This window comes from Antrihabitans auranticaus (assembly GCF_016481275.1).
GTDB lineage: Bacteria > Actinomycetota > Actinomycetes > Mycobacteriales > Mycobacteriaceae > Antrihabitans.
Genome location: NZ_JAEMNW010000012.1, coordinates 57328 through 108535, shown reverse-complemented (window position 1 = coordinate 108535; position 51208 = coordinate 57328). Strand labels below are relative to the sequence as shown.

45 protein-coding genes (1 of these 45 cut by a window edge) are annotated in these 51208 nt (G+C 64.6%); 25 read left to right on the top strand and 20 right to left on the bottom strand.

All coding sequences use genetic code 11. From position 1 onward, the window contains the following. The first annotated feature begins 371 nt into the window (after positions 1 to 371). Positions 372 to 1532 (top strand): globin domain-containing protein, encoded by a 1161-nt coding sequence (locus tag JGU72_RS28970; protein ID WP_199687759.1) that lies wholly within the window; start codon positions 372 to 374, stop codon positions 1530 to 1532. 21 nt (positions 1533 to 1553) lie between these two features. Further along, entirely contained in the window at positions 1554 to 2288 is a 735-nt protein-coding gene (locus tag JGU72_RS28965; RefSeq protein WP_307828650.1) for an FAD-binding oxidoreductase, read from the top strand. 2 nt (positions 2289 to 2290) lie between these two features. On the opposite strand, the gene JGU72_RS28960 is transcribed toward JGU72_RS28965, so the two are convergent. Then, positions 2291 to 3454: a globin domain-containing protein gene (locus JGU72_RS28960; RefSeq protein WP_199687758.1), complete on the bottom strand. Its 1164-nt coding sequence runs from the start codon at positions 3452 to 3454 to the stop codon at positions 2291 to 2293. Between the two features lie 299 nt (positions 3455 to 3753). On the opposite strand from JGU72_RS28960, the gene JGU72_RS28955 reads away from it, so the two are divergent. The 9 genes from JGU72_RS28955 to JGU72_RS28915 all read left to right on the top strand — a co-directional run bounded on the left by JGU72_RS28955 (position 3754) and on the right by JGU72_RS28915 (position 8955). Further along, positions 3754 to 4833, top strand: a complete 1080-nt coding sequence (locus JGU72_RS28955; RefSeq protein WP_233533193.1) for a nitric oxide synthase oxygenase — start codon at positions 3754 to 3756, stop codon at positions 4831 to 4833. Positions 4834 to 4872: 39 nt separating this feature from the next. After that, positions 4873 to 5307, top strand: coding sequence for an Asp23/Gls24 family envelope stress response protein (locus JGU72_RS28950; RefSeq protein ID WP_199687756.1), 435 nt, complete (start codon positions 4873 to 4875; stop codon positions 5305 to 5307). After that, positions 5304 to 5630, top strand: a complete 327-nt coding sequence (locus JGU72_RS28945) for a hypothetical protein (RefSeq protein ID WP_199687755.1) — start codon at positions 5304 to 5306, stop codon at positions 5628 to 5630. The genes JGU72_RS28950 and JGU72_RS28945 overlap by 4 nt, the downstream gene beginning before the upstream one ends. A gap of 10 nt (positions 5631 to 5640) precedes the next feature. Then, a complete protein-coding gene (locus tag JGU72_RS28940; protein ID WP_199687754.1) occupies positions 5641 to 5820 on the top strand; it encodes a DUF2273 domain-containing protein in 180 nt (59 codons plus the stop codon). Then, positions 5813 to 6250 carry an Asp23/Gls24 family envelope stress response protein gene (locus tag JGU72_RS28935; protein WP_199687753.1) on the top strand — a complete coding sequence of 146 codons (438 nt, stop codon included), beginning with the start codon at positions 5813 to 5815 and terminating at the stop codon, positions 6248 to 6250. The genes JGU72_RS28940 and JGU72_RS28935 overlap by 8 nt, the downstream gene beginning before the upstream one ends. Next, positions 6247 to 6789, top strand: coding sequence for a DUF6286 domain-containing protein (locus tag JGU72_RS28930; protein ID WP_199687752.1), 543 nt, complete (start codon positions 6247 to 6249; stop codon positions 6787 to 6789). Before JGU72_RS28935 ends, JGU72_RS28930 begins: the two co-directional genes overlap by 4 nt. Then, positions 6786 to 7346, top strand: coding sequence for an Asp23/Gls24 family envelope stress response protein (locus tag JGU72_RS28925; RefSeq protein WP_199687751.1), 561 nt, complete (start codon positions 6786 to 6788; stop codon positions 7344 to 7346). Before JGU72_RS28930 ends, JGU72_RS28925 begins: the two co-directional genes overlap by 4 nt. Before the next feature lie 75 nt (positions 7347 to 7421). Continuing rightward, a complete protein-coding gene (locus tag JGU72_RS28920; protein WP_199687750.1) occupies positions 7422 to 8150 on the top strand; it encodes a hypothetical protein in 729 nt (242 codons plus the stop codon). A gap of 124 nt (positions 8151 to 8274) precedes the next feature. Continuing rightward, on the top strand, positions 8275 to 8955 hold the full coding sequence (locus tag JGU72_RS28915; RefSeq protein ID WP_199687749.1) for a hypothetical protein: 681 nt from the start codon (positions 8275 to 8277) through the stop codon (positions 8953 to 8955). Positions 8956 to 8976: 21 nt separating this feature from the next. On the opposite strand, the gene JGU72_RS28910 is transcribed toward JGU72_RS28915, so the two are convergent. The 4 genes from JGU72_RS28910 to JGU72_RS28895 all read right to left on the bottom strand — a co-directional run bounded on the left by JGU72_RS28910 (position 8977) and on the right by JGU72_RS28895 (position 14191). Beyond that, complete coding sequence (locus tag JGU72_RS28910; protein WP_199687748.1) at positions 8977 to 11085, bottom strand: acyltransferase family protein; 2109 nt, start codon at positions 11083 to 11085, stop codon at positions 8977 to 8979. Between the two features lies 1 nt (position 11086). Beyond that, the gene (locus JGU72_RS28905; RefSeq protein ID WP_199687747.1) at positions 11087 to 11599 is read right to left on the bottom strand and encodes a WKL family lipoprotein; all 513 of its coding nucleotides are present in this window, start codon (positions 11597 to 11599) and stop codon (positions 11087 to 11089) included. An 88-nt stretch (positions 11600 to 11687) separates the two neighbouring features. Further along, the gene (locus tag JGU72_RS28900) at positions 11688 to 13517 is read right to left on the bottom strand and encodes a DUF4012 domain-containing protein (protein WP_199687746.1); all 1830 of its coding nucleotides are present in this window, start codon (positions 13515 to 13517) and stop codon (positions 11688 to 11690) included. Between the two features lie 71 nt (positions 13518 to 13588). Continuing rightward, positions 13589 to 14191 carry a methyltransferase domain-containing protein gene (locus JGU72_RS28895; protein ID WP_199687745.1) on the bottom strand — a complete coding sequence of 201 codons (603 nt, stop codon included), beginning with the start codon at positions 14189 to 14191 and terminating at the stop codon, positions 13589 to 13591. Positions 14192 to 14395: 204 nt separating this feature from the next. Here JGU72_RS28895 and JGU72_RS28890 point away from each other — a divergent pair, with 204 nt between their 5' ends. After that, positions 14396 to 15502: a glycosyltransferase gene (locus JGU72_RS28890; protein WP_199687744.1), complete on the top strand. Its 1107-nt coding sequence runs from the start codon at positions 14396 to 14398 to the stop codon at positions 15500 to 15502. On the opposite strand, the gene JGU72_RS28885 is transcribed toward JGU72_RS28890, so the two are convergent. Next, complete coding sequence (locus JGU72_RS28885; RefSeq protein WP_199687743.1) at positions 15499 to 16404, bottom strand: glycosyltransferase; 906 nt, start codon at positions 16402 to 16404, stop codon at positions 15499 to 15501. The two genes, JGU72_RS28890 and JGU72_RS28885, sit on opposite strands and share 4 nt — an antisense overlap. A gap of 114 nt (positions 16405 to 16518) precedes the next feature. On the opposite strand from JGU72_RS28885, the gene JGU72_RS28880 reads away from it, so the two are divergent. From JGU72_RS28880 to JGU72_RS28865, 4 genes are all read left to right on the top strand, one after another. Beyond that, on the top strand, positions 16519 to 17622 hold the full coding sequence (locus JGU72_RS28880; protein ID WP_199687742.1) for a TylF/MycF family methyltransferase: 1104 nt from the start codon (positions 16519 to 16521) through the stop codon (positions 17620 to 17622). A 206-nt stretch (positions 17623 to 17828) separates the two neighbouring features. After that, a complete protein-coding gene (locus tag JGU72_RS28875) occupies positions 17829 to 18692 on the top strand; it encodes a class I SAM-dependent methyltransferase (RefSeq protein WP_199687741.1) in 864 nt (287 codons plus the stop codon). A 55-nt stretch (positions 18693 to 18747) separates the two neighbouring features. Beyond that, entirely contained in the window at positions 18748 to 20622 is a 1875-nt protein-coding gene (locus JGU72_RS28870; protein ID WP_199687740.1) for a glycosyltransferase, read from the top strand. 37 nt (positions 20623 to 20659) lie between these two features. After that, positions 20660 to 21481 (top strand): hypothetical protein, encoded by an 822-nt coding sequence (locus JGU72_RS28865; RefSeq protein WP_199687739.1) that lies wholly within the window; start codon positions 20660 to 20662, stop codon positions 21479 to 21481. Positions 21482 to 21484: 3 nt separating this feature from the next. Here JGU72_RS28865 and JGU72_RS28860 read toward each other — a convergent pair whose 3' ends face one another. Continuing rightward, on the bottom strand, positions 21485 to 22516 hold the full coding sequence (locus JGU72_RS28860) for a glycosyltransferase family 2 protein (RefSeq protein ID WP_199687738.1): 1032 nt from the start codon (positions 22514 to 22516) through the stop codon (positions 21485 to 21487). Positions 22517 to 22644: 128 nt separating this feature from the next. Here JGU72_RS28860 and JGU72_RS28855 point away from each other — a divergent pair, with 128 nt between their 5' ends. The 3 genes from JGU72_RS28855 (at position 22645) to JGU72_RS28845 (ending at position 25779) form a co-directional block, all read left to right on the top strand. Then, positions 22645 to 23616 carry a methyltransferase domain-containing protein gene (locus JGU72_RS28855; RefSeq protein ID WP_199687737.1) on the top strand — a complete coding sequence of 324 codons (972 nt, stop codon included), beginning with the start codon at positions 22645 to 22647 and terminating at the stop codon, positions 23614 to 23616. Positions 23617 to 23737: 121 nt separating this feature from the next. Further along, positions 23738 to 24571, top strand: coding sequence for an ABC transporter permease (locus JGU72_RS28850; RefSeq protein WP_199687736.1), 834 nt, complete (start codon positions 23738 to 23740; stop codon positions 24569 to 24571). Then, positions 24568 to 25779 carry an ABC transporter ATP-binding protein gene (locus JGU72_RS28845; RefSeq protein WP_199687735.1) on the top strand — a complete coding sequence of 404 codons (1212 nt, stop codon included), beginning with the start codon at positions 24568 to 24570 and terminating at the stop codon, positions 25777 to 25779. Before JGU72_RS28850 ends, JGU72_RS28845 begins: the two co-directional genes overlap by 4 nt. Before the next feature lie 3 nt (positions 25780 to 25782). Here the strand turns inward: JGU72_RS28845 and JGU72_RS28840 are convergent, their stop codons facing one another. Next, positions 25783 to 27270 carry a sugar transferase gene (locus JGU72_RS28840; protein WP_374101170.1) on the bottom strand — a complete coding sequence of 496 codons (1488 nt, stop codon included), beginning with the start codon at positions 27268 to 27270 and terminating at the stop codon, positions 25783 to 25785. 244 nt (positions 27271 to 27514) lie between these two features. Between JGU72_RS28840 and JGU72_RS28835 the strand changes: the two genes are divergently transcribed. Beyond that, entirely contained in the window at positions 27515 to 28525 is a 1011-nt protein-coding gene (locus JGU72_RS28835; protein ID WP_374101169.1) for an alpha/beta hydrolase, read from the top strand. Positions 28526 to 28529: 4 nt separating this feature from the next. Here JGU72_RS28835 and JGU72_RS28830 read toward each other — a convergent pair whose 3' ends face one another. From JGU72_RS28830 to JGU72_RS28785, 10 genes are all read right to left on the bottom strand, one after another. Then, positions 28530 to 29171, bottom strand: coding sequence for a hypothetical protein (locus tag JGU72_RS28830; protein WP_199687734.1), 642 nt, complete (start codon positions 29169 to 29171; stop codon positions 28530 to 28532). Between the two features lie 119 nt (positions 29172 to 29290). Continuing rightward, a complete protein-coding gene (locus JGU72_RS28825; protein WP_199687733.1) occupies positions 29291 to 29695 on the bottom strand; it encodes a heat shock protein transcriptional repressor HspR in 405 nt (134 codons plus the stop codon). A 115-nt stretch (positions 29696 to 29810) separates the two neighbouring features. Then, positions 29811 to 30998 carry a molecular chaperone DnaJ gene (gene dnaJ, locus JGU72_RS28820; RefSeq protein WP_199687732.1) on the bottom strand — a complete coding sequence of 396 codons (1188 nt, stop codon included), beginning with the start codon at positions 30996 to 30998 and terminating at the stop codon, positions 29811 to 29813. A 24-nt stretch (positions 30999 to 31022) separates the two neighbouring features. Further along, positions 31023 to 31697 carry a nucleotide exchange factor GrpE gene (grpE, locus tag JGU72_RS28815; protein WP_199687731.1) on the bottom strand — a complete coding sequence of 225 codons (675 nt, stop codon included), beginning with the start codon at positions 31695 to 31697 and terminating at the stop codon, positions 31023 to 31025. Next, positions 31694 to 33553: a molecular chaperone DnaK gene (dnaK, locus tag JGU72_RS28810; protein WP_199687730.1), complete on the bottom strand. Its 1860-nt coding sequence runs from the start codon at positions 33551 to 33553 to the stop codon at positions 31694 to 31696. The genes grpE and dnaK overlap by 4 nt, the downstream gene beginning before the upstream one ends. A gap of 232 nt (positions 33554 to 33785) precedes the next feature. Then, positions 33786 to 34388, bottom strand: coding sequence for a hypothetical protein (locus JGU72_RS28805; RefSeq protein ID WP_199687729.1), 603 nt, complete (start codon positions 34386 to 34388; stop codon positions 33786 to 33788). Between the two features lie 65 nt (positions 34389 to 34453). Beyond that, on the bottom strand, positions 34454 to 35650 hold the full coding sequence (locus tag JGU72_RS28800) for a DUF4185 domain-containing protein (protein ID WP_374101168.1): 1197 nt from the start codon (positions 35648 to 35650) through the stop codon (positions 34454 to 34456). 265 nt (positions 35651 to 35915) lie between these two features. Further along, a complete protein-coding gene (locus JGU72_RS28795; protein ID WP_199687728.1) occupies positions 35916 to 37388 on the bottom strand; it encodes a dynamin family protein in 1473 nt (490 codons plus the stop codon). After that, positions 37385 to 39253 carry a dynamin family protein gene (locus tag JGU72_RS28790; protein WP_199687727.1) on the bottom strand — a complete coding sequence of 623 codons (1869 nt, stop codon included), beginning with the start codon at positions 39251 to 39253 and terminating at the stop codon, positions 37385 to 37387. The genes JGU72_RS28795 and JGU72_RS28790 overlap by 4 nt, the downstream gene beginning before the upstream one ends. A gap of 78 nt (positions 39254 to 39331) precedes the next feature. Beyond that, a complete protein-coding gene (locus tag JGU72_RS28785) occupies positions 39332 to 41197 on the bottom strand; it encodes an IniB N-terminal domain-containing protein (protein WP_199687726.1) in 1866 nt (621 codons plus the stop codon). A 262-nt stretch (positions 41198 to 41459) separates the two neighbouring features. Here JGU72_RS28785 and JGU72_RS28780 point away from each other — a divergent pair, with 262 nt between their 5' ends. From JGU72_RS28780 to JGU72_RS31510, 5 genes are all read left to right on the top strand, one after another. Beyond that, complete coding sequence (locus JGU72_RS28780) at positions 41460 to 43238, top strand: Hsp70 family protein (RefSeq protein WP_199687725.1); 1779 nt, start codon at positions 41460 to 41462, stop codon at positions 43236 to 43238. Between the two features lie 3 nt (positions 43239 to 43241). Continuing rightward, complete coding sequence (locus tag JGU72_RS28775) at positions 43242 to 45734, top strand: LuxR C-terminal-related transcriptional regulator (RefSeq protein WP_307828649.1); 2493 nt, start codon at positions 43242 to 43244, stop codon at positions 45732 to 45734. A 143-nt stretch (positions 45735 to 45877) separates the two neighbouring features. Next, positions 45878 to 47083: an Hsp70 family protein gene (locus JGU72_RS28770; protein WP_199687724.1), complete on the top strand. Its 1206-nt coding sequence runs from the start codon at positions 45878 to 45880 to the stop codon at positions 47081 to 47083. A gap of 76 nt (positions 47084 to 47159) precedes the next feature. Further along, complete coding sequence (locus tag JGU72_RS28765) at positions 47160 to 48500, top strand: S1 family peptidase (protein ID WP_199687723.1); 1341 nt, start codon at positions 47160 to 47162, stop codon at positions 48498 to 48500. Between the two features lie 614 nt (positions 48501 to 49114). Next, entirely contained in the window at positions 49115 to 49912 is a 798-nt protein-coding gene (locus tag JGU72_RS31510) for a S1 family peptidase (RefSeq protein ID WP_463315454.1), read from the top strand. A gap of 72 nt (positions 49913 to 49984) precedes the next feature. Here the strand turns inward: JGU72_RS31510 and JGU72_RS28755 are convergent, their stop codons facing one another. Continuing rightward, positions 49985 to 50662, bottom strand: a complete 678-nt coding sequence (locus JGU72_RS28755) for an ammonium transporter (protein ID WP_199687722.1) — start codon at positions 50660 to 50662, stop codon at positions 49985 to 49987. A gap of 509 nt (positions 50663 to 51171) precedes the next feature. Further along, positions 51172 to 51208, bottom strand: partial view of an ammonium transporter gene (locus JGU72_RS28750; protein ID WP_199687721.1) — the 3' end only. Its footprint extends 650 nt past the window's final position; only the last 37 of its 687 coding nucleotides appear in the window; its start codon lies off the right edge, out of view — the gene reads right to left on this strand; it ends in the stop codon at positions 51172 to 51174.

Below are 51208 nucleotides of genomic sequence, written 5' to 3'. Positions count from 1 at the left end.
CGCGCAACTCAACAACCGCCCCCGCAAAACTCTCGGCTGGAAAAAGCCGGCCGAAGTCCTCGACGAGCTACTGTCCAATCCACCAAATCCACCCGCTGTTGCAACCACCGCTTGAATCCGCCCTGAATTCGGGCCCAATCTTGGGTGCGACTCCCTAGCCGGGGTGCGACTGGAGGGTCAGCGCCTCCCTAGCCGGGGTGCGGCTGGAGGGTCAGCGCCGCCGAGGCGAGCAACTCTGAAGGAAAACCCCCGGATTCCGGGGGAAATCCTTCCGTCGGCAAGTGGGCGGTGGGCAGATATTGGCCCCGATCCTGGATCGGGGCTAGGGTGCGACGGTAACCAATCCCTCGCTTCCGGAGGAGCCCGACTTCGTGAATCCGCGTGCGATCGCGCTCGTGCGCAGCAACTTCCGCACCGTGACCGAGTCGCCCCGTGGAACGGACCGATTGACGAATGCGTTCTACGGCTATCTTTTCGGCGACAATCCGATCCTGCGCCAACTGTTTCCGGCGGGTATGGACGCGCAACGCGAGAAGTTCGTCTCTGCGCTCAGCTACATCATCGACATTCTCGACGACCGGGAACGTGTATCCGGCTTTCTCGAGCAGTTGGGGCGTGACCACCGCAAGTACGGCGTCGAGAGTTCGCACTACAGCGCAGCCGGCAAAGCGTTGCATTCGGCGTTGAAGAGCTACACGGGCGCGCTGTTCTGGACGAGCTCGATCGATGCGGCGTGGGCCTCGGTTATCGACTCGGTCGTGACGTCGATGGCCGCGGGTGCGGATGCCGACGATCTGCCCGCACAGTGGTCGGCAACGGTGGTCGAGCATCGCAGGGTGCTCGACGATCTGGCGGTCATCAGGTTGCGTTGCGACGTTCCGGTGCCTTATGAGGCAGGTCAGTATCTGCCGATCCGGATCCCGCAGCGGCCGCGGATGTGGCGCTACTTCTCGCCCGCGATTCCGTGGAACTCCAGTGGGGAGTTGGAGTTTCATGTTCGACGGATTTCCGGCGGCTGGGTGAGTCCGTCGATGGTGAACGAAACACAGGTCGGCGACCGGTGGTCGCTCGGCGCACCGCTTGGCGGACTGCGTGTGGACATGCACGGCGGCGACGACGTCCTGATGATCGGTACGGGAACCGGTCTTGCGCCACTGCGCGCGCAGATCATGGAAATGGCCATGCGCGGCACCAACCCGCGTGTTCATCTTTTCGTCGGTGGCCGGTACCCGTGCGATCTGTACGACATGTTCACGCTGTGGCAGTTGGGGATGACGAACCCGTGGCTGACGATCGTGCCGGTGAGCGAACTGGACACGAACCCGTGGTGGAGTCCGGAACCGCCGGCCGAGATGCCCGAGGGAATGCATCAACGCTTGTGCGGTCCGATCGGGTCCATCGTTTCCAGTTTCGGTTCGTGGGCGGACCGGCAGGTGCAGATCGCGGGGTCACCGACGATGATTCGCTCGATCAGGCAGGCGCTGATTCTCGGCGGCACCCCGGCGAGCCGGATCGCGCACGACCCCGTCTGACCCTTGTGCATACTTGGGCGCGTGTGGCATGCAACGGTCGTCGAGCATCATCGCCTGCGTCGGGATGTAGCAGTAGTCCGGCTGATCGGCGACGTCATTCCGTTCGTATCCGGGCAGTCGGTCGCGGTGTCGACCCCGCAGCACCCGCTCGTGGTGCGCCGACTCTCCCCTGCGCTGCCACCGTCTCTCGACGGCAAGCTCGAATTTCACGTGAAGGCCGTCCCCGCGGGGTGGATGAGCGGATCGATCGTCGCGGAAACCAAGCCGGGCGACGTCTGGGAGTTCACCGAACCGGCCGGACAGATGCGGATCGACGACTCCGGCCGCGATGTCGTGATGATTGCGGGCGGCACCGGTCTGGCCCCTTTTCGCTCACTGATTCTCGACGCCGCACGCAAGGCGGAGCCACCCCGGACCTATCTCTTCTTCGGCGCCCGCACCCCTCGTGACCTGTACGCATCCGACATGCTGTTTCTACTCGACGCCGAATTGCCTTGGCTTACAGTCGTTCCCGTCGTCGAGCACCTCGTCGACCCGGACTGGACCGATGAGTGGTACGAACGTACCAAGGTCGACGTGGGCTACGGACTCGACGACCTGCTTGCCGGAAGACTCGGCGACGTGGTGAGCGCGCATGGCAAATTCACAGCACACCAGATATTCGTATGCGGCTCGCCGGGGATGACACGCGCAACGATCGAGCAGCTGACCGCCGGCGGGACGCCGATGGAGAACATCCGCTACGACCCGATCTGAGGTCAGTAGAGCGGATCGTGCCGAATATTCTTCGTCGGCGTGCCGCCTGCCATCAAGCGGAACTTGGTCGTCTGGATCATCGCGGGCGAACCGCAGATTTGGATGTCCCGTTCGGACCACGAACCCATGCTCGCGACGACCTTCCCGATCTGCCCGGTGAGCCGTTCATGGAATCCCGCCGGCGCATAGCCCGATCCGCCGCCGTACCACCACGGGTTCTCCTCGTGCTCGCTGACAGGCGTCACCGTCAGCCACGGATTGGTCAGCGACAGCTGCCACATCGTTTCGAGGTCGTAGAGATCGCACGGGTGATGCCCGCCGACGAACACATGGACGCGCGGATTCAAACGCCGTTGCGCCATCGCCATCACCTGAGCGCGCAGCGGTGCGATACCCGTGCCGCAACCGATCATGAGCATGTCGCGGCCCTCGCTACCGGCCACGCCGAGCGAGCCGAGCGGCGACCCGAGCAGCCACTGATCCCCGACCCGTGTGTGGCCGACGAGCGACGGGCTGACCCAGCCGCCGGACACGCCGCGGACGTGGAACTCGATCTCGCCGTTCGCGTTAGCCGGATTCGCAGGCGACAGGTACCGCCACATGCGCGGCCTGGACGGCACCTGCACGCTGACGTACTGACCGGCCTCGTACTCCATCGGCTGGCTGAGTTGGAGCCGGATCACGGCCAGGTTGCGCAGAATTTCCTTGTGCCCGATGACGGTGCCGCCCCACACCGGCGGGTTGGATTCGGCGTTTGCGGCGCCGATCATCGTCGACGCGATGACGCCGAGGACCTGATTCCAGGCCCGGTCGACCTCCTCGGTCCAGATCTCGTTTCCGGTGAACGTGCGCAGGGCTTTCACCAGCGAGTTGCCGACTGCGACGTAGTGCGCGTCGACCGTGCCGTATTTGCGGTGATCGCGCCCGAGCTGAGCGAGGAAGGGCAGCAGGTTTTCGGTGTCTTCCAGGCGATCGACGCAGTACGCCAAAGCCTTCACCAAGCGGTCGCGCTGGTGGTCCATTGCGGCAGGGAAGAAGTCGCGCACACCGGGGTACTCGGCGAAGAGGATCGCGTAGAACGAACGGGTCAGCCGCTCCGGACCGTCGTCCTCTGCAGCGACAGCCTTGAAGGTCGTCCGCACAAGCGAGATCGTCCTCGAATCCATTACGCCAAAACCCCGTTCCGCACTTCAGATACGCGGCAGTGTGGCTCGTGTGCCGCGTTGCACCCCGGCCTGTGCCGATCGGTTCGGGCGATAGTGTATGCGACTTCCTCTAGCTTCGAAACGCTCCATGTGCGTATGCTCGTGCGACTCTTTGCCCGGACCGACACTGGGCAAACAGCGGGCAATCGCGAGTCGGAATGGAGCAGCAAACCGTGTTCACGAACCGGGCGGAATGGGCGCAGTCGGCCGCCGTCGATGAACCGGGATTCGATTGCGTAGCCGCAGAAAGCAACCGCAGATTGCGCGAATGCGTCGACTTCTACCGGCAGCCCGAACTCGCCCACCTGCCCGACAGCCGCCGTCAGCAAGTTCTCGAAACCTTCACTGCCACAGGCCGTTACGAGCAGACCGCCGAAGAGATTCTGGTCGGCGCAAAGCTTGCCTGGCGAAACCATGCCCGTTGCGTCGGTCGCAAGCACTGGCGGACGCTGAAACTCATCGACGCGCGGGACGCGGTCACACCCGAGGCGTTGGCCGAAGCATGCTGGGAACATCTGCGGCTCGCGACGAACGGCGGTGCCCTGCAATCGGTGATCACCGTCGGCCCCCGGCCACTGCGCGACGGCCGTGAGTACCGGATCGTCAGCCCGCAGTTGATCAGGTACGCGGGCTACCGCAACGCGGACGGCTCGATCACGGGCGATCCCGCGCATGTGGAGATCACCGAACTGGTCACGCGGATGGGCTGGCGCGGCGCGGGGACGCGGTTCGACGTCCTGCCGATCCTCATCTCGACGCCCGAGGAACCGCTGCGGTGGTTCGACGTCCCCGCCGACCTCGTGCTCGAAGTTCCGATCGTGCATCCCGAGTACGAGTGGTTCGCCGAATTCGAGCTGAAATGGCATGCGGTTCCCGCCGTTTCGAACATGGACCTGGACGTCGGCGGTCTGGTCTATCCGCTCGCGCCATTCAGCGGTTGGTACGTGAGCACGGAGGTCGGGGCGCGAAACTTCAGCGACGAGAACCGCTACAACATGCTGCCCGCGATCGCGGCGCGACTGAAACTCGATACGAGTACCGACCGGACCCTGTGGCGCGACCGCGCACTCGTCGAACTGACCCGGGCCGTCATCCACAGCTACCGGGTTGCGGGCGTGTACATGGTCGATCATCACACGGTGGCAAAGCAGTTCATCGATCACATCGATCGCGAATCGAAAGCCGGTCGCGAGTGCCCGACCGACTGGTCGTGGGTCAATCCGCCCATGTCGTCGGGCCTGACGCCGACTTTTCACCGTTACTACGACGCTCCTGACATGGACATTCGTCCCAACTTCGTCACGCGCGTCAAGTCAGGCAGCGGCTGTCCTGTGATGTGATGGAGAGGAAGATCTCCAAAACCTAGGAGCAGGGTGCCGATGACCGATCGTGAAGGGCTGCCCGTGACCACGCCCAATCCCCTGGGCCGCACAGTGATTGCGGACATGGTCGTGGCGAAAATCGTCGGAATCGCGACGCGGGAGATCAGCGGAGTGCGCGACGTCGGCGGTAGCGCCGGACGGGTGGTCGGCAGGCTGCGAGAGTCCATTCCCAGTGCCAGAGCCAACCTTTCGCAGGGCGTATCCGTCGAGGTCGGCGAGCGGCAGACCGCCGTCGACATCGGCATCGTCGCCTACTACGGAACCGCGCTGCACGAACTCGCGGCAGCGATCCGGCGCAACGTGGTCGCCGCCGTCGAGCGCATGACCGGCCTCGAGGTGACCGAAGTGAACATCACCGTTCACGACGTGTATTTCGAGGGCGAGGAAGACGGTGAGATCCTGACCGACGCAACCAAGCCACGAGTGCAATGACCGAGACGCTCGCACACCGGATTGCCGCCGCGGCACTGGATGTCGACGGCGTCACGGGGCTGCACGGTGGGTTGTACGGCGAGGTCGCGACCTATCTGCCGGGTGAACGGATTTCGGGTGTCCTCGTCGGTGCGGCAGGCGGCGAAGTGCACGTGGTCACGGACCTGCGACGCAACATCTGGACGGTTGCCGAAGAGGTCCGCGCGGTAGCGGAAAAGATTGCGGGCGTGCCGATTGTCGTCACGGTCGAAGATGTCGTCGTCGAAGATGCTGTCTCCAAAGCAGCAGCAGCAATCGACGAGACAGTCACCGAACAGGAGTGAGCGACCCCGCATGAACAGCGCGACACTCGGCCTTTTCGCCGGAATTCTGCTCGCCCTCGCCGGCATCGTCGGCGGGTTCGGCGGGTTCTTGTTTGCTCTCGTCCTCGGTTGTGTCGGCCTTGCCGTCGGCGCGCATCGAGACGGCACCATCGACCTCGGCGCCCTGCTGCGAGGCAGGGGACGTGGCTGATCCCCGCTTCCCGGAGGTGGTCGTCCCGGAGTTGGTAGCCGAGCCCGTGCTCGACGATCCCGGCAACCGTGGCTCGCTCACGATCCGCAACAGGGCGGCGAGCCGAATTGTCGAACTCGCCGCGCTCGAAGTTCCGGGTGTGATCCGCCGCGACGCCCGACTGGGCCGCGGATTGCCACGTGCGGTCGTCGACATGACACCGTTCCACCCGAACATCCGGGTCGACGTCGCGGTCGCCTGGCCCAGCCCGATCGCCACCGTCTGCCAGCACGTGCGGATGCGGGTAGTGGCAGATCTCGACCGGTTCACCGGTCGGCAGCCATCGCGAGTGGACGTCTCTGTCGCTGAGGTCGTCGTCGACGTCGACGCGGAGAGCACCGCGGAAATCGGCGACACCAAGCCCAACCGGACCGAGGCAGACGCTCGATGACCGGACCCGTCGACAGACCGATCCCAGTCGCGCGGCCCGCCGCGGCGCGCGTCGCCGTCGGCATCGGGATTCTGCTCATCGCGGCAGGCGTCGTCGGCGTACGCGACTTCCTCATCGAGCACGATGCAATGCCCGGGCCGCGCTTCCTCCGCAACTCCTCCGAGTGGCTGAGCCGGCTGACCTGGCAGGGCTGGATGCTTCCCGCCGCGGCGGGAGCGATTGTCATCGGCGTGGCACTCCTGGTCGCGGCCGGCAAAAGGCGGCGGCCGACCCATCTCCCGACGAGCGGTTCGCCCGTGCTGTGGTTGCGGACCACCGATATCGCACGAATGTCCACATGGGCTGCACTGCACGTAGACGGTGTCCGCAAGGCGCAAACCACGGTCGGCGGACGGCGCGCCCATGTCCGGGTCGTCACCGACGGCCGCGACTCCAGGGCCGTCAACAGTCGCGTCGTCGACGCCGTCGAACACGCTCTGCGTGAATTGGCGCAGCCGCCACGGGTCACCGTCAGAGTCGACAGCGCTAATTCCCGATGAAAGACCAGACAATTCGCGTCGACCGCATAGTCGTATTCATCGTCGCGATTCTGCTCATTGCTGCGGGCGTATTGGCAATCCTGTGGCGGTTCGAAGTGCAATTCGCGCGCGAAATCATGGCGCACGCCGACCGGCGCTGGTATGCACTCGCGCCGCAACAGAACTGGTGGGGTTTGGCGATCGGTGCGGTGGCGATCGCATGTTTGCTGCTCGGTGCCTGGTTGGTCGTGGCGAACCTGCGGCCCAACCGGGTCGGCGCGGTCGAACTCGACGGCACCGATACGTTCGGCACGATAACTGCGCACGTCGGACAGGTCGGAGCCGCTGCGGCGGCGATGTTGCAACGACATCAGGCCGTGTTCGCCGCCTCCGCCACGACAGTGCTCGACCGCAGGCAGCGGACCCTGCGGCTGACCGTCGTCGCCGAGCCGGAAGTGACGTTGGAGCACTTGCGCAGGCTTGTGGCGGACAGTTTGGCCGACCTCGAAATCGGCCTGAATGGGGCGAATATCACAGTCCAATTGTTCGTCAGGTATTTGCCGACCCGGCAGACGTAACAATTCGCGTAACAATTGCCGGATATTGTCTGCGGACAGCAAATGTCCCTCTCACGAATCCGGGAACCACTGACAATGAATCTTCGTACAATGGTCGGGACAACAGCGCTGGTCATCGGCGCTATGGGAGTAGCAGCGGGAACCGCGCACGGCGCACCGACGTACGGGCCCGTGAGCTACGAGTCGACGATCGTCAACGGCTCGGTTGTCACCACGCTCACGGGCGGATCGTTCGAACTCACCGCTGATCACCAGGGTGTAGCCCTCGAGGACGGTTCGGGTGCGACGCTCGTCGTCCTCCCGCTGTCGGTGACGTCGCTCGAAGGCACGACCCACCCGGTCGCCCAGCAGATTCTCGACGAGAACACCAAGCTGGTGCTCACGCCAGTCACCGCTCCCGAGCTGGCCTCGCTTCGGCACGACACGGCTACGAACGAAGAGAACACGGCGTCGGTGCAGGCCTTTCTCGCGCAGTTGACGTCGCCGCAAGCTGGAATCGGCGGCCTGGCCGGTGCGATTCTCGGCGGTCTGCTGCTCGGCGTCGGCGGTGCGGTCGGCGGTTGCGCGCTCGGGATCGTCTTCGCCGGAATCGGCTGCCCGATCCTGGGCGTTGCCGGTGCTGTCGCCGGAACGATTGCGGGCGTGGTTGCGGGTGCCGCGGTCGGTGGCGGCGCGGCTACCGCTCCGACCATCAACGACCTGTTCACGACGTTTACCGCTGCCCCGTGGACGACCAAGTTCTACAACAACCCGAACAACGGCCTGCGCGTCAACAACCCGATTCCGGTCGTGCCGGCGCCGTAGTGAGCGCACAGTTTTCGTTGCACGCAATGTACCTTTGTAGCTGACACGAGCGATGTAACAGTCGTCCGATACTTGTCTACGGACAGGAAAAACGTTTCCCTCACGAAGCTGGATACCACTGACAATGAACTTTCGCACATTCGTTCCCACGACAGCGTTGGTCATCGCCTGCATGGGCGTTGCCGCTGGGACCGCACAGGGTGCACCGGCTCCCGAGCCCGTTCAGTTCACTACGACGGTGCTTGACGGTTCCGTGATCACGGTCCTGCAGGGTGGACACTTCGAGCTCACGTCGGACTACCGCGCCGTGACGATCGAGGACATCCTCGGCAACAACCTCGGCACTGTCCCGCTGACGGTCGCGCTGCCCGATCGGACCGTTCCGGTCGCACAGCAGATCCTCGACAACAGCACCAAGCTCGTCCTCACACCGATCGCGGATCCGGCCTTGCGCCACGACGTTGCGACGATCGAAGAGAACGACGATGCACAGCGCGCCTTCGATGCGCTGCTGTACACCCCTGAGGTCGGTATCGGTGCAGCAATCGGTGGCGTCGTCGGGCTGGTCGCGGGATGCATCATCGGGCTGCCGCTCGCGGGTATCGGTTGCATTCCGCTCGGCGCGGGCGGCGCGGCTGCCGGCGCGGTCACCGGTGCAGCGATCGCAGGTGGCGAGCCGCTGACCCTCGCGCTCAACGATCTCTACGAGACTCTGATCGGCGCACCCTGGACCTCGAAGTTCTACAACAACCCGAACAACGGTCTGCGGAACAACACACCGATTCCGGTCATACCGACGCCGTAATCACATCAGCACCCCGAAGGGCTACTCGGACTCGAGTAGCCCTTCTTTTTCGAGTCGTTCACGGACTGCGGGCGTGATGAGGTCCGCGTACTCGGGCGTCATATGGACCTGATCGCGTTTGACCGGTGTCGTGCCGACGAAGGATGGGCACTGGCCTGCTTCGGAACAGAACCACGGTCGCGAGTCGACGAAGTCCGCGCCGATCGCACTGGCGAGGCGACGCTCCGCGAGTGCCATTTCCACCCAGTGCGGGTCGATCGTTCCGATGCACGTGGCCGGTGACGCGAGTTTGCTGTAGCACTTCATGACATCGATCGACAGCGGCGGCGGCGTCACGAAGACGATCTTGCCGACGCTGTCGGCAAATTGGTCGAGCAGAGTCTGCATCCCCGCAGCCCAGTCCGGACCGGTCAGCAGTCGATTCGCGTCGACATTCCACGCCTGCCGGTAGGAGTTGGTGATGACGAGAATATCGGGCCGAACCTTCTTGATCTCGGCGATGACGTCGCGTTTGTGCTCTGGGCACGCGGCACCCATCCCGGCATTCGGTCCGGCGATCGTCTGCGTGACAAAAATGCAGCCGAACGCAGCCCGGCTGCGGACCTGCCATTGCCCGGCGCTGTCCTCGGCGATTCTGCGGAGCACCTCGACGTAGGTGACCGCGACCGAATCCCCGACGATCATCACTTTCTGCGGAGCGGAATCCGCACCCCAGGTGCACTCCGCCGCAGGTGGGGACGGCATTTCGCTGCAGTACGAAATGTCGGGCGGCGCCTGCGGACCCGCGATCGCCTCGTCCATCGTCGGGTCCAGCTCCGGCCATGCCGTCGCGGTCAGTGCGGCGCTGATGCGGTCGGCGAGAGACTGCGATTCCGGTCCGTCCGTCGTGAATTCGAGGTCGACGATCGGCGCGGCAGCGTTGGCGAGCTGTGGCGGACCCGACTTCCGTTCGACCGCGACCAAGGACACCGCACACACGATCAGCACGGCCGACGCAACCGCGGCAACGCGGACGACCTTCGAAAAATGGAGCTTCGGCAGCGCCCGTTTACCGGGTTCGAGCCACGACGAATAGCGGATCGGATTTTCGACGAGGTGATAGGACGCCACCGACAGTCCGAAGATCAGCAGCAGGGCGGCGATATCGAATACCGCGCCCGGGTCGATCAAGTAGGCGAGCAGCGTCAGCACCGGAAAATGCCAGAGATAGAGCGAATACGACATGTCGCCCAGATACACGCTCACCCGATTTGTCAGCGGGAAGAAGAACTGCGGCGTGCGATTCATTCCGCCGATCAGAACCAGCGCGGCACCAGTGACCGGAACGGCGAGCGTCCACGGCCGGAAGTCCGCACTGTCCGTCGCACAGACGGCGACGCCGACGGCAATGAGAACCAGGCCGGACCACGCCGTGACGCCCGCGAACCGGTCCGGGATGCGACCGAGCTTCGTAGCTGCAATTGCGACAAGAGCGCCGACGCCGAGTTCCCAAACCCGTGCGAAGGTCGAGAAGTATGCCGTGACGGGATCCGAGCGGCCGATGATCGTGGCGTATCCGAACGATGCCACAACGATCGCGGCCATACACGCACTCGAAGCGATCAAACGCACGCGCAACGACCAGGCGCCGCGGACCGCGACAAGCCCGATCAGGAGCAACACCGCAGGCCAGACCAGGTAGAACTGCTCTTCGACGGAAAGCGACCAGTAGTGCTGGACCGCGCTGGGCGCTTGCGTCGCGCTGAAGTAATCGGTGCCGACGCTCGCGAACCGCCAATTCGACGCGAAGAAGAAAGCCCACAGCGAGTCGGTCAGCAACGAGTCGTAAGCACCGGCCGCGAGGATCGGATACGCCGCAATACAGGTGACGGCGAGAACGAGCGTCGCCGCCGGCACGATCCGGCGAATCCTGCGCCGATAGAACCACCAGAACAGCGGTTGACCGCTGTGTGCGCGATGCAACAAGGCGCCGGTGATCAGAAACCCGGAAATCACGAAGAAGACGTCAACCCCGACGAAGCCGCCCCGGGGAGCGTCGAACAGATGCGCACAGATGACCAAGACGACAGCGACCATGCGCAGGCCCTGAATGTCGGGCCGCAGTGATTGGCGCGTGGTCGTCTCGGTCAAGTCAGCGCGGCTGCAGCTGTGCCGAGTCGCCCGTGCACGCGGGCGAGGAAAGCTGCGCGAACTGAACTACGCCGCACGCGTAGTTCTTCTCGACTTTCCACTCACCGCTCTCGGCGACGAATGGCACGATCTGCGGGTGCACTTCGCCCCACAGGAGGAAATCGGCGCTGGCATTCATCCGGCCGGGGCCGGATTCGGTCACATTCGTGACGACGATCGTCGCGCCCTCTTGCTTGTAGACGCCGGCGATTCGGTCGAACAGTTCCGGATCGGCTTCGCCGCCCTGCACCCACTGGACCTTCTCGTCCAGTGAAACGCTCGGGTCGAGCGCACGCTGCAGCTTCGCGTTCAACTCTTCCGGCGAGGGCAGCGGCGGCGCCGGCTGGTCGGCGGCAACGGTAGCGCCCGGGCTCGGTGCCTCGGCCTCGTCGGTCTTGGCGCTGCAGCCGGCAAGCGAAACGGCGACGGCCGCCAAACCTGTGACCGCGAGACTTCTGATCAAGCGAGATTTCACAACAACCGCCCCTTATCGATGATCGAGTCGAGCGAAGAGCACCTGCAACCGGCGAACCCGGACGACACGATACATCCGATCCGGTCTGTTATGAACACGTAGGAACCTCCAGCGCGACCGCTGCGGGCAGGACCAGCGGCTGGACCGGAAGCTGCGGCGTACCGGGAGCAGTCGGCTCGGTCATCTCCCAGATCACCGTCGCCGATTTCTCCGGCTCGATAACGACGGGCACCGTGTACACAGGGTGCCCGCGTTCGGTGGTGGTCAGCGCGAACGGCAACTGAATCCCGTTGATGGTGACCTTTTTCAGCGTTGCGCCCTCAGTTGCGAAGAGGGACACGATCGATCGGTTCGTCCCCGGTGGGCCTTCGTATTGCGTTTCCGCTGTCCGCCTGCCGACCAGATAGGACGGATAGTCCAGACCGGGCGGCGCGGTGTTCGTCAGCACGACCGACACCGCCGAGTCGCGTGTCGGACCGGCACACGGACCCGCCCAGTAACCGATCGCCCGCTGCAGGTAGTAGTCGAGCTTCCCACCCGCGCCGTTGTTGACGATGACGTTCGCGTACGGCGCAGGGTCGGTCGGCACGAGATGGGCGATGGGCAGCGATTCCAGGGCCTGCTGCTCTTCGGGGTGCGCGCTCCACACAGCAAGACGACCTTCGTCGATGGCCACGCCGAGTCCGGCGACGATCGTCTTCATCGAGTCGGACGGGCTGTTGACCGCGTCGATCACAGCCTTGGAGATTTCCTGCAGATACTCCTTGCGCGCGGGTTGCTCCGACTCCGCGCGGAATTTGAAGTAGGCCTCGTTCTGCGTGATCGGAACGACGTTCGACGAATCGATCACCTCACCGTTCGGCAGGGTGACCGGCCCCGCGCCGAACAACAGATAGCTGAGCGCAACCGGATCGGTCGCGATCACGCCGTCGACCGTGAGCCCGGTGTGCTGCGCCCAGATCGACCGCCAGATCGCAGCCGCGTACGGGAAATGCGGGCTGAAGTTCGCGTTCTGCCAGTTCGCGGTCGCGTCCCACTGCCCGTACATCTTCTGAAATTCAGGGCCGAGGTCGATGGGGTTGTAGTGCAGCTGTAGTTCGAGGTTGCTCGCGGGCTTCTCTACCTTGATCGCGCCGTTCTCGACGTGCAGGATCGCGGTCCCGCCGAGAATGCCTCCCGTCCCGCGGGCTTCGGCATTCGTCTGGAAGACCATCAGGTAGTTGCGTGGTCCGTCTGCGCCGAGCATCTGCGGCAGCACCGGTGCCGCGCGGCTCACATTCCCCAATTGCTCTGCAAGATCGGCTGTTTGGCGAACCAGGGAATCGCGCGCATTGTTGACTCTGCCGAACCAGCTCGACCGTGGAACCTCGTCTGCCGCCTGCGCCACGCTGGCCGCCGGCGCCACGGCATCGTTCAGTGCCGGAATCGAATCTCGAAGTGCCGCAAGGTCGACCCGCCGTTCTCCGCCGGTGCTCGACAGGACTGTCGAGGCCGGGCTGTCGACGAGCGGCACCAGAACTTCGTCGAGCAACCGGTACGCGACGTCGCTCATCTCCTCGACGGTGACGACCGGACTGCCGACCCCTGGAATCGCACCGAGCCACGAAAGAGGCGCAGAACCGACCTTGGCACGCGCGTCCGCAACGCTGTCCTGGGCATCGCTCGCTTCCTGTCTCGCGATTGCCGTGTCGCCCCGCAACAGCGCCGACTTTGCGTTCTCCGCATGCTCGCTCGCGTCGTCGATCGCCGAGCGCGCGCCCAGTAGCGAGTAACCGAGCCAGACGCACAGCGTCAGCACGAACAGCGCGACAACGCCCACTGCTGTTGCAAGTCGCGGCCGCGCACGAACTTTCGACCACAATCGACGTGGCGACAGCCGTCTTCCGGCACGCCGCGATTCCTCGGATCGACCTTCCAAGGCTCGATGCTCCTTACTGCTCCCCGACGAGACCTCACGCGACCGCAGTACCGTAACACCGGGAAACGCCGCTACTCCTTGGCGTAGTAGGCGGTAAAGGTCGGTGTCCACCAGTGGCCGGTCACCTTCGCGCCCGCGGGCAGCAGGGACTTGAACTCCCGTAGCGACAGCAATCGGGTGAATTCGATGCGGTCGCGTCGCCAACTCGGCAGCCAGTGGGCGAAGACGACCGAGGTGTGCGATTCCACCGGGAACCACTTGTTCGGGGTCGTGATCACCCAGTTTCGCGCGACCCGTGTCTGTTCGGCGACGAACCGCCGTTGATCGGCTTCACCGCCGACGTGCTCGATGATCGCGTTCGCGAGAGCGAAGTCGACGACGTTCGCCTGCAACGGCAAATGGCGGCCGTCGGCGACGACGAACGGGTGCGGGGTTGCGACGCGGTCGATGTTCAGCGCCAGCCGGACCTCGCGCCCGTTGGCGACCGCGTTCTCCACGATGTCGCCGTTAGGCTCGATATGGGCCTCGCCCATCGCCCCGATGAGCAGGATCGTTTTGCACCCCAGCGAATCCAGCCAAGCCGAGATAGCGGCGGCCTTCGCACGCCTGTTTCTGATGCTGTAATAGACGACGCCGCGCCGGATCACCGACTTCGCGTTCACTACGAGTTGCATCCAGGCGCGCCCTTCCGAGAAGCGTCAACTTTGCGGCACGGGCCGCGTTTGAGCAAGAGTCACGCCGGCAGCCTCGGGCAACTGGGTGAGCGCAGTCACAAACCGGCGCGTACGCTTCTGCGTGATCGTTGCCCGCTCGCTCAGCTATTTGCGACGTATTTGCACGTCATCACATGTAGACACACCGACCCGAGGGGAATACGAATGACAAAGTCCGTAGCCATTATCGGATCGCGCGGCTACCCGAGCTACTACGGCGGGTTCGAGACGCTCGTCCGTCGCCTGGCCCCGTATCTCGTCGACGAGGGCTGGGACGTCACCGTCTACGGCCGCAAAGGCTCGACGACGCCGGACGATCCCGCGCGTGACGACCGCGTCAAGACCGCGACGACACTCGGCATCGAAAGCAAGTCGATCAGCACATTGTCCTACGGTTTGACGTCGTGCACGCACGCCGCCCGTAGGCGACCCGATGTCGCTTTCGTACTCAACGTTGCCAACGGATTCTTCTTCCCGGTGCTCAAGGCCCGCAAGATTCCGATCATCGTGAACGTCGACGGCATCGAGTGGGAGCGCGAAAAATGGGGCGCCAAAGCAAAGGCCGCCTTCCGCGCCGGCGCGCGCATGACCGCCAAGCATGCCGACGAGATCGTGTGCGATTCGCAGGAGATTGCTCGCCGGTGGAAGGTCGACTTCGACCGTGACGGCGTCTACATCCCGTACGGCGGCACCGACCCTGGATTGCTGAATCCGATCGACGAACTGTCCGGTCACCCGTACATCCTCATGGTCGCCAGGTTCGTCCCGGAGAACACGATGGACGACTTCCTCACTGCTGCAATCGATCTGAGCAAGCGCTGGAAAGTAGCCATCGTCGGTTCGTCGGGCTACGGCGGTGAACTCGACGACCGCGTCGCGGGACTCGCGGCCAACAACGCCAACATTCACTGGTTCGGCCACATCCACGACGACAACAAGCTCTTCGCATTGTGGCAGCACGCCACGGTGTATTTTCACGGCCACAGCGTCGGCGGCACGAACCCAGCCCTCGTTCAGGCCATGGCCTCGGGCGCGCCCGTCGTCGCGCGCGACACCATCTACAACCGTGAGGTGCTCGGCGAATCCGGCTTGTTCGTCCAAGCCGATCCGATCGAGATCACGCAGACCATCGACAGGCTGATGGGCGATTCACCGCTGCGCGAGCAGTTCCAGACCCAGGCGAAGATCCGCGCCAAAGAGACCTACACCTGGGAAAGTGTCTGTGCCGCATACGAACAGCTGCTCGCGTCGTACCTGCCGACCCGTCGCTAGCGGCCGAGGTAGCTGCGCAGGACACTGCCGAGCCGAAGTTCGGCGCGGATGGCAGGGTCGACCGCTTTCCCGCGCAGCGTGAACGAGACGTCCCGTACCTTGCGGATCGTGAAGTACGGGCGCAGCACCGCGTCGGCTATGCGTTCCCGGCCGGTGCGGCCCGCGTGTCCGCGCACGCCGACCGCTTGCTGCTCGTGCGTCCGGTAGTACAACGCCGTCGCCGGATCGACGTCCAGTCCAGCGCGGGCCACCGCGACCAGCGAGAACCACCGATCGTGGAGCCAACCGGCGGGGACGGGCAGTGCGAGGTCGAGCAGTTCGCTTCTGATCATGCTCGCCGCCCCCGTCGTCATCGGCTGTTTCATGACCGCACGCATCCGAGCACCGGGTCCGGCCGTCGGCCAGCCCGCAGTGACCGGAAATCGATCGCGGAGTGTGCGGCCGGTCGACCTGCCGTCGCGATCGATCAGTTCGCCGTTGCCGGTTGTCAGGAGCGCACCGGTTTCTTCGAGACGTTGCCGCTGCCGGGCGAGCCTGTCGCTGGGCCAGATGTCGTCCTGATCGGCGAGTGCGATGAACCCGAACGGCGCCGCTGCGCTGAGCCCGGCCGCGAAGTTGCGGGCGATTCGCGTGTAGAGATCGCGACCCCGCCGGCGTGGCGCCGGTATGACGGTCAGCGGAATTCCCGGATGCCGGGCGAAGAACTCGCGGACCAACTTGGGCGATCCATCGGCGGACCCGTCGTCCACGAGATACACCGCTGCGGGCGGCGGCTTCTGTGCCACTATCGATGCGAGTTGGGCAGCCAAGAACTCGGCGCCGTTGTGGGTGACCATTACGACGGCAACACCGTCCCCGGCGTGGCTCGCGGCGGCCGAATCTCGGGACGGTAACGGAGACAATAGCCCGCCTTTCTGGCGCTGAATTGCATTCTCGCGCGCACTGTAACGCGATGCGAACATTTCCTGCCGTCCAAGTATCGGAGATAACGCGTTCATGCTTGTAGGATCCCCCGCATGACAGGGACAGCGACTTACGCCGAGACGGCGGAAACGAATAGTCAGGCCGATCAGGGCGAGTCGCAATCCGCGCCCGATTCCGAACTCCGCGCGCGGTATATCGACCTGCTGCGCGAGACTTTGACGATGTCGCTCTGGAACGCCGCAGACGGCAACCAGATGGAAGCGATGTTCCCGGCGCACGGCGCCGCACTCCGCGAAGACGGGCGCGACTGGCCGAAGCTCGCTCACACCATGACCGGCGTGAAGCGGATGAAGAATCTGCAGTTCTGTGTCGAGGACGTGATCGCTCGCGGCGTACCCGGCGATTTCATCGAGACCGGCGTCTGGCGCGGCGGTTCCTGCATCTTCATGCGCGGCATCCTCGCGGCTTACGGTGAACGCGACCGCAAGGTGTGGGTAGCCGACTCCTTCGAGGGTCTGCCGCCACCGGATGCGGAGAAGTATCCGGTGGACGCCGCCGGCATCGCATTCCACCTCTACCCGCAGTTGGCAATCCCGATGGAGGAGGTCCAAGCGAATTTCCGCAGCTACGGATTGCTCGACGACCAGGTCGTCATGCTCAAGGGTTTCTTCAAAGACACTCTGCCCCATGCGGAAATCGACAAACTCGCGGTGCTTCGGCTCGACGGCGACATGTACGAGTCGACGATGGACGCACTGACCAACCTGTACTCGAAACTGTCCGACGGGGGCTACCTCATCGTCGACGACTACGCGATCCCGGCCTGCAGCGAGGCGATCAACGACTTCCGTGAGGCCTACGGCATCACCGATCCGATGGAAGTCATCGACTGGACGGGCGTGTACTGGCAGAAGGGTTCTGCGAAGAAGAGGGCACTCGAACCCGATTCCGGCGATTCGGAGACGGCGCTGACGGACAGATACACGAAGCTGTTCATGGACCACGAGCGGATCGCGCAGGAGAACAGACTCCATGCGCTGACGATCTCGCGCTTGCAGGCGCAGAACCTCGCGACGGCAAACGAGCTCGCTGCGGTCCGGTCGTCACGCAGTCTGCGGTACGTCGCGAAGGTGCGTGGCAGCCTCGCATCGGCTAATCGCATCAAGTCTCGTCTTATTAGAAAAAACCAACCCTAGGTTCGAATTTCGCTGCCACAACAACGGCGTTGTTATGCATTGCAGCGATTCCGATGATCACCTTCAATCGTTTTAGGCAGCTCGCGTTTTTCGCGTGAACAATGACTGTTGATTCAACGCCGCAGGATATACACTCGTCGCGCTGTGGGCGGGCAGTATCTGCGGCCACAATTTGGAAGCGTCACAGGAACCGGAAAGGTCCTTTTATGGCGAGCAGATATCGCTCGGTCGTGGATGCATCATTGACGAACAATGCCCATTCGTATGCACTCCAGATGATCGGCGGCGGGCAACGTGTGCTCGAACTGGGCGCGGCGGCCGGAGATGTGACCCGGGCGCTGGTCGACCAGCGCTGCGAAGTGACCGCAGTCGAATACGACGAAGGCAACCGCGCCGATCTGGAAGTCGCCGCCCACAGGGTGGTGATCGGGGACCTCAACGATCCGCACATCTTCGACGAACTGAGCGGACCCTTCGACGTCGTGCTCGCCGGTGATGTTCTGGAGCACCTTCTCTATCCGGACGCGGTCCTGCGCCGGGTTGCCCCGCTGCTCGCGCCCGGCGGCCGAATTGTGGTGTCGCTGCCGAATGTTGCGCACGTGGACGTACGACTGACCCTGCTCGAAGGCAGGTTCGACTACCTCACGCTCGGGTTGCTGGATCGGACGCACATTCGGTTCTTCACCCGCAAGACTGTCGGCGAGCTCGTGTCCGACGCCGGATACACGATCACCGAGATGCGCAAAGTGCGTGTACCGGCGTTTCACACCGAACTGCTCGCGCCGCGCGGCACGGTGCCGCAGGAGGTATTGGACAAGATCCTCGCCGATCCCGACGCCGAGACTTACCAGTTCGTCTTCTCCGCAGTCCGGAAAGACCAGGACGTCGATACCGAGCAGATCGTCGAAAAGTACGTCGAGTTGCGCGAGAAGTACGACCGCATGGTCGAGTTGCAGCGCGTCACACAGTTCCAGCTGTCCGCGATCCAAGCGTCGAAGACGCTGCGCTACACCGAGAAGCCGCGAGCGGTCTACCGCGCAATTCGGGCGGCGGTACAGAAGTCGAGCTGAAAAGTACTGCGCACCAGCCGAATATGTTCTTCTCGAATTTCGACAGGAGCCGACAGTGGTGAAACGGTTAAACATCGGGATGACGAGGCTGCGCGAGCTACTGCGCAAAGTGATTGCCGTGTACCGCACGGCGGGTGCCAAAGCAGTCCTGGTGAAGGTGTGGTCGCGAATTCTCTGGACGATCGAGACACGCTTCGGTAGTGACACGCCGCGGACCAGATCTGCTGGGTCGCTGCCGGAGTGGCTGACCACAGTCAGCGAGCCGGTCCGCCGCAGCAGTGCCGCGGTCGACGCCGACCATATCTCGGTCGTGATCCCGTCCTACAACCACTCCGCGTTCATTCGCCAGGCGATCCTGTCGGTTGCGCACCAGACGTACCCGAACGTGCAGCTCGTCATCATCGACGACGGGTCCACGGACGACAGCGTCGACGTCATCACCCAGACGCTGGCGGACGTCGAATTCACGGATGTCGTCTTCGAGCAGCAGGCCAATCAGGGTGCGCACGCCGCGATCAACAACGGCATCAAACGCTGCAGCGGGACATACATCAGCATTCTGAACTCCGACGACGTGTTTCACCCAGAACGCCTGGCTCGACTGCACAGCTTCACGGTCGAGGGCGGCTTCGACTTCGCCTTCACCGAGGTCACCTTCTCACCGATGCGAATGAAGCAGTCGGATGTGCTCGTCCGCGAGTACGACGAGTGGCTCGACGGCATCGACGAGTACCCCACGATCGGGTTCTCCCTAATCCGTCAGAACGGAATCCGATCCAGCAGCAACTTCTTCTTTGCCGCCCGCCTGCTGGACAAGATCGGCTTGTTCCGCGAGTTCGTGCTCGTCAACGACTGGGACTTTGCGCTCCGGGCACTGCGCGAATCCGAGCCGGGATTCCTGCGCGAACCGCTGCTCTGGTACCGCCGCCACGAGAACAGCACGCTGCAGAACGAGAGCACGGTGCAGCGCAGCGTCCGCGAATACAAGACCGTGCTGACGGACTACTTCAAGGCGGTCCGTCGCGCGCGCGTGCCGAACACGCTGGCGCCGTCGCCACGCAATTGGCCCGGCTTCTTCGAAACGTTTGCCACGCAGGACCGCTACCTCACCAGGTACACCGACGTGTTGCCGACGGTGAAGGAGGTCTGGGAGGCATCCGAGCTGGATCCCGACGAGCGCGAAGAGCTGCTCACCCCACCGCAGCCATTGATGGAGTTCGTCGGCAGCCTGGATGCCGACCATTTCCATTGGGTCGGCGACGAGTTCTTCCAGTACTTCCTCGAGTACGGTCACCTGCAACCGGACCATCGCGTCCTCGACATCGGTTGCGGTAGTGGGCGAATGGCGATTCCGCTCGCTACCTACCTGTCCGAGTCGGGTAGCTACCGCGGCTTCGACATCGCACCCGAGCCGATTGCGTGGTGTTCGGCGACGATCACCCCGCAGTTCCCCAACTTCGAGTTCGCCCGATCCGATGTCCGGAACTCGTTCTACAACCCTGACGGCCCGGTTCCGGCGGCCGAATACCGCTTCCCCTACGCGGACTCCTCGTTCGATTTCGCCTTCCTCACGTCGGTCTTCACCCACCTGCTTCCGGGCGACCTGGATCGCTATATTTCCGAGATCGCACGGGTGCTGGCGCCGGGCGGTCGCTGCCTGGCAACGTTCTTCCTCGAGAACGAGGAGTCGCGGTCGTTGCTGAACGCAGGCAAGAGTTCGTTGGCCTTCCAGATCGTGGCGGAGAACTACAGGACGATCAGCAAGGACAAACCGGAGCACGCCGTGTGCTACGACGAGCAGTACGCGCGCAGCCTCTTCGCCGCACACGGTTTGGCGGTAGCAGATCCGGTTCGCTACGGAAACTGGTGCGGGCGTAAACAATTCACAAGCTACCAAGACATCGTGATCGTCGAGAAACCGCAGGTCTAGCGTGCTGCGCAGGGAAGAAAGGACGGCGAGCGCCGACATGAGCAGCGATCTCGAAAATCCCGTTCGCACGGCGGCGGGTATCGCCGCCTCGACGACCGTTCAACTGGTGTGCGTCAGCCATCGGCCCGACATCTACGACAAATATGTCGGCACGAACAAATTCGTGCGCCGCCACGACCTCACCCTCTACGACAACCGCGTCGAAAACATCGGGATAGCCGCACGCTACAACTCGTTCATCGAGAACGAGATGGGCGACGGCTGGGTGGTGTTCATGCACCACGATTTCAGCATCGACGAGGATCCCGGGCCCCTTCTTGCGAAGCTCCCCCGGTCGAGCATCTACGGCGTGATCGGGACGACGCTCGAGCGGCACGGCCGCTTCGCGCACTTCGGCCGCAATCAGAAGCGACGAATCGGGATCGAGCGCGGCAGGTTCTACACGGTCCGTCTCCTCGGAAACATCAAGTGCCGCAAGGAGTTGACGTCAGCCGAGAACATGGGCGAACGCGTCTCCGACAACCCTGTCGTCGACACGGTCGACTGCTGTTGCGTGATCGTCCACTCGTCACTCATCCGGCAATACGGCCTGCGATTCGACGAGAAGTTCGCGTGGCACTTCTACTCGGAGGACTTCTCGCTCAACGCGATGGTCGAGCACGGGATCGAAACTCGAGTCGTCCAGATGGACTGCGGCCACTACGGCTACGGCGATCTGAACGAGGACTTCCACCACACGCAGAAAGAAGTGGTCGGCAAGTACTCGCCACGTGTATGGACGTCCACCTGCTACCACCCACCCTTCGCGAGCGGTATCGAACGTTTCGCCGGACGGCGGGGATTGCTGCTGCAGTTCTGACGGTCAGGATTCCGACCGGAACAACTGGCGCGCGGTCGGCGTGAGGTTCAGGCGCACGGCAAGTCGCGAAAGTCCGTGAATACTCAGGACCGGCCAGGCGAGGGCGACGAGCACCTTGAGCTTCCGATTCAAATGCGGGCGAACGACCGAGATGTCCGCACGGCTGCGGCGGGCGCCACTGCGGTCGTCAGCCTCGACGGAGTGCACGAAATCGGATCCGATATGGCGGAGCATGCGCGGGGCAATGAGATCGCGCAGATAGGACTTGCCGTCCGGGTCGGTCTTCTCCTTCGGAAACTGGCCGGCAAGTTTCTCGAAGAAGATCATCCGCGAGCGTGCCATGCGCGGCGAGTGCGCGGACGAACCCAGATGAATGCGCCACTGCGACAACGGCTTATCGATGTAGACGTTGCCGAAACCATGCTGGAACATCCGCAGGAACAGGTCGTCGTCCTCGTAGCCGATCAGGCGTTCGTCGAAACCACCGATCGCTTCGAAAGCCGTACGCGAAATCAGCGATGCCGAGGGCAGCACGTACATGTCGCCGCCGAGGCATTCCGACAGCGACATCTTCGGGTGCTGCGCACGGTACTGCCTCAGCAAGCCGCGGGTGACCGTCCGGCCGCCTTCGTCCATCTCGTCGACGTTGCTGTAGGTCCAGCCCAGCGGCGGTTCACGATCGCGCAGAAAAGGCTCGCGTAGCAGTTCCAGATGATCGGGACGCCAGATGTCGTCGTGATCGAGAAAGGCGATCAGGTCGCTTCGCGATGCCCCGACGCCCACGTTCCGCGCCGCCGACTGACCGCGATTCGGCGTCCGAATGACAGTCACCGGGAGGTCGCGCGCCGCACGTTCGACAATCTCAGCACCGCCGTCGACCGATCCGTCGTCGACGACAACGAATTCGTCCGGCACAACGGTCTGTGCGAGGACGCCCCCGATGGTCTCCTCGATAAATCCGGCGCCGTTGTACAGAGCGATGACGACCACGATGGATGGTGTTCCGTCGGGTCGTGCCGTTTCGGATTCTGACATTGCCTCACGTTCTTGGATCGTCGTGCCACGCGAACCGAATCGTAACCTCCGGTAGGCTCGTCGACGTTGCTGGGCGGCAACGATTCTCAGTGATCTTGCACTAACCGGGTGGGCGGGAGGATCGGGTGGTGAATCGGGAACGGGCACTGCGCGAATACATCGATAAAAAGGCGCAGGGTATCGAAATCGGCCCGTATCACAATCCTTTGGTCCCACGCCGCCTCGGTTACAACACCACGAGTCTGGATATCTTCGATGCCGCGGAGTTACGGCGGCGCGCTGCCGCCGACCCGAATATCCCCGACGACCACATTTCCCTGATCGAAGAAGTCGACCTCCAGGGCTCGGCGTGCGATATCGCCGAACTCGTGGCGGCAAAGTTCGGCACAAAGAAATTCGACTACATCGTCTCGTCGCACAACTTCGAACATCTTCCCGATCCGATCCGTTTCCTGCAGGGTTGCCAGGAGGTCCTCGCTGTCGGCGGGGTGTTATCGCTTGCCGTTCCAGACCGCAGGTACTGCTTCGATTTCTATCGTCCGGCGACCGAATTGTCGGAATGGCTGGACGCATTTCACGAAAGGCGGATTCGGCCCACCGCAGGCCAGGTCTTCCGAGGTGCTGCGCTGCGCTCGAATTTGCTCGGAGCAGGTGCCTGGGTCCCAGGCACGGTCGCCCTGCCGACTCCGGAGGAAGATCTCCATTCTGCTTATGCGACATGGCAAACCGGACTCACCGCAGAAACCGAACCCGAATACACCGACGCGCATTGTTCGGCATTCACGCCGGCCAGCCTCGAGCTGCTGCTTGCCGACGCACGCTTCCTCGATTTGATCAAACTCGAGACGCTCGCCATCCACGGGCCGAAGGGCTGTGAATTCTTCGTCCACCTCCGAAATCCGGCACCCGGCACGCCGCCGCCGGAGCGGTCCCGGCACTACGCGGCGCGTGCGGAAATCATGGCGCGAGCAGCACGGGAAGTAATCGATCGGACCCCGCTGCGGACTCGCGTGTTCAAGCGTGTCGGCCGCTCAGTCCGCGACCGCGGCCGGAGGGTGCTGGCCCGGATTCGCGACGGAACGCGCGGTGCCGGACGCTGACGACGGGCAGTCCGCAGGCTCTGCGCCGTTCGCACTACGTAGACGCATGTAATAGCCTGGTGCAGCCATTCGCGGCCGCGAATTGCGGGTCTGCACTCCCCACGTTAGGAGGCGCTCGAGGTTGTCGACGATCAAAGAGCTGTATCGCGCGCGAGACCTGATAACCAACCTCACGCGCCGTGAGCTCAAAAGCAAATATCGCGCGACCGCGTTAGGGCACCTGTGGTCCCTCGCGAATCCGCTGACGATAATGCTCGTCTACACCGTGGTGTTTTCCTACATCATGCGTGTCCAGCCCGATCGCGGCGATCCGAGCGGGTTGGACATATATGCGTTATGGCTGTTGTGTGCGCTGCTGCCGTGGCTTTTCTTCACCGGAACGGTCAACGGCGGGATCAGCACACTGATCGGCAACAGCGGGCTGATCAAGAAGGTTGCATTCCCGCGCAGCGCGTTGATCGTTTCGAATTCGATCGCATTGTTCATCACGTGGTGCATCGAAATATCGGTCCTGCTCGTCGCCCTCGTCATTGCCGGTTCCGACGTCGTCCTATTCATACCGGTCCTCGCGATCTTCATGCTGCTGCTCGCGTTGTTTGCGACCGGCGTAGCCATGTTTCTGTCGATCGCGAACGCTTACTTCCGCGATATGCAGCATTTCGTGACAATGTTTCTCCAGGTGTGGTTCTTCATGACACCTGTGCTGTACCCGATCACCCTGGTGCAGCAGAAGTCCGAACTGGCGGGGCCGATTGTCGGCCCGTTGACCATCTACGACTTCTACCGGCTCAACCCGATGTTCCATTTCGCGTCTGCGTTCAGGAATCTGCTCTATGACAATCGCTTTCCATCGCTGACGACGACGGCGCTCTGCGTAGGACTCGGTGTTCTGACGTTCACTGCAGGGCTCTGGTTCTTCAAGCGGCACGAGAAAGGTCTGGCGGAAGCCCTATGAGCGACGCAGCCGTAGAGATCGCGAACGTTTCCAAGAAGTTCCGGATCTACCACGAACGCAACCAGACGCTGAAGTCAGCGGCGATGCGCCGTCGGCGGTCCATTCACGAGGACTTCTGGGCACTGAAGGACGTCAGCTTCGACATCCCGAAGGGTTCCAATTTCGCGATCGTCGGCAGCAACGGTTCGGGCAAATCGACCTTGCTCAAGTGCATTGCCGGCATCCTGTATCCGAATGCAGGCGAGATCAGAACGCGTGGGCGGCTCGCGGCGCTGCTCGAGATCGGATCGGGCTTCCATCCCGAACTGTCCGGTCGCGACAACGTCTTTCTGAACGCGTCCATCCTCGGAATTTCGAAGTCGGAGATCAGGCAACGATTCGACGAGATCGTCGACTTCAGCGGCGTCGAGAAGTTCATCGACCAACCGGTGAAGAACTACTCGTCCGGAATGTATGTTCGGCTCGCGTTCGCCGTCGCGATCAATGTCGACCCCGAGGTTCTGCTGGTCGACGAAGTACTCGCCGTGGGTGACGCGAGTTTTCAGCAGAAGTGCATGGAGAAGTTCGCCCAACTGCAAGGCGACGGACGAACGATCATCGTGGTGTCGCACGCGGTGTCGGTGCTGCGCACGATGTGCGACAAGGGCGCCTGGCTCAACAACGGCGAGTTGCTCGACGTCGGCGACATCAAACCGCTGCTCAATGCGTTCGACGACGCCTCGAGGCCGACACCGCACGTCGACGGAATCGGCAGGACTCGCTGGGGAAGCGGCCAGATCGTCATCGACCACGTCGAGGTTCTGACAGCCGACGGACTTCCGTTCGCCCGCTTCATCACCTCGCATTCCGCAGTCCGGCTTCGCCTCAGGTACACCGCGAACGAGCGGATCGAAAAGGCGTTGTTCTCGATCTCGATCGATTCCAGCGACGGCACGAGAGTGTGGGGCGGCAACAACTTCGAATCGATGGCACCGGTCGAGATCGGTGACGGCGTCATGGATTTCACCGTTCCAGCGATGCCGCTGGCGAAGGGCGATTACACGATCGACGTCGCCATCTTCGATTGGTCGACGCAGCGTCAGCTCGATCTGATCAAGCACGTCGTCCAGCTGCAGATCGAGAACCACGGCGCGTCGGAATCGGGTTACATCGCACTCAACGGCGAATGGCGGGTCTCGGAATCGCAACCGATCAACGGCCACGGGTGAGGCTCAGTACGCGCCCCACCCTGCGACGACCGCGCGGACCGTCTTCACGATGATCAGCAGATCGCCGACGGTGGACCAGTTCTCGACGTAGGACAGGTCCAACCGGACCGATTCCTCCCACGACAGCACCGACCGGCCGCTCACCTGCCACAGCCCGGTGACCCCTGGCTTTACAAGCAGCCTGCGGCGCACCTCGCCGTCGTAATCCTCGACTTCGCGGCGCAACGGCGGACGCGGCCCGACAACGCTCATATCGCGTTTCAGGACATTGATGAACTGAGGTAGTTCGTCGATGCTCAGCTTGCGGATGATCCGGCCGACTCGCGTGACCCGTGGATCGTCGCGCATCTTGAACAGAACGCCCGCGCCCTCGTTCTGTTCCATGAGGTCGTCGAGTTGCTGATCGGCGCCATCCACCATGCTGCGGAACTTGAGCATTCCGAAGGTCTTGCCGCCCATACCGACCCGTTCGGAGCGATACAACACGGGTCCGCGGCTGTCGATCTTCACGGCCAGCGCGGTGAGCAGCAGGATCGGCGCCGAGAGGATCAACGCGAAGACAGCGAAGCACACGTCGAAGATCGTCTTTCCGAAGCGCTTCGTGCCGCGGTAGGTGGGCTTGTCCACGTGGATGAGTGGCAGTCCCGCGACCGGTCGCATCACCAAGCGCGGTCCGGCGACATCGACGACACCCGGTGACACGACGAGGTCGACATCGTAGGGATCGAGTTCCCACACGAGCTTGCGAATTCCGTTGTGGCCCAGTTCTTCGGTGGCGGTCACCGCAACGGTGTCGGCGCCGGAGAACTTGACCGCCGACAGCACGGAATGCTCGTCACCGAAGATCGGGACCGGTCGACCCTCGATGTCGAGGTGGTCGCGATGGGCGCCCGAGTGCCCCGGAATGCAGACGCCGACGACGCGGTGCCCGCTCGCCAGATAGCGCTCGAAAGACCGCGCGAGGTCGAACACCGCGCTTTCCCTGCCGACCACGAGTACTGCCGTCTGGTTCTCGCCCTTTTCCCGCTGGCGGGCGATCGCGCGACGCGCGAACCAACGGCTCAGCAGCAGCGCGGTGAGCCCAATCAGAAATGCCAGCCCCACATAGAGACGCGCGATTTCGATTCGGAAGATCAAGGCGCAGATGGCAATTGCGCCGAACAAGCGGACCGTCGCCGAGAGGATCAGGCGGTACTCGTCGGGTCCGCACCCATAGATCCGGGGCGAGTGCGTCCCGTAGATTGCCAGCGCCGCGATCCACGACAGCGCGATGATCGCCGAGATCAGTGAATAGTTCAGGTCGACGATCGAGTCCGACTCCGCCACCGGGGACGCGGTTCCGAATCGTACGAGTTGGGCAATCGCGACTGCCGCGATGACCACGATTGCGTCGGTCACCCACGACCGGCGCACGAGCGCGGATTCCCATTCTCGCCGGGACGACGTGTCGACCGCTGCTTCGTCGATATCGAACGCCGCCAGGTCCGACACATCGACGGTGACCTGCTTCGGTTCTACGTCTGTCACTCCAGTCCCCCTGTAGAACTAGCGGACGTTCCCGAGATCGTTACCGCGTAATACAAACCGCGCGGACTGTTCCGGGCGTATCGTCGCAGCGTTGGCGCGAGTAGTCAACCTCACGTTATGAAAGAGGTCACGGGACGGCGCTTTCCGTGATCGACCCGGCGCATCCGCCGACTGTTAGGATGCGCCGAACTCTCGGGAAGGAGCGCGGGTGACCTCCGCAAGGACGGCTATCGCTGTGTTGGCAACCATCCTCGCGCTCGGTTCGCCGGCGCTCGTTTCGACTCCAGCCGTCGCGGACCCGGCGCCCGACCCGACCGTGCCGGCCGCCGACCAATCCCGGCTCGAGCTCACGCTGCCGATCGACGAGCGCAACCTCGCGCTCTCGGTCTACTCGGGATCGATGCGTCGATCTGTCGCAGTCGCCGTCCTTCGAGCTGCCGACACGAGCGTGCCGCGTCCGACGCTCTACCTTCTCGACGGCGTCACCCGCGTCGAGCGAACGGATGCACTCGCATTCTTTGCCGACAAGAACGTGAACGTCGTGATTCCGACCGGTGGCGAGAACGCGTGGTGGACGGACTGGGAATCCCCGGACCCCGTACTCGGGGTCAACAAGTGGCAGACGTTCCTGACGCGAGAATTGCCGCCGATCATCGACGCCGCGCTGGGAACCACAGGGGTCAATGCCGCTGCCGGTATGTCGCGGACCGGCACTGCGGCCCTGCAGCTCGCCATCGCGGCACCGGGTGTGTACCGCGCAGTGGCGTCCTACAGCGGTTGCGCGAACTCCAGCGGTCCGCTCGGGCAGGCGTTCGTGCGGCTGAGCATGAACGAGTACGGCGGCGGCAACGCGATCAACATGTGGGGTCCGCCCGGCGATCCTGCGTGGGCCGCGAACGACCCGTACGTCAACGCCGCCGGTCTGCGCGGCGTTGCGCTCTACATCTCCAACGGCAGCGGCATCCCCGGTCGGTACGACAACCTGAATGCGCGGGGCGTCGACGGTCAGTTCGACAAGCTGATCGGCCAGGTCGTTACCGGCGGCGGTATCGAGGCGGTCACCAACTACTGCACGCACCAACTCGCTGACCGCCTCAACGCGCTCGGAATCCCCGCAACGTACAACTTCCGCAGCACCGGAACGCACTCGTGGAACTACTGGCGAGACGACCTGCACGATTCGTGGCCCGTGCTCGCCGGCGCCCTCGGAATCGAATAGCACGCTAGCGCGGCGCCCGCCGGGTCGATGTCGGCGTCGCTACCGCGTCGTCCGCAGCCGAATCATCCGCAACCGAATCATCCGCAACCGAGGACACCTCGGCGTCGGTGTCGGTGTCGCCATCGTGCTCGTAACTGATCGCGACCATCGGAGTACCGGTCACATCGGTGCCGCTGGTACCACCCGCTGGTACTACCGACTCGTCGGCGGTCCGGTCTTCGGTCGATTCCGAGCCCGCCGCGGCGATGAGCCGAGTGTCGAAGGACGCTGTGGTCTTCTTGGATTTCGTTCGCACGTCGCTCGCGGTCGTGCACTTGCTGCCCGATGCTTCCCGACCGCATCCGACGTTGACATAGAGAGTCGTGCCGGGTTCCACGGTCAGCGGCGCAATGACGACATCTGCCGGGGGCGACGACGGACTGGTCCCGCCCGCCGCGGTGACGGTGAGCGTGGTGACGCCGTCAGGTACCTCGAATTTGTGCTCGGCTCCGGGATCGACATACACGCACGTCATGATCGTTCCGTTCGCGGTGCAATTCTCGGCCTCGGCTGCCGCAACTCCGGCCCCCGAAACGGCAATCGCGCCGGCACTCAGGACCAGCGCGCATGTGGCCGCGGAGTAGGAAAATCCGATCGATCGAGACATGGGTCCGCCTGTTCGCTTGGAATGGCGAAACCATACGACTTTCCCACCAGCACCATAAGTCACACGGATAACATGGGTATCGAATCGACACCGGGTCGAAACATGACCGAAAGGCCGAGTCAGCGCCGATTCTTCGGCTGCCAGACCACCAGCGCCGTACTGCGCGGAATATGAACGAGGTCGCGACGCTGATTTGCGTGCAGTGCGGTGATCTCGGCAGCCATTTCGCTGATGCGATGCTGGAGCGCTTCGACTTGGTTCGTCAGTTCGATGATGCGCTTGATGCCGGCGAGGTTCACGCCCTCGTCCTGCGACAGCCGCTGGACCTCGCGAAGCAGCGCGACGTCGCGAGCCGAGTAGCGTCGACCGCCGCCCGACGTCCGTTCGGGGGTCACCAGGCCGAGCCTGTCGTACGTGCGCAAAGTTTGCGCGTGCATGCCGGCGAGCTCGGCCGCAACCGAGATCACGAACATCTGCACATCTGGGTTAGCGCCCGGCGCAGCCCTTTTCGGCTTGTCCGTCATCGCTACACCTCCGTTACCCTTCCTAGCATTTCGCCGCACCACTTCTCGGGATCCGCACCCCTTCTAGGGCCCTAGAAGGGGTGCGGATCCCTAAATAGGGTGCGGCGAGGCGGAATTACGCGCCTGCCCAGCCTGCCCGCGGTTCGAAACCGCTGGCCTTTTCTGCCTGCATGTACTTCTCTAGCGCCTCGGTCGCTGCCGCGTCGAGCTTCTGCGGCACAGCAACTTTGACGGTAACCAGAAGATCGCCCGCACCGCCGGAGCGACGTGGCACGCCACGGCCCCGAACGCGGAGGATCCTGCCGTCGACGGTGCCTGCCGGCACCTTCACGCCGACCCGGCCGTCCAGTGTCGGCACCGAAACCGTTGTGCCGAGCACCAGTTCGCCGTAGCCCACCGGCAAGACCAGCGTCAGGTCGTCGCCTGCGCGACCGAACACCTTGTCCGCCTTGACGTGGACCGTGACGTAGAGGTCACCCGAGGGCGCACCGCGCAATCCGGCTTCGCCCTGACCCGCCAGCTTGATGCGCTGACCGTCGCTGACGCCCGGAGGTACCCGGACCGTGATCGTCCGCGTCCGGTTCTGGATTCCAGAGCCGTGGCAGTCGTTGCAGGGGTCGTCGATGATCGAACCGGTCCCCCGGCAATCGTCGCACGGCTCGCTGAAGCCGAACGCGCCCTGATTACGGCTGACGATGCCAGTTCCGTTGCAGCGCGGGCACACTCGCGGACTGGTCCCAGGCTTGGCACCGCTGCCGTGGCAGGTGGTGCACGGTGAGGGACTGGTCATCCGCAGTGGCACGGTGACACCCTGAGCTGCCTCACGGAAGCCGAGGGTCGTCTCGGTCTCGACGTCGCTGCCGCGGCGCGGGCGCGAGGAGGTCGGCCGCTGGCCGCCGCCCCCACCGCCGCCGCGGTTGAACAGACCCCCGAAGATGTCGCCCAAGCCGCCGTCGGCGTAGTTCTGGCCACCGCCGAACAGGTCGCCGATATTGAACTCGGCACCGAAACCGCTGGTCCCGCCGCCGGGGCTGAAGCCACCGCGACCGAACCCGCCACCACCGCCCGCGAAGAGCTTACGAGTCTCGTCGTACTCCTTGCGCTTGGCCGGATCCGACAGCACAGCATTGGCTTCGCTGACCGCCTTGAAGCGCTCCTCGGCCTTGGCGTCGCCCGGGTTCTTGTCAGGATGAAGGCTCGACGCGAGTTTGCGGTACGCCTTCTTGATCTCGTCCGCAGACGCATCGGAGGAGACGCCCAACTCCTTGTAGAAGTCCTTCTCGATCCACTCCCGTTGACTCATCAGGCGTCTCCTCCTTCCGCGTTCTTATCGCTGTTCAAATCCTGCATCGGCATCCGTGGTCGGGTCGACGCTATCCGATTCAGATCCCACTTCTGCGGTGCCGACGGTGTCCGACTTGTCGGTTACCGTCACCATCGCATGCCGCAGGACCCTTTCCCCGGATCTGTAACCCTTCCGCAGTACGGCGCCGAGCACGGGATCGTGCCCTTCGCCGTCGTGCTGGACCGCCTCGTGCAACGTCGGGTCGAAAAGATCGCCCTCGTTGCCGAACTCGGTGACACCCTGCTTCTCGAGCAGCGCGGCGAGCTTCGCGGAGACGGACTTCAGCGGACCGGTCTCGAGATCGCCGTGGGCACGGGCGCGCTCGAGGTCATCGATCACACCGAGCAAATCGGTGAGAACTGCGACCTTCCCCGCTTCCCTGGCAGCCTGCTTCTCGCGATCCGCCCGACGCCGGTAGTTGGCGTACTCGGCGGAAAGACGCTGCAGATCGGCTGTCCGCTCGGCAAGCTCGTCGGCCTTCGGAGCAACGGCTTCGACGATTTCTACGTCCTCGTCGAATGCGCCGGGCTGCGGCGCGGTGCCCGTGCCCGCGAGGGGCTCGGGGACCGCATCCGCGTCCCGCACTTCACCGGTCTCCGGGTCGATCTTTCGATTGTCGACGAACGTGACTGGTTCGGTGTAGTCGTCGCTGCTCATTTCTCGAAGTTCACCGGCTCATCGTCGACAACCTCGGCGTCGACGACGCCGTCGTCCTCGGCCGCGCGGTGTGCGCCAGCCTCGTCACCGTTGGCCGATCCGGCCTGCTCGGCGGCGGTGGCCTCGTAGATCGCCTGGCCGACGGCCTGCGACTCCGTGGCCAGCTTCTCCACCGCGGACTTCACAGCCGCGATGTCGTTGCCCGCGAGAGCAGTCTTGGCTTCGGCGATCGCTGCCTCGACCTTGGACTTGACATCCGCCGGGACCTTGTCGTCGTTCTCCGAGATGAACTTCTCGGTCTGGTGAACGAGCGACTCGGCCTGGTTGCGGACCTCGGCCTCTTCACGACGCGCCTTGTCTTCGTCGGCGTGCGCTTCGGCGTCCTTGATCATCCGCTCGATGTCTTCCTTGGACAGACCGGAGCCGTCCTGGATCTTGATCGTGTTTTCCTTGCCGGTGCCCTTGTCCTTCGCGGTCACGTGCACGATGCCGTTGGCATCGATGTCGAAGGTGACCTCGATCTGGGGGACGCCGCGCGGTGCCGGCGGGATGCCCGTCAGCTCGAACGATCCGAGCAGCTTGTTGTGCGACGCGATCTCGCGCTCACCCTGGAAGACCTGGATCTGCACGGACGGCTGGTTGTCGTCGGCCGTGGTGAAGGTCTCGCTGCGCTTGGTCGGGATGGTGGTGTTGCGCTCGATGAGCTTCGTCATCACGCCACCCTTGGTCTCGATGCCGAGGGACAGCGGCGTGACGTCGAGGAGCAGAACGTCCTTGACCTCACCCTTGAGCACACCGGCCTGCAGAGCGGCACCGACTGCGACGACCTCGTCCGGGTTGACACCCTTGTTCGGCTCACGGCCACCGGTCAGTTCGCGGACCAGGTCCGAAACGGCCGGCATACGGGTCGAGCCACCGACGAGCACGACGTGGTCGATCGCGGAAACCGCGATACCCGCGTCCTTGATGACGTTCTGGAACGGCGCACGGGTGCGATCGAGCAGGTCCGACGTGATCTTCTGGAACTCCGAGCGCGTCAGCTGCTCATCGAGGAACAAGGGGTTCTTGTCCGCGTCGACCGTGATGTACGGGAGGTTGATCGAGGTGCTCTGGCTCGAGCTGAGCTCGATCTTCGCCTTCTCGGCAGCCTCACGCAGACGCTGGAGGGCCATCTTGTCCTTGGTCAGGTCGATGCCCTGGCTTGCCTTGAACTTGTCGACGAGCCAGTCCACGATCCGCTGATCCCAGTCGTCGCCACCGAGGTGGTTGTCACCGGAGGTCGCGCGGACCTCGACGACGCCGTCGCCGATCTCCAGCAGGGACACGTCGAACGTGCCACCACCGAGGTCGAACACGAGGATGGTCTGTTCCTTCTCGCCCTTGTCCAGGCCGTACGCAAGTGCGGCGGCCGTGGGCTCGTTGACGATGCGCAGCACGTTGAGGCCGGCGATCTGGCCGGCTTCCTTCGTGGCCTGACGCTGTGCGTCCTCGAAGTACGCGGGCACGGTGATGACCGCGTCGGTGATCTCTTCGCCGAGATATGCCTCTGCGTCACGCTTCAGCTTCTGCAGCGTCCGTGCGCTGATCTCCTGCGACGTATATGCCTTGCCGTCGATGTCGACGGACCAGTCCGTGCCGATGTGGCGCTTGACGGACCGAATGGTGCGGTCGACGTTCGTGACCGCCTGGTTCTTTGCCGGCTGGCCGACCAGCACTTCGCCGTTCTTGGCGAAGGCGACGACAGACGGCGTTGTGCGTGAGCCTTCGGAGTTGGCCACTACTACAGGTTCGCCACCTTCGAGGATGGCGACGACCGAGTTGGTGGTTCCGAGGTCGATACCGACCGCACGAGCCATTTGTTTCCTCCTATTGTCGCGAGCAGCCTGGTTGAGCTGCCGCTTCGTTCCGCTTTATTTGCATGAGCGTACTAGGCTCAATCTTGCCGGGTTGATCCGATACTAGTCAACTCGAAGTTGAGTGCCATACGCTCAATGTGGTGTCGAATAGCTCAACGGGGGCGCATGCGGATTTGTTCCCGGCGGGTCCGGACATGCGGAAACCCGGCTGCACGACAGGAGGGGCGTGCGGTCAGAACGTTGCGATCAAGCCCATGATCGCGGGTCCGAACGAGGGATTGGCCACACCGACGCCGATCGCCGCACCTGCGAGTCCACCGATGATCGCGCCGGGAATGCAGAACTCGGTGATCGTCAGGATGCACCCGATGACGCCGCCGATGGCAGCGCCGATTCCCGGCGTGATTCCGCCGTCGACCGTCCAGCCCGCATCCCACTGCTCGACCAGGTTGTCCCACGCATCGCTGCGCGCGTCGACGTCCTGCAAACGCACCTCTCCCGCGACGTCGACCGTCTGCGGCGTGAGCGTGAGCGCCGACCCGCCGTCGTCGACTACCGCGGCAATCGGAAAGACGTGTCCGCTCACCGAGTAGGCAAGTGGCAGTTCGGCGAGCGTCTGGCCCGCGGTGTCGACCACCGCGACCGCGTGACCGTCGGCAACGGGCCGGAACATGCCGTTCTCGAGCGTCGCCCGAACAGAGCGCCCGTCGGGGCCGAAGGAAGTGGCGTACTGGACGGGTGCGGCCGAGTCGGGTGCCGCATGGGCGACGCCGGCCGTCAGCCCCATCGCCGAGCAGAGCATTATCGCAATTGCAGAGATTCTGCCGATCTTCACAGGGTCCTCTTCTCTCGAACACTGCACCGACGGGCTCGGCGCCTCGTGATCGGCAGAGTAGTCGCCTAACTCAGCGTTGTACGCACCAACATGACGTTGTAATCGGTCCAGGTGGTCGCGACGTAGTAAAGATTCGGACCCGAGGACCACGGATGTATGTACGCGCCGTACAGCCCGCCGACGTCACGCCCGCTGATCAGCATCTCCGGCGCACTCCACGGACCCTCGGGCCGGTCGGCCTTGGCCATCACGAGGCCCTGCGCCTCGTTCGTGTAAAGCGCGACGAACTTCTTCAGATACGAGTTGTAGGCGACGGACAATTCGCTGACCGGTGCCCGCATGATCGCCACCGCCGCGTTCGGCACGGTCGGCGTCCAGGTGCGCCCGTTCCAGTACTCGTAAGCCAGTTGATTGGTGAAGTCGGCTTCTTTCACGCGCGCGAGGTAGGCGGCACCGAAACGTCCGGACGGCGTCCCGTAGAGGTAGACGTAACCGCCCTCCTTGACGTACGCACCCATCTGGAAATGGCCGTTGCCCGTGAGCGATTCGTTGGTCCGGACCGTCTTGAGGTCGACGGTCCAGTTTTCGCCGTTGTCGGTCGACGACGCCAGCGCCGAATAGTTCGTGTCCCAATGGCCAGGGGCACCCCAGCTCCGCACCGACATGAAGTTGATGTACTGAACTCCGTTCACGGCGACGCCCGCAGTCGGGATCGTCGTCATCTCGACGCCGTTGATCTTCTTGCTCGGAATGATCTCCTTCGCATGCCGCGGCCGGTCGAGGGCGGCACCGTCCAGGCTCATGCCGTCGCCCAGATTCCGGTCGGTGGAGCGCAGGAGCACGTTGCTGCGCCAATCGCCCAGCACCCCTTCACAAAACGGTTGCGCAGACGCCCCGACGGTGTCGCCGAATGCGGTCAGGATCTGACCGGCGCCGTTGTCCCACATGATGCCGAGATCGGTGCCGACGACGTTGAAGCGACGGACCGAATCGTTCGGACCCGTCAGCCCTGTGATGTTGCTGATCGCCTGCGTCCGACCCTTGAGTCGCGGCAGTCCGCCGTCCTGCCCGTTGAGGAAGGGAATCGGATTCGTTCCGCCGAACGAACTCCCATCGCTCGATCCGGTGCTGCCGAGTGCACTGCCACACGGCGCCGCGGTGCTCGTCGGACTGTTGACGGTCAGCGCCGCTGCCGCGACAAGTGCCGCAGCCAGGGCGATTCCAGCATTGCGACGGATCCTGCGACGAGCATTCGGGCGCACGACAGACCTTTCTCCAACGAGATCGCTTCTACCGGACAGGAACTAGCTGCTTCCGCCGCCGCCTGTACTGCCCAAGCTGAATACGTCGATGACGAGTTGGAGGAGGTCCCCCACGATTTGGTCCACGTCGTTACTCCTGACTATGCAGTGCCATTGCCTCGCACAGTGTTACAGGCGGAACGAGCGAAATTCGAACCTCTATCAAAGGGTTACCGATTCTCAACCACTGTGACACCTGGGACAGATGTGACAGATGGGGTATTGCTCAGTAGAGCAGGCCGAGAATGCCCTCAGCGCTGCGCGCCGCCGTCCCGCATGCCTTTGCTGTGAACTGGTCCAGCAGCGGATGACTGGCCCGCGTGCGCCATTTACGCACGGCAACAACAGCTTCGGACTGCATTTCCCGCGACGACGCGGACTCGGGCAGACCCAGCCGCACATGCGGCGCAACACCGAGACCACCGATGAGGCGATGCAACTCAGCGGATTCTTCGCCGGGCAGTTTGACCGGCGTGGTCCGCAACCTGCCGAGCAAACGCAACTCGGCGAAGCCGTGCACATCCGACAACAAGCGGCCGACCTGCGGCAGCAGCTCGACGGCGGCACGCTCCGGACGGTCCGCCAGTACACGGTCGAGTGCGACCAGAGCCGAATGCGCTTTGAGCTGCTCTGCACGCTGACCGAACTGCACGTCGATCACACCACGCAGCTCGTCGAGTCCACTGCGTTCGACCAATTGCGCTGCCAGCGTGGGTGAATCATTGGCACCGAGTCGAATCAAAGTCACTGCCAAACGAATTCCGAAGAGCCCGAACCGCCGCACGAGCGAAGCACGCGTCTGCGCGTCGACCGGCAGCGGGCTGTCGGGCCGGGCGAAGCGGTCCGCCGACAGCAGGGCGACGGAAAGGTCGTCGACCGGCGCCTGCGCAAGCGCCTGGAATGCCGCGAATTCGCTTTGGCGCAGCGTCCGGGCAGCGAACGCAAGCAGGCCGGCGACGGGAACGACGGCCTGGCACAACCCTGTTCGCTCGAGTTCGGTTGCGAAGCGCGACGCCATTTCCTTCGCCGAGAGCATCGCGTCGATGCGCCCAGCGCCGACCTCGTCCGCACGCGACACCACACCGACTACGCCGAGCGGACCGGATTCGGCGCCCACGTGCGAGCCGATCTGGCGCAGGAACGCGACGTCGGTGGCACTCAGACTGCGCAACAGATACACGACGGCGTCTGCCCCCGATGCGGCCCGGTCCGGCGTCAGAAGATCGAGGGTGCGGGCCGAGACATCGCGCGACAGCGAGGACGTACCGGGCGTATCGATCACGGTCGTCTCCGCGAGCGCGCTGGCAGGCCACTCGACCTCGAGCCTGTCGACCTGGGCGGCGGTCAAGGCTCCGAGGTCGAAGGTGAGCCCGCCCTCGCGGCGCTGGACGAGCACGTTCGCGCTGCGATCGCGGTCGTACCATGCGGTCACGGTCGGCGTCGGACCGTTCCGGTACCACGTCACGACCCGTGTGCACTCGGTCGCATCGGTGGGCGCGACATCTTGTCCCACAAGCGCATTCAGCAGCGTGGATTTGCCGGCCTTCAACGAACCGGCCAGCGCGACCCGCAACGGCTGATCGAGGCGGTACGCGCACGCATCCAACTGCCGTCGAACGTCGGGATCGCCGGCGAACGCATTGCGCGCGGACGCCACGAGGGCACGCGCCTGCTCGAGGGTGCTTCCAGGTGCGTTCATCGCGTGCCGATTTCCTTCGACGTCCCCGAACCACCCACGGCCAGAACCTGATCCGACCGCTGCCGCAATTGTGCAACGACCCGGAGCTGCTGCTCCAACTCTGCGCATCGCCCTGCGCGCTGCGCAGACGAGACGGTCGCGGCCTCCTGCGTCGCACGCAGCGAATCGTTGATCGACCGCAACGTCTGGTCCGCGATTGCGGTGAAGTGGTCCCGTAGCACTCGTTGAATCTGCCGCAGACGGTCTTTCGACTCCTTGTTCGTCTGAAAGCTGACGTCCTCGACGAACCGGCGGATCGCAATCTTCGCGTCGTTGCGCCTGCGCGCGAGCCGCTGCTCCTTGTCTTCACGAAAAGCCTTGGTACCTAGGAGGACTCCCGCCCCGATGGAGATCGGGTTGATCAGCGCCAGACCCGCGAAGGTCGTGATCAGACCGAACATCAGCACACCGCCGTAGGACCCGCGCATACCGACGAGCACCTTCTGGGTGATACCGGTACGGCCCGATTCGAGGTCGGCGAGTGACTCGACAGGTTCCAGTACGCCGTCCAGGTCGTGAATGTCTATGTGGGGCAGCGCAACAGATCCGACTTCAGCGAAGTGCTCGGCCACCAGTTGCGCGAGCCACTCGGCCCGTTCGTGAGCCCACACGAAGTTGTCACCGATGGCGCTCCCGATCTCCTCGGTCAGCCATTCCTCGAGTTGCTCCCAGTTCGCACCGGGATCCTCCCTGTCGACCCATTCCTCGGCTTCGCGCGTAACCCGCCGCAACCGTTCGCGCAGATCGTGATCTATATCCGCGGCGAGGTCGGCGATGCCGTCGCCGAGAGTCTGCTGCCACAACGATGTTCGCTTGTGCAATTCTTCGGCCGCAAGCTTCGCGGACTGGAGCTCTCGCGAAGCTGCGGCACCCTTCGCCGGATCACGCAGGGCGGCAAGCTCACTCCCGATGCCCAGCGCCAAATGCTCAGCAGCCGAACGCACGTCGATGGCAACCGACTGCGTCGTCGTCACATCCTTCGGCGCGACGACTCGATCCCGGAGGAACTCGTAGAGCTGCGGGAAACCGGATTCTGCATTGAGCTCTGTGTCCTGCAGACGTACGGCGTGTGAGCGCAGCAGCGAGGACACCGGGATGAGCGGCAGCGTCAATCCTGCACGCTGCAGGTGCTGTTCGTTTGCGGCGACAACACTGCGCCAGTGCGGGTACAGGTCGACCTTGCTGATCACGCAAGCCACCGCGGGGCACAGGCCCTGCGCCTGGCGGATGAAGTTCATCTCCGGCTCGTTGAGCTCGGTCGACGCGTCGGACAGGACGAGGACCGCGTCGGCGGACGAGATCAAGCCGAGAACGCTTGCGGCGTGCGGATTCCCATGGCCGCCGACGCCAGGCGTGTCCATCAGGATCACGCCGTCTGCGAGCAGCCGCGCCGGAACACCGACCTCGAGCCGCAGGACCTCACGGCCCTGAGCATGCGGTGAGGTCGGGGTGACGGTCGTGACCTCGTCGAACGGAATCCTGGCTCGGATCGGTGCGCTCGCATGGTCCGCGAGGACGAGGTCCGCGCGCTGCTCCGTCGAATACTCGACCAGTGTCGGGATAGCGGTCGTCTCGTCATCCCCGACCGAGCAGACCGTCAGGTTGAGCAGCGTGTTGACGAACTGGCTCTTGCCTTGCTTGAGCGGTCCGACGACGACGATGCGGCGGCGTGGATCCAGGACTCGCGTTCGCGCCGCGCCGAGCCGCTGGGTCAAATCCCCGCGACCTGCGGCCTTGGCGACGGCAGCGGTCTCGTCGAGCAAAGCAATGAGCGCCCTGGTTGCCTCCGAGACTGCGCTCGGCGGTTGCGTAGCTGGCGTGTTCATCGATTCCTGATCACTGTCGGGGAATGCGGACGACGCCAGCGTAAGCAATAAACGCCGGCGTCGTTGCATCACTACTCGTCAGGGCAGGAAGTGATCCGTTGCGCCGGCATCGAGCTGCGAATCGAAGGAGGAGTCGGTCGCCGCATTCGCGCCACCCTCGGCGAACAGGTGGGACTCTGCGGTGCCACCCGTCTCGAACTCGCCACCGCCGGTTGCCGAGCCACCCGTGCCGAAGACGCTGTTGACGTCGAGCTCCGACCAGGAGTTGGAGGCTCCGGTCGCCGAGCCACCGATGGTCGAGCCGATTCCGCCCGCCGTCTCACCCACGCCTGTGAGTCCGCCACCGGCCGCACCGGACAGGTCACCGGCCGCACCGGCACCCGCACCGAGACCACCCTCGAGACCACCCGTGAAGTCAGAAGCCGCACCCGCTCCGGCGCCGAGCCCACCCTCGAGACCACCCGTGAAGTCAGAAGCCGCACCCGCTCCGGCGCCGAGACCACCCTCGAGACCACCCGTGAAGTCGGTCGCCGCACCGAGGCCCGATTCGAAACCGGCACCGAGATCGCTAGCCGCTCCCGCGCCTGCCCCGACACCCGCGCCGAGACCGCCTTCCAATCCACCCGTGAAGTCGGAAGCCGCACCGAGACCGCCGGTGATTCCGCCGGAGAGGTCACTGCCGAACTCGCCCGCCGCACCTGCACCGGCGCCGAGCCCGCCCTCGAGACCACCCGTGAAATCGGAAGCCGCACCCAGGCCACCTTCGAGGCCCGCACCGATGTCGCCAACCGCGCCCAGACCCGCACCCAGGCCACCCTCGAGCCCGGCACCCAAGCCGCCAACCGCGCCCAGACCCGCACCCAGGCCACCCTCGAGCCCGGCACCCAAGCCGCCAACCGCGCCCAGACCCGCACCCAGGCCACCTTCAAGCCCGGCACCGATGTCGCCAACTGCACCGAGGCCGCCGCCAAGGCCGCCTTCGAGTGCGCCGTCGAATGCCGTACCGAGTCCGGTCTCCAGTTCGCCGCCGACGCCGAGTGCGCCGCCCAGGGTGGTGCCGAGCACCGAGCCGAGCGAAGCGTCGAGGCCGCCCGCCAAGCCGGCACCCAGTTCCGTGCCCAGTCCTGCACCGAGCCCAGCGCCCAGTCCTGCTCCGAGGTCACCGCCCGCCGTGATCGCCGACTGCAGTACCGCACCGAGCGATGCGCCGAGGTCCGTACCGATTTCGCCGCCGACACCGAATGCCGAGCCGAGCGCAGTGGAGAGAGCACCTTCCACGCCGAGGATCGAGCCGAGGTCGAGTCCGGCACCCAGGTCGACCGTCGAGCCGAGGGCCGCGTCGATCGCGGTCCCGAATGTGCCCGTGAGGTCCGTTCCGATACCGAGCGCGCCGCCGAGTGCCGCACCGAGCCCCGCACCGACTCCCGCGCCGAGATCGACATCGAGGCCGCTGCCGATCGCCGACTCGAAGGCTGCACCGAGTGCAGTTCCGAGCTGTACACCTGCCGCGCCACCTGCGGAAAGCGCCGAGCTGAGTGCGATTCCCAGTTGGCTGGCGATGTCTACGTCGACGTCACCGGCGGCAACCGTGCCCAGCCCCAGGCCGGCGCCGAGTCCCAGGCCTCCACCCAGACCGAGACCGCCTGCGCCGGCGACTCCGGTTGCGGCGCCGAGCCCACCGGCTGCGCCGAGTCCGCCGGCTGCCCCCACACCGCCGCCGAGGCCGAGGCCGCCGCCGGCTCCGAGAATCGTCGAGAGGCCTGCGCTGTCTGTGATGAGCGCTGATTCGGCGACCATCGGCGCAACCGCGACGATGTCGGCGTGCGTGACGCCGTCCAGACCCGCGGCTGCGAGGGCCGTCTCCGGTCCTTGGCAGTACGCAGCGGCGGCATCTTCGCTGCGGAGCAGGTTGAGGATGAATTCGAGTACGGCGTTGGCGGTCATGTCGGTCGCTCCTAGAGAGTCGGAAGGGCGAACGTTGCGCTCGCCGGTGCTTGCAGATGACGTTAGGGAAATCCGGTCCGCGGCTGAACGGGGTGAATCCCCGTAGTCTTCGAACCGGTGCTGTTAGGGGCACCGAGGCCGTTAGGGGATTTTCCCCAGACAAGGCTCCGACCAGCGCAGAAACGTAACGGAATCCGCTCGGCTACCGACATTGTGCGTAGGCTTTCCAGGCCTGCAAGCATCGAACTGTCAGGAGATTCGTGTGAGTAGTGGGCTCGGTGTCGGGGTCGGTTCGGTCAACTCTGTTGCGGCGGTAGATGCACTGGAGTCAGGCTCTGCCGACGGTTCTGGGCTGGTCACGGTCACGCGTCCGAGCACGTTGCAGCTCTCCGAAGACGACGCTCCGGTACTCGGCGTCGACCGCAGGACTGCCACGATCGGCCGGCATTCGAACAATGTGCTGGTCGACGGCTTCCTCTCGCGGGTCGGCGACCCGGTCGGCATTCTTGCCGACGACGGTTCGATCTACCGCGGCGAAGACCTCATGGCAACCGCGATCGGTTGCCTCATCGAGGAGGCTTCCACGGGACTGACCGGCGACCCCACGGTCGTCGCCACCTACCCAGCATCCTGGCCGCACTACACCGTCGATGCGCTGCGCGAGGCGCTGGAACGAGCCGGCTTCGGCGACGTGACGCCCGTTCCCGAGCCGGCCGCCGCAGTGCGCTGGCTCGAAGCCAGTCGCGGACCGCTCGGCGAGGGTGCAGTCGTCGTCTACGACCTCGGCGGCACGTCGCTGGACGTGACGGTCGTGCGGACGGGCGAAACGACCGGGATCCTGGGCACACCGATCCGTTCAGACGACGTGTCGGGGACGCAGTTCGACCACCTGACTATGCAGTACGTCCTCGCGAACGCAGTCGACGTCGACGGGCTCGATCCTTTCGATCCGGCAACAGAGTCCGCGCTGACGGAGTTGCGGGCACGGTGCTCGGATGCCAAGGAAGCACTCTCGGCCGACACCGAGACCGCGCTGTCGGTGACCCTTCCCGGCGTGCAGACCGATGTGCGCCTCGTGCGCGGCGAACTGGAGGACCTACTCCGCGAACCACTGCTGACGTCCGTCGAACTGGTCGCGGAATCGATCCGCGTTGCGGGTCTCGAACCCGGCGATGTGAGTCAGGTACTACTCGTCGGCGGAGGGGCATCGATCCCCCTTGTTGCGGAACTCATCTCGTCGAACCTCGGCCTACCCGTCGTGTCCTCGGCCAAGCCGAATCAGACCGCAGCCCTCGGAGCCGCGATGCTCGCGCGGGAACTGGCGAACGCGTCGGCCGCCCTCGCCGAGCCCATCGCGGCGGCCGCGGCACCGAACCTGCCAGCCGTTTCGCGGGTCCTCGCGCCCGCCGTCCGGCCCGTGCCGCCGCGGCCCCCGACACCACCTGCCGTGGCCGCCGAACCCGCCGGGACGCCGCGCTGGAAGAAGCTCGCAATCGTCGGCGCTGCCGTTGCCGCAATCATGGTCGTGACGGCCGGTGGCCTTTCGCTGGGAACAGGCAAGTTCAGTGACGAACCGACGAAGTCCGGTCCGGCAAACTCGACCAGCGCAGGGCTCACGACCGCACCCGCCGCAGGCGAAACGACCGCAGGCGAACCGTCCGGCTCGGCAGAATCCGGCTCGAACGGCGCCCAGACGACCGGGCAACCCGGCACCACAGGTTCCAACGGCAGCGGCCAGAATTCGACGCAGGCCCCCGGCCAGTCTGCCGCCAACGGCGGCAACCCCGCCCCGCAGACTCAGCAGAACCCTGCGGGTGGCAACGAAAGTCCGGCGAATCCCGCGCCCGGCGATTCGACGCAGCCGAACCAGATTCCCGCGTACACGCCGCCGCCGGTCGTCGTTCCCGACGAAGTTCCTGGACAGAGCCCGATCGGCACGCTGCCGAACGATCCCTACGACAGCCTCCCCGGGCTACCGGCCGTTCCGACTCGGCCGATTTCGATCCCGACCGGCCTCCCACTGCCCAACCCCATCGGCTGATCCGTGTCCAGCAGCACGATGATTCCGGCGGCCGACTCGTCTGCCGACATGCGCGAAGTACTCCGCCTCGTCGAGACGACGTCCGACGGTGCCTTGCGTGTGCTGGTCCGCGGTCCGTCGGCAAGCGGTAAGTCGATTCTGCTCAACGAAATTCGGGAACGCGTGCAGCTGCAGGGCACGTCGACAACGACGCAACTGCGTGACGTTCCGCCGGGCGTCACGGTCGTCGTCGACGACGCGCACGCCTTATCCGACTCGGAGCTCGACGCGCTGTACGACCTCGTGGACCGGGCACAGAACCCTGTCATCGTGGCGACCGAACCGCGACCGCATCGCGGAAAGCTCCGTCCGCTCACGGCGGCTCTCGGCCGGTCCGGGCGCGTGTTCGATTTGCGCCACCTCGGGCAATCCGACGTCGCCGCGCTCGCCCGCCAATCCGGTGTCTCCCTGACTGCCGAGAGTTTCGCGAACCTGGTCACGCTGACCGGCGGCCTGCACGGCGCAGTTGTCGCAGCGCTCGGCGGGGTGCGCAGCTCCGATGCAGCCCACCACGAATCGGCGGCCAAAGAGGCATTGCTCTCGTGGGTGCGGTCGACGCTGAAAACCCAAGACAGCCAACTACTCTCGACGCTCGCACTCACCGCGACGGGGTCCGGGCTCGATCCCATCGAGGTGTCCGAGATCGTCGGAGTCGACGAAGCTGCTGCCGTCGAACTGATCGACCGCGTCCGCGCCTGCGGGCTGGTCGCCGATCCCGACGTTCTGACACCGATCGCGACCGAACCGCTGCGTTCGGTTCTCGGCGACCGTCGCTTCGTCGACATTCAGCAACGTCTGCTCGACGTGCGGCTGGAGGCCGGTGCCCTGCGCAGCGTCACCGCGATGCGGCTGGCGAAGGCCGGCGTTCGCGATCCGCGTCTAGCAGAGTTCTTGACCTCGGCCGCCGACCACGCCGAACCACGCTCGGCGAGCAAGCTGTATGCAGCTGCAATCGCCGCCGGCGCCGATCCGGCGGACCTCGCGCTGCGCCGCTGCGAAGCAGCTGCACTCAGCGGCGACACGACGACCGCGCACACCATCGCCGAAGGCGTGCTCGCCAATCCGGATGCGACGCCTGCCGAGCTCGCGACCGCAGTTCGCGTGCGCGGGGGAATTCTCGCGGAGCGCGGCACCCTCGGCCGCGCAGCTGACCTGTACGCCTGGTTGGGGCGGGACCGGATCGGCGCCGACGCCGGACTTGCGGCCGCGACACTCTTCGCCGTCGGCCGCCCGGACGAAGCGCGAGCGGTCCGGACTGCGCAGCACAGCGGTCCGCCGACCGACCTCTCCATCGGGATTGCCGCGCTCGGGTCGGCCTTGGAACTTTCCGTCGACGGACCTGCGCACGCCGCGATCAGCGTTCTCGTGCGATCGAATCCGGCCGGTGGCCCCGCGGCGACGGTCATGCCGGTCGACCCGGCCGCAGTCGCGGTCCAGCTCTGCCTGCACAGCGGCGACCTCGATCGCGCGCAAGCAGTCCTCGGCCGAATCGACGTGACAAGCGGTCCCAACCGGCATCTCTATCAGCTGCTTTCGGCATGGACCTCGATGCTGACCGGTGACGACGACGGTGCCCGCGGCACTGTCGACGCGCTCGACGCGACCCAGCTCGGCAACCGCGACCTACTGCTTGCGCACGCGATCCGCGTCGGCCTGGCGCGCCGCAGCGGCGATCACGGCGCGCTCGTGAATGCGTGGACCTCGGCACATCGTGTCCTGGACGAAGCCGATGTCGACCTCTTCACGCTCCTGCCGCTCGGCGAGTTGTGGCTTGCTGCGATCAGAGTCGACGACGTACGCCGGGTCGCGCACCTCGTGACCGAGGCCAGCGACCTCCTGACCCGCCTGGGCGATCCGCCTGCCTGGGCGAACACCTTTCATTGGTATGGCGTCCAAGCAGCACTGCTCGCCGACAACCCAGCCGACCTCGTACCTCATGCTCAGGCACTGCGACTGGCGGCGGAAGGTCCGGTCGACGATCCGTACGCGACCGCGCTGGCCGCAGCCGGACGGGCGTGGCTGCGAGTTCTGCGCGGCGAGGCGGACCCGGCCGAAGTAGAAAGATCCGCGAAGACTCTCGGCTCGATCGGATTGCCGTGGGATGGCGCGCGACTCGCAAGCGAAGGCGCGCTCCGCGCGGCAGACACTCAGGGTGCCACCGCATTGCTGCAGGTGGCGCGCTCGCTGCGGCAGAACTCACGGCGCCCGGACCGGTCGGCACCCGCTCCGGCGACCCCCGCGAACGGACCGCTCTCGGACCGCGAAGGCGAGGTTGCGGACCTCTTGGTGCTCGGTCTCACCTATCGCGAAGTGGGCAGTCGCCTGTACATTTCGGCAAAGACCGTTGAGCACCACGTTGCGCGGATCCGCCGCCGAATCGGCGCCGGCTCGCGGTCCGAACTGCTTTCGATGCTGCGAGCAATGGGTCACGGCGAGGTGGACCGAACGCAGCCTTGACGTGACCGTCATCGAAACCTGGCTGCGGCACAATCGAATAGCGACAACAACACACGAGTCGGCGACAACGCGCCGGCCAGAACGAGGGAACCCGCTGCGCCCACCGGCATCGGCGGACTCCATCGAGTAGAGGTGCAGGGGTAATGGCCACAGGTCTGGGATTGCGAGTAGGAACGTACGAGAGCGTCGCTGCTGTCGTCACGTCCGACGACGCCGAGCCGGAGTACATCGTCCGCGACAGTGTGCTCTATCTGACCGATGATGGTGACAGCCAACTCGGCGGTACACCACCCGACGCGCCGACCCAAGCCATCAGCGGATTTCTCGAACGCGTCGGCGACCCGGACGGCATAACTGTCGACGGTGGCGGCGCCTATCGACCCGAGGACCTCGTAGCGACCGCGATGTTCTGCTTGATCGACGCTGCCTCCCCGCAGATCACGGCACCCTCCGAAATCTTTGCGACGTATCCCGCCCAGTGGTCGTCCGACGCGGTCGACGCGTTGCGCGATTCGCTGGACTACCTCGGTCTTTCCTCGCTGAACCTGATGTCGGAAGCCGATGCGGCCGTCGACTCGGGCGATGAACCGGCACACGGTGCAGCACTCGCCGCGTTGGCAGCCGTAGCAGCGTCCGCACCGCTTGCCGCGGTGGCAAACGCCGGTGTCGACGACCCGGCGACCGAGGAATTCCCCGCCGCGCCACCGCTGGTCTCCGGACCGATGGTCATTGCTCCGGCATACTCGGCGCTCGCCGAACCTCCCGGCCATGTGCCACCGGTCGCGGCCGAGGAAGAAGAGCCTGCCGAAACAGGAGCCGCCGTCGTTACGCCGTTGGCCCGCCTCCGGCGCAAGCCGGTTCTCCTCGCCGCGTCGTTCGGTGCGGTTCTCGCACTTGCCGCAGGTATTGCCGCCGTTGCGCTCCAATACAACGAGAAGGCCGAAGCGCCACAGATCCCCAGCGTCGAGGCGGCCCCCGCACCCCAGCCGCAAGCCGTCGTTCCGACCCAGCAGGTTGCGCTGCCGCCACTGGATCTTCCCGTCGAGAACGTTGCCCCGATCGTCGAGCCCGTCCAGGTCGCCGAACCGATTCCGGTGCAAGCCCCGCCCATAGTCGAGGCTCCCATCCCTGTTCCGCCGCCGGTCGTCGAGCCGCCGCTACCTGTGGTGACCGAACCGCCGGTGACCGTCCCCCCGACGACTCCGGCGCCGGAGACCACGGATCCGTCGACACCGACCAACCCGCCGACGACCGAGCCCGAGCGGCCGACTACCGACGCCGGCGCTCCGCCCCGCCTCGCGAACCCCTTCACCGACATTTTTCTTTCACCGGGACAATCCGGTCGCTGACCGCGCGGTGTGGCGAATCCGCGAATGTGCCCTAAGGTGAGGCCCTGAACACACTGCAGCAGGGCGAAGGGATTTCATGGGTAAGTTGACGGCGCTCCGGGCCGCGGTGGTCGGATCTGCAGCACTTCTGCTCTTCGCTCCGACTTTCGTCGCCGGCGCCGCCCCCGAGAATTCGGGGAGCCCACAGCTCGCAGCGAACGACCTTCCCGCGGAATTGGTTCAGGCGATCGAGCGCGACCTGCATATCTCGGCTGCCGACTATCTGGACCGGGCGGCACACGCGCAGGACCTGGGCACGTATGCGCGCGACTTCCGCGCGGCTCGTCCGGAAGCTTTCGCAGGTGCGTGGATGGGGCTCGACGGACGCGCGATCGTGGCGGTTACCTCCAACGAGGCAGCACAGATCGCGCAGCGCGACGGTTACCAGACGCAACTTGCACCGATTTCCGCAGACGGCCTCGAGCGGTCGCTGGGCGATCTCAACACCTGGATTTCCAGCCTCCCCCGCGAGGTTGCCTCGCAGGTGAACTCGATCGCGATCGACGTTCTCAACAGCCAGCTGGTGCTGGACATCGCGAACAGCCCCGCCGGCCGCGTCCTGAACATCCCGACTCTGCTTGCCAATGTGAAGGTGATTCTTTCCCCCGGCGGCGGCGGTGACGTCGACCACGGACCGATGGCAGGCGACAGCTACCTCAGCGCCCGCGGCGCGCTGCGTGACACCCCACTCGCCGACATCACGGTGTGCTCCTTCGGCTTCAACGCGATGGACAACGCGGGTCGCGCACTGAACATCTCCGCGGGTCACTGTGATCCGAATGTCGAAGTGTCCGGCGGCGGCGCGCCTGTCTACGGCCCGAATCCGGGCAACCTCGACAACAGCCCGCAGATCGGCTCGTTCGTCCACTCGACACTCGGCAATCCGGCGAACGGCCTGGATTATTCGTTGATCGAACTCAACGACCGCGCGGTGACGGCCGGCCTCGACCGAGCCAACGTCCGCGGTGCAAACGGAACGACCCTCACGGTGACCGGGACGGCGCAACCGGTCGTCGGCGCACCCGTCTGCAAATCAGGTCAGACGTCCGCATTCACCTGCGGTGTAGTCGCCGCCGACCACGTCGAGACCCAGCTCTTCACGCCGGACGGTAGAAGCCGGATCGTGCGCGGATTCGCAAGCACCGCTTGCACTCTCGCTGGCGACAGCGGCGGCGCGATTGTTTCCGGAACGCTTGCGCTCGGCATCACCAGCGGGTCGAACGCCAATGGTGCGCCGGACTGCAACATGGCCAATGTCGTCCTCGCACCGGACGGTGGAACGGCCAGCCTCGGCATCTCCCTGCGCGACATTCTCGCCGACGCAAACGCCACAGCAGCACCAGGAATCAACTTGCGCACCAGCCTCAGCCCTGTCTGAGGTTGCGCGCAAAGGTGGGAATCACGCAGCCGAGGCCATATAGTGCACGGAATGGACTGACCGGCTGCCGGGTGGTCAGCGCAATAGAGAGGCCACCATGCGACGGTCGACCGCCCGCCGAGCCGCCACGTTCGGCTCAGCTGCCCTTCTGATACTCGCTTCGACCGGTAGCCTTGCAGCCGCCGATCCAGCCCCCGGCCCCGACCCCGCAATTCCGGGTCTGCCCGCGGAGTTGGTGGCGGCCGTGTCACGGGACCTTCACCTGACCGCCGATCAGTACATGCAGCGCGCAGATCTCGCACAGCGGCTCGCCGCGTTCGCACAGACGGCCCGCACGCAGTTCCCCGAATCCTTCGCCGGTGCATGGCTCGACGAGACAGGCCGTGCCGTCGTTGCCCTGGCGCCCTCCGCGCAGTTGGAAACGGCGAGCGCCCTCGTCGAAGGGGCAGGTTTCGACGTGAAGTCCGTTGCGACTAACGAGGCAGGGCTACGGGACCAGAAGAGCGCATTCGACGCGTGGCTGGCCACTCAACCCGTCGAAATCGCCGACGCTGTACGGGCTGTCGCGATCGACGTCGTGAACAACTCGATCGGCGGTCCGCGTCGACAACGTTGTGGGTGGCTTGCAGCTGCCGAACTTCCTCGCCCCGGCGCGCATCGTCACGATGCCGAACCCGCTTGCGGCCGAACCGCTCGGCACCACCACCGATGTTGCGGGGGAACTCCCCCGCAACGCGCTCGCCGGTGGCGACTCCTACGCCTCCTCGAGCGACAACGGCGGCCTGCGCTGTTCGCTCGGGTTCAACGCGACCAACGGTGCCGGTGAGATAGTCAACGTGACCGCAGGGCACTGCGATCCCAATCGCGCAGCTGCCGGAACGCCGGACGCCTCGGTCGTCTACGAACTGGGCGCCTTCGATGCGGTCGGTGCGCGGCTCGGGACCTTCGCAAAGACGAGCCTCGACAACCACGACTACGCGATCATCCGCGTCGGAGACGACCAGAAGGATCGTTTCGACAACAACATCGTGCGCATTCCCGGCCAGACGCCGCTCGCGATCGACGGCATCGCCACACCCGTGGTCGGTGCGCCTGTCTGCAAATCGGGTGCCCGGACCGGCTTCAGCTGCGGCGTGGTCGACGCGGTCGACCAATCGGTCGAGGTCGGCGATCGCAAGCTGAACGACGCCTTCTCGGTGACCATTTGCGCGCTGCCCGGCGACAGCGGCGGCACGATCGTGACGGGTAGCAAAGCCCTCGGAGTCTCCAGCGCCTCGTCGGTAGCCGAGTATCCGATCTGCGAGATCCCCAACATCATCGGGCCTGCCCTCGGCAATCCCCCAATGCTCTTCGCGACGACACTCCAGGTCGTCCTGGATGAGAACCCCGGATTGCGGATTCACACCTCGTAGCGTCGATCTCAGACGCCGAAAAGGCCCGCTCCCCAACGGAGAGCGGGCCTTTCGATTGTCTCGAGCCTGGTATCAGGCCGCCGGTACGACGACGATGCGGTCCGGGTAGTTCCACTTCGTGGTACCCGGAGCGGCGTTCAGCGAATTGATGAGGTCCACACCCGCGACAGCAAGAGTCGGTCCACCGGCGATGATCGTGCCGACAACGCCGCCGACAGCGGCGCCCGCCGCGCAGACACCAAGGAATCCGGCGACCGTCGCAATCAACGGAACGCCAAGTATGCAACCGATCGCCAGACCGACCGCGGTGCCGGCCAAACCACCGATCGCGGATGCGAGCGCAAACTGCTGCAGATAGTCGTTGATCGCACGCTGGTTCTCGAGGGGCGACGCGACATTGCGGACGAACGGAGTCGCCTTGGCCGGGTCCATGTCCGGCTTGAGGGACAACGTCTTGCCCGCGTTCGTAACCGCAGGAACGAACGGGTGCGCCACCTGATCGATCGAGAACGCGAGAGGCATCGTGAACACGACATCACCGGTACTGTTCTTGACCGCGAACGACTGGGTATCCGAATTGACTTCGAAGGTACCGCCGACGAGGTTGGTGACGACCGTCCTGTCCACTAGCTTCGATTCGAAGCTGATGGCCTCCGGCTCCGGAGCCGGCTCCGCGTACGTCGTTCCCGACGCAACCCCCATAGCTCCGATTACCATCGCGGCAATTGCGACGGTCTTACGCAACATCATTTCTCGCCCCAGTCTCTTGAATCTTGATCCGCACGCGCCCTGTCTCTGAGATCGCGAGAGTCGATCGCTAACTCCGAGTGTGGTTCACTGCCGCCCCGAGCGTAAACGTGAAGCAGGACACGGCGGATATGTAAGGGGGAGCGTAGCGGAGTTGCCATACAGAAGCGAGCTACCGTAACAATTGGGTGTCGAGTTAGCGTCACCTTAGTTCCAACTCGCTACTGGGACAGCTCAAACGCGGATCAATCGACGCTATACGTCGAGTAAACGGGTGGCGGGTTCGCAAGCATTGTGCAATGCCGATAATGGTTCTCGTTTACGGGGCGCATCGAAACCAAACGACAGGTTAGTTCGCTCACGGAGACATCTTTACAAAATCCCACAATCAGCCTAGCCTGCTGCGCCTTGACGTTGCGGGCTGGTTGCGCCTTAGGCGGCGACGACCTCCCACGAGAACAAAAACGCTCGCTCGCCAATCGGAGAGCGAGCGTTTTGGCCAAAGCCTCGCGTCAGGCCTGCGGCACCACGATGATCCGGTCCGGATAG

What these genes read in the sequence shown, in the direction of transcription:
- JGU72_RS28960 (WP_199687758.1), bottom strand. Translation starts at nt 3,454, where the DNA reads ATGGATTCGAGGACGATCTCGCTTGTGCGGACGACCTTCAAGGCTGTC.
- JGU72_RS28950 (WP_199687756.1), top strand. Translation starts at nt 4,873, where the DNA reads ATGACCGATCGTGAAGGGCTGCCCGTGACCACGCCCAATCCCCTGGGC.
- JGU72_RS28945 (WP_199687755.1), top strand. Translation starts at nt 5,304, where the DNA reads ATGACCGAGACGCTCGCACACCGGATTGCCGCCGCGGCACTGGATGTC.
- JGU72_RS28940 (WP_199687754.1), top strand. Translation starts at nt 5,641, where the DNA reads ATGAACAGCGCGACACTCGGCCTTTTCGCCGGAATTCTGCTCGCCCTC.
- JGU72_RS28930 (WP_199687752.1), top strand. Translation starts at nt 6,247, where the DNA reads ATGACCGGACCCGTCGACAGACCGATCCCAGTCGCGCGGCCCGCCGCG.
- JGU72_RS28925 (WP_199687751.1), top strand. Translation starts at nt 6,786, where the DNA reads ATGAAAGACCAGACAATTCGCGTCGACCGCATAGTCGTATTCATCGTC.
- JGU72_RS28920 (WP_199687750.1), top strand. Translation starts at nt 7,422, where the DNA reads ATGAATCTTCGTACAATGGTCGGGACAACAGCGCTGGTCATCGGCGCT.
- JGU72_RS28915 (WP_199687749.1), top strand. Translation starts at nt 8,275, where the DNA reads ATGAACTTTCGCACATTCGTTCCCACGACAGCGTTGGTCATCGCCTGC.
- JGU72_RS28895 (WP_199687745.1), bottom strand. Translation starts at nt 14,191, where the DNA reads ATGCAACTCGTAGTGAACGCGAAGTCGGTGATCCGGCGCGGCGTCGTC.
- JGU72_RS28890 (WP_199687744.1), top strand. Translation starts at nt 14,396, where the DNA reads ATGACAAAGTCCGTAGCCATTATCGGATCGCGCGGCTACCCGAGCTAC.
- JGU72_RS28880 (WP_199687742.1), top strand. Translation starts at nt 16,519, where the DNA reads ATGACAGGGACAGCGACTTACGCCGAGACGGCGGAAACGAATAGTCAG.
- JGU72_RS28875 (WP_199687741.1), top strand. Translation starts at nt 17,829, where the DNA reads ATGGCGAGCAGATATCGCTCGGTCGTGGATGCATCATTGACGAACAAT.
- JGU72_RS28865 (WP_199687739.1), top strand. Translation starts at nt 20,660, where the DNA reads ATGAGCAGCGATCTCGAAAATCCCGTTCGCACGGCGGCGGGTATCGCC.
- JGU72_RS28860 (WP_199687738.1), bottom strand. Translation starts at nt 22,516, where the DNA reads ATGTCAGAATCCGAAACGGCACGACCCGACGGAACACCATCCATCGTG.
- JGU72_RS28845 (WP_199687735.1), top strand. Translation starts at nt 24,568, where the DNA reads ATGAGCGACGCAGCCGTAGAGATCGCGAACGTTTCCAAGAAGTTCCGG.
- JGU72_RS28830 (WP_199687734.1), bottom strand. Translation starts at nt 29,171, where the DNA reads ATGTCTCGATCGATCGGATTTTCCTACTCCGCGGCCACATGCGCGCTG.
- JGU72_RS28825 (WP_199687733.1), bottom strand. Translation starts at nt 29,695, where the DNA reads ATGACGGACAAGCCGAAAAGGGCTGCGCCGGGCGCTAACCCAGATGTG.
- dnaJ (WP_199687732.1), bottom strand. Translation starts at nt 30,998, where the DNA reads ATGAGTCAACGGGAGTGGATCGAGAAGGACTTCTACAAGGAGTTGGGC.
- grpE (WP_199687731.1), bottom strand. Translation starts at nt 31,697, where the DNA reads ATGAGCAGCGACGACTACACCGAACCAGTCACGTTCGTCGACAATCGA.
- dnaK (WP_199687730.1), bottom strand. Translation starts at nt 33,553, where the DNA reads ATGGCTCGTGCGGTCGGTATCGACCTCGGAACCACCAACTCGGTCGTC.
- JGU72_RS28795 (WP_199687728.1), bottom strand. Translation starts at nt 37,388, where the DNA reads ATGAACGCACCTGGAAGCACCCTCGAGCAGGCGCGTGCCCTCGTGGCG.
- JGU72_RS28790 (WP_199687727.1), bottom strand. Translation starts at nt 39,253, where the DNA reads ATGAACACGCCAGCTACGCAACCGCCGAGCGCAGTCTCGGAGGCAACC.
- JGU72_RS28785 (WP_199687726.1), bottom strand. Translation starts at nt 41,197, where the DNA reads ATGACCGCCAACGCCGTACTCGAATTCATCCTCAACCTGCTCCGCAGC.
- JGU72_RS28770 (WP_199687724.1), top strand. Translation starts at nt 45,878, where the DNA reads ATGGCCACAGGTCTGGGATTGCGAGTAGGAACGTACGAGAGCGTCGCT.
- JGU72_RS28765 (WP_199687723.1), top strand. Translation starts at nt 47,160, where the DNA reads ATGGGTAAGTTGACGGCGCTCCGGGCCGCGGTGGTCGGATCTGCAGCA.
- JGU72_RS28755 (WP_199687722.1), bottom strand. Translation starts at nt 50,662, where the DNA reads ATGATGTTGCGTAAGACCGTCGCAATTGCCGCGATGGTAATCGGAGCT.